This window comes from Haloplanus rubicundus (assembly GCF_003342675.1).
Lineage (GTDB): Archaea > Halobacteriota > Halobacteria > Halobacteriales > Haloferacaceae > Haloplanus > Haloplanus rubicundus.
In genome coordinates, this window is record NZ_CP031149.1 from 57,672 (window position 1) to 115,342 (window position 57,671).

General features: G+C 56.1%; 48 protein-coding genes, 1 tRNA gene and 5 pseudogenes (1 of these 54 only partly in view). 33 read left to right on the forward strand and 21 right to left on the reverse strand.

Translation table 11 applies throughout. The annotated features are described in order from the left end of the window. Positions 1-313 precede the first annotated feature (313 nt). The 9 genes from DU484_RS19760 to DU484_RS18850 all read left to right on the forward strand — a co-directional run bounded on the left by DU484_RS19760 (position 314) and on the right by DU484_RS18850 (position 11,952). Entirely contained in the window at positions 314-979 is a 666-nt protein-coding gene (locus tag DU484_RS19760) for a hypothetical protein (protein ID WP_157969616.1), read from the forward strand. Between the two features lie 298 nt (positions 980-1,277). Further along, on the forward strand, positions 1,278-1,703 hold the full coding sequence (locus DU484_RS19765) for a hypothetical protein (RefSeq protein WP_157969617.1): 426 nt from the start codon (positions 1,278-1,280) through the stop codon (positions 1,701-1,703). After that, positions 1,696-3,276, forward strand: a complete 1,581-nt coding sequence (locus DU484_RS18820; RefSeq protein WP_114606869.1) for a DUF7139 domain-containing protein — start codon at positions 1,696-1,698, stop codon at positions 3,274-3,276. Before DU484_RS19765 ends, DU484_RS18820 begins: the two co-directional genes overlap by 8 nt. After that, entirely contained in the window at positions 3,273-5,597 is a 2,325-nt protein-coding gene (locus DU484_RS18825) for a VirB4 family type IV secretion system protein (protein ID WP_187347825.1), read from the forward strand. The genes DU484_RS18820 and DU484_RS18825 overlap by 4 nt, the downstream gene beginning before the upstream one ends. After that, a complete protein-coding gene (locus tag DU484_RS18830) occupies positions 5,597-7,453 on the forward strand; it encodes a hypothetical protein (protein WP_114606870.1) in 1,857 nt (618 codons plus the stop codon). The genes DU484_RS18825 and DU484_RS18830 overlap by 1 nt, the downstream gene beginning before the upstream one ends. A gap of 277 nt (positions 7,454-7,730) precedes the next feature. After that, complete coding sequence (locus tag DU484_RS18835; protein ID WP_114606871.1) at positions 7,731-9,323, forward strand: ATP-binding protein; 1,593 nt, start codon at positions 7,731-7,733, stop codon at positions 9,321-9,323. Positions 9,324-9,758: 435 nt separating this feature from the next. After that, the gene (locus DU484_RS18840) at positions 9,759-10,844 is read left to right on the forward strand and encodes a replication factor A (RefSeq protein WP_114606872.1); all 1,086 of its coding nucleotides are present in this window, start codon (positions 9,759-9,761) and stop codon (positions 10,842-10,844) included. A gap of 4 nt (positions 10,845-10,848) precedes the next feature. Beyond that, positions 10,849-11,568, forward strand: coding sequence for a DNA-binding protein (locus tag DU484_RS18845; protein ID WP_187347826.1), 720 nt, complete (start codon positions 10,849-10,851; stop codon positions 11,566-11,568). A gap of 6 nt (positions 11,569-11,574) precedes the next feature. Then, entirely contained in the window at positions 11,575-11,952 is a 378-nt protein-coding gene (locus DU484_RS18850; RefSeq protein ID WP_114606873.1) for an HNH endonuclease, read from the forward strand. A 48-nt stretch (positions 11,953-12,000) separates the two neighbouring features. Here the strand turns inward: DU484_RS18850 and DU484_RS20545 are convergent, their stop codons facing one another. The 4 genes and pseudogenes from DU484_RS20545 to DU484_RS18865 all read right to left on the reverse strand — a co-directional run bounded on the left by DU484_RS20545 (position 12,001) and on the right by DU484_RS18865 (position 15,206). Then, positions 12,001-12,384, reverse strand: a complete 384-nt coding sequence (locus tag DU484_RS20545) for a hypothetical protein (protein WP_157969618.1) — start codon at positions 12,382-12,384, stop codon at positions 12,001-12,003. A gap of 1,032 nt (positions 12,385-13,416) precedes the next feature. Further along, positions 13,417-13,593 (reverse strand): annotated as a pseudogene (locus DU484_RS20780) (DUF5817 domain-containing protein); the annotation flags it as partial. A 768-nt stretch (positions 13,594-14,361) separates the two neighbouring features. After that, a tRNA-Asn gene (locus DU484_RS18860) sits at positions 14,362-14,436 on the reverse strand. A 152-nt stretch (positions 14,437-14,588) separates the two neighbouring features. Further along, positions 14,589-15,206, reverse strand: a complete 618-nt coding sequence (locus tag DU484_RS18865) for a DUF3267 domain-containing protein (RefSeq protein ID WP_114606875.1) — start codon at positions 15,204-15,206, stop codon at positions 14,589-14,591. 421 nt (positions 15,207-15,627) lie between these two features. Between DU484_RS18865 and DU484_RS18875 the strand changes: the two genes are divergently transcribed. Then, positions 15,628-16,200: a hypothetical protein gene (locus DU484_RS18875; RefSeq protein ID WP_114606877.1), complete on the forward strand. Its 573-nt coding sequence runs from the start codon at positions 15,628-15,630 to the stop codon at positions 16,198-16,200. 23 nt (positions 16,201-16,223) lie between these two features. Here DU484_RS18875 and DU484_RS18880 read toward each other — a convergent pair whose 3' ends face one another. From DU484_RS18880 to DU484_RS18900, 5 genes are all read right to left on the reverse strand, one after another. Continuing rightward, positions 16,224-17,057, reverse strand: a complete 834-nt coding sequence (locus tag DU484_RS18880) for a hypothetical protein (RefSeq protein ID WP_114606878.1) — start codon at positions 17,055-17,057, stop codon at positions 16,224-16,226. 221 nt (positions 17,058-17,278) lie between these two features. Beyond that, positions 17,279-19,867, reverse strand: a complete 2,589-nt coding sequence (locus tag DU484_RS18885; protein WP_114606879.1) for a DEAD/DEAH box helicase — start codon at positions 19,865-19,867, stop codon at positions 17,279-17,281. An 8-nt stretch (positions 19,868-19,875) separates the two neighbouring features. After that, positions 19,876-20,781 carry a HamA C-terminal domain-containing protein gene (locus DU484_RS18890; protein WP_114606880.1) on the reverse strand — a complete coding sequence of 302 codons (906 nt, stop codon included), beginning with the start codon at positions 20,779-20,781 and terminating at the stop codon, positions 19,876-19,878. Between the two features lie 151 nt (positions 20,782-20,932). Next, positions 20,933-21,187 carry a hypothetical protein gene (locus DU484_RS19780; protein WP_157969620.1) on the reverse strand — a complete coding sequence of 85 codons (255 nt, stop codon included), beginning with the start codon at positions 21,185-21,187 and terminating at the stop codon, positions 20,933-20,935. 739 nt (positions 21,188-21,926) lie between these two features. Further along, on the reverse strand, positions 21,927-22,145 hold the full coding sequence (locus tag DU484_RS18900) for a hypothetical protein (protein WP_157969621.1): 219 nt from the start codon (positions 22,143-22,145) through the stop codon (positions 21,927-21,929). A 485-nt stretch (positions 22,146-22,630) separates the two neighbouring features. On the opposite strand from DU484_RS18900, the gene DU484_RS18905 reads away from it, so the two are divergent. Continuing rightward, entirely contained in the window at positions 22,631-23,008 is a 378-nt protein-coding gene (locus tag DU484_RS18905) for a hypothetical protein (RefSeq protein ID WP_114606883.1), read from the forward strand. An 83-nt stretch (positions 23,009-23,091) separates the two neighbouring features. On the opposite strand, the gene DU484_RS18910 is transcribed toward DU484_RS18905, so the two are convergent. Beyond that, entirely contained in the window at positions 23,092-23,379 is a 288-nt protein-coding gene (locus DU484_RS18910) for an HVO_A0114 family putative DNA-binding protein (RefSeq protein ID WP_114606939.1), read from the reverse strand. Positions 23,380-23,624: 245 nt separating this feature from the next. On the opposite strand from DU484_RS18910, the gene DU484_RS18915 reads away from it, so the two are divergent. The 10 genes and pseudogenes from DU484_RS18915 to arsM all read left to right on the forward strand — a co-directional run. Next, a complete protein-coding gene (locus tag DU484_RS18915; protein WP_157969622.1) occupies positions 23,625-23,990 on the forward strand; it encodes a DUF7718 family protein in 366 nt (121 codons plus the stop codon). Between the two features lie 310 nt (positions 23,991-24,300). After that, the gene (locus DU484_RS18920) at positions 24,301-24,513 is read left to right on the forward strand and encodes a hypothetical protein (protein WP_049934196.1); all 213 of its coding nucleotides are present in this window, start codon (positions 24,301-24,303) and stop codon (positions 24,511-24,513) included. Beyond that, positions 24,510-27,818, forward strand: a complete 3,309-nt coding sequence (locus DU484_RS18925; RefSeq protein WP_316043110.1) for a DUF499 domain-containing protein — start codon at positions 24,510-24,512, stop codon at positions 27,816-27,818. Before DU484_RS18920 ends, DU484_RS18925 begins: the two co-directional genes overlap by 4 nt. Continuing rightward, complete coding sequence (locus tag DU484_RS18930) at positions 27,815-28,456, forward strand: DUF7680 family protein (RefSeq protein WP_187347819.1); 642 nt, start codon at positions 27,815-27,817, stop codon at positions 28,454-28,456. The genes DU484_RS18925 and DU484_RS18930 overlap by 4 nt, the downstream gene beginning before the upstream one ends. A gap of 2 nt (positions 28,457-28,458) precedes the next feature. Then, the gene (locus DU484_RS18935) at positions 28,459-31,341 is read left to right on the forward strand and encodes a DUF1156 domain-containing protein (RefSeq protein ID WP_114606885.1); all 2,883 of its coding nucleotides are present in this window, start codon (positions 28,459-28,461) and stop codon (positions 31,339-31,341) included. A 67-nt stretch (positions 31,342-31,408) separates the two neighbouring features. Continuing rightward, positions 31,409-32,704 (forward strand): type I restriction enzyme HsdR N-terminal domain-containing protein, encoded by a 1,296-nt coding sequence (locus tag DU484_RS18940; protein ID WP_114606886.1) that lies wholly within the window; start codon positions 31,409-31,411, stop codon positions 32,702-32,704. Between the two features lie 170 nt (positions 32,705-32,874). After that, positions 32,875-36,792 (forward strand): helicase-related protein, encoded by a 3,918-nt coding sequence (locus tag DU484_RS18945; RefSeq protein WP_114606887.1) that lies wholly within the window; start codon positions 32,875-32,877, stop codon positions 36,790-36,792. A gap of 333 nt (positions 36,793-37,125) precedes the next feature. Then, on the forward strand, positions 37,126-37,761 hold the full coding sequence (locus DU484_RS18950; protein ID WP_114606888.1) for an IS6 family transposase: 636 nt from the start codon (positions 37,126-37,128) through the stop codon (positions 37,759-37,761). A 134-nt stretch (positions 37,762-37,895) separates the two neighbouring features. Continuing rightward, positions 37,896-38,213, forward strand: a pseudogene (locus tag DU484_RS20555) (potassium transporter); the annotation flags it as partial. Continuing rightward, positions 38,182-38,853 (forward strand): annotated as a pseudogene (arsM, locus tag DU484_RS18960) (arsenite methyltransferase); the annotation flags it as partial. The pseudogenes DU484_RS20555 and arsM, both read left to right, overlap by 32 nt. Before the next feature lie 235 nt (positions 38,854-39,088). On the opposite strand, the gene DU484_RS18965 reads toward arsM, so the two are convergent. Next, positions 39,089-39,526: a helix-turn-helix domain-containing protein gene (locus DU484_RS18965; protein WP_114606942.1), complete on the reverse strand. Its 438-nt coding sequence runs from the start codon at positions 39,524-39,526 to the stop codon at positions 39,089-39,091. A gap of 132 nt (positions 39,527-39,658) precedes the next feature. On the opposite strand from DU484_RS18965, the gene DU484_RS18970 reads away from it, so the two are divergent. From DU484_RS18970 to DU484_RS18990, 5 genes are all read left to right on the forward strand, one after another. Continuing rightward, positions 39,659-40,234: a hypothetical protein gene (locus DU484_RS18970; protein WP_114606889.1), complete on the forward strand. Its 576-nt coding sequence runs from the start codon at positions 39,659-39,661 to the stop codon at positions 40,232-40,234. A gap of 122 nt (positions 40,235-40,356) precedes the next feature. Next, positions 40,357-40,680 (forward strand): hypothetical protein, encoded by a 324-nt coding sequence (locus tag DU484_RS18975; protein WP_114606890.1) that lies wholly within the window; start codon positions 40,357-40,359, stop codon positions 40,678-40,680. A 122-nt stretch (positions 40,681-40,802) separates the two neighbouring features. Next, entirely contained in the window at positions 40,803-41,090 is a 288-nt protein-coding gene (locus DU484_RS18980; protein ID WP_114606891.1) for an amphi-Trp domain-containing protein, read from the forward strand. Between the two features lie 528 nt (positions 41,091-41,618). Continuing rightward, the gene (locus tag DU484_RS18985; RefSeq protein ID WP_114606892.1) at positions 41,619-42,869 is read left to right on the forward strand and encodes an RNA-guided endonuclease InsQ/TnpB family protein; all 1,251 of its coding nucleotides are present in this window, start codon (positions 41,619-41,621) and stop codon (positions 42,867-42,869) included. A 142-nt stretch (positions 42,870-43,011) separates the two neighbouring features. Further along, positions 43,012-43,476, forward strand: coding sequence for an IS1096 element passenger TnpR family protein (locus DU484_RS18990; protein ID WP_114606893.1), 465 nt, complete (start codon positions 43,012-43,014; stop codon positions 43,474-43,476). Between the two features lie 36 nt (positions 43,477-43,512). On the opposite strand, the gene DU484_RS18995 is transcribed toward DU484_RS18990, so the two are convergent. Both DU484_RS18995 and DU484_RS19000 read right to left on the reverse strand, forming a co-directional pair. After that, entirely contained in the window at positions 43,513-44,871 is a 1,359-nt protein-coding gene (locus DU484_RS18995; protein WP_114606894.1) for a DUF790 family protein, read from the reverse strand. Beyond that, the gene (locus DU484_RS19000; RefSeq protein WP_114606895.1) at positions 44,858-46,270 is read right to left on the reverse strand and encodes a DEAD/DEAH box helicase family protein; all 1,413 of its coding nucleotides are present in this window, start codon (positions 46,268-46,270) and stop codon (positions 44,858-44,860) included. The genes DU484_RS18995 and DU484_RS19000 overlap by 14 nt, the downstream gene beginning before the upstream one ends. A 315-nt stretch (positions 46,271-46,585) precedes the next feature. Between DU484_RS19000 and DU484_RS19005 the strand changes: the two genes are divergently transcribed. From DU484_RS19005 to DU484_RS19025, 5 genes and pseudogenes are all read left to right on the forward strand, one after another. Then, a complete protein-coding gene (locus DU484_RS19005) occupies positions 46,586-47,221 on the forward strand; it encodes a potassium channel family protein (protein ID WP_187347820.1) in 636 nt (211 codons plus the stop codon). A gap of 69 nt (positions 47,222-47,290) precedes the next feature. Further along, a pseudogene (locus DU484_RS19010) lies at positions 47,291-47,542 on the forward strand (transposase); the annotation flags it as partial. A gap of 458 nt (positions 47,543-48,000) precedes the next feature. Further along, entirely contained in the window at positions 48,001-49,242 is a 1,242-nt protein-coding gene (locus tag DU484_RS19015) for a tyrosine-type recombinase/integrase (protein WP_157969623.1), read from the forward strand. 384 nt (positions 49,243-49,626) lie between these two features. Next, entirely contained in the window at positions 49,627-50,511 is an 885-nt protein-coding gene (locus DU484_RS19020) for a ParA family protein (RefSeq protein ID WP_114606897.1), read from the forward strand. Further along, positions 50,508-50,990, forward strand: a complete 483-nt coding sequence (locus tag DU484_RS19025; RefSeq protein WP_114606898.1) for a hypothetical protein — start codon at positions 50,508-50,510, stop codon at positions 50,988-50,990. Before DU484_RS19020 ends, DU484_RS19025 begins: the two co-directional genes overlap by 4 nt. Positions 50,991-51,462: 472 nt before the next feature. Here DU484_RS19025 and DU484_RS20635 read toward each other — a convergent pair whose 3' ends face one another. Then, positions 51,463-51,963: a hypothetical protein gene (locus DU484_RS20635; protein ID WP_157969624.1), complete on the reverse strand. Its 501-nt coding sequence runs from the start codon at positions 51,961-51,963 to the stop codon at positions 51,463-51,465. 445 nt (positions 51,964-52,408) lie between these two features. Here DU484_RS20635 and DU484_RS19030 point away from each other — a divergent pair, with 445 nt between their 5' ends. Beyond that, positions 52,409-53,410: a hypothetical protein gene (locus tag DU484_RS19030; RefSeq protein ID WP_114606899.1), complete on the forward strand. Its 1,002-nt coding sequence runs from the start codon at positions 52,409-52,411 to the stop codon at positions 53,408-53,410. Between the two features lie 36 nt (positions 53,411-53,446). On the opposite strand, the pseudogene DU484_RS19035 reads toward DU484_RS19030, so the two are convergent. From DU484_RS19035 to DU484_RS19045, 3 genes and pseudogenes are all read right to left on the reverse strand, one after another. Then, positions 53,447-54,136: pseudogene (locus DU484_RS19035) on the reverse strand (TSCPD domain-containing protein); the annotation flags it as partial. A gap of 181 nt (positions 54,137-54,317) precedes the next feature. Continuing rightward, on the reverse strand, positions 54,318-54,716 hold the full coding sequence (locus DU484_RS19040) for a hypothetical protein (RefSeq protein ID WP_114606900.1): 399 nt from the start codon (positions 54,714-54,716) through the stop codon (positions 54,318-54,320). After that, the gene (locus DU484_RS19045) at positions 54,713-55,057 is read right to left on the reverse strand and encodes a hypothetical protein (protein WP_114606901.1); all 345 of its coding nucleotides are present in this window, start codon (positions 55,055-55,057) and stop codon (positions 54,713-54,715) included. Before DU484_RS19045 ends, DU484_RS19040 begins: the two co-directional genes overlap by 4 nt. A 98-nt stretch (positions 55,058-55,155) precedes the next feature. Between DU484_RS19045 and DU484_RS19790 the strand changes: the two genes are divergently transcribed. Then, entirely contained in the window at positions 55,156-55,632 is a 477-nt protein-coding gene (locus tag DU484_RS19790; RefSeq protein ID WP_157969625.1) for a hypothetical protein, read from the forward strand. A gap of 45 nt (positions 55,633-55,677) precedes the next feature. Here the strand turns inward: DU484_RS19790 and DU484_RS19050 are convergent, their stop codons facing one another. The 4 genes from DU484_RS19050 to DU484_RS19065 form a co-directional block, all read right to left on the reverse strand. Continuing rightward, positions 55,678-56,268: a DUF6884 domain-containing protein gene (locus DU484_RS19050; protein ID WP_114606902.1), complete on the reverse strand. Its 591-nt coding sequence runs from the start codon at positions 56,266-56,268 to the stop codon at positions 55,678-55,680. Positions 56,269-56,436: 168 nt separating this feature from the next. Beyond that, positions 56,437-57,024: a hypothetical protein gene (locus DU484_RS19055; RefSeq protein WP_114606903.1), complete on the reverse strand. Its 588-nt coding sequence runs from the start codon at positions 57,022-57,024 to the stop codon at positions 56,437-56,439. Between the two features lie 11 nt (positions 57,025-57,035). Then, a complete protein-coding gene (locus tag DU484_RS19060) occupies positions 57,036-57,269 on the reverse strand; it encodes a hypothetical protein (protein WP_114606904.1) in 234 nt (77 codons plus the stop codon). A gap of 99 nt (positions 57,270-57,368) precedes the next feature. Continuing rightward, positions 57,369-57,671: the 3' end of a DUF6610 family protein gene (locus DU484_RS19065; RefSeq protein WP_262342922.1), read on the reverse strand. Its footprint extends 900 nt past the window's final position; 303 of the gene's 1,203 nt are visible here — the last part of the coding sequence; its start codon lies off the right edge, out of view — the gene reads right to left on this strand; it ends in the stop codon at positions 57,369-57,371.

A 57,671-nucleotide genomic window follows, 5' to 3' on the forward strand; every position in this document is an offset into this window, starting at 1 on the left:
TTCTGACGACGCTTGGAGTGGCTAACCCGAGGCAGTCTGCGACCAAATATACTCTTTGTCTACATCCACCCCAGCCGCTACATCTGCCACATTTGTTGTAAACTTGAAAGTTCCTTAACCATCTACTGCTTATTCCGGTTGATGGCAAGTCCTGCTGAACTCTGGTCACTCATCGGTGGACCGAGCGGCCGCTCGCTGCTCCGAGACGAGCCCGACTCGCTCGCACGTATCGTCACGTGTGAGTATGACTGCGTTCGCCCGGTGAGCGTCGAGCAGGACCCCGTCCACTGCTTGGAAATGTTAGCACCCTCCCATGCCTGAAATACAAGTCGACTGGCACTCTCGGAAAGAGGCTGACCGCCTACGCGATCTCCGTGATCGGCACGGGATGATCTGGCGCGGCGTCCTTCTCGAGGGAGCCAAACACGCAGAGAGCATAGATCTCCTCAAGGCCCTCGTTGAGTTACACCCGGCACTCGCACACTCGCGACCGGGAGACCACACTGGGGTTTCGGCCGAGCGAACGAACGTCACTGAGCAACTACACGAGCAGGTCCGCGAACGGCAACATGCCCGCTCAACAACCGAACTCCCACCGTCTACGTTCACCGATGCGGGCATGGCCGCCAGCACGAACGGCAGTCGTGCCGATGACGGCGAGACTGACCGTGATGATGAGGGTAGAGAGAGTGTCGACGTGAGCGCTGCTGTCGCTCAGATACGGGAGAACCGCACCCCTCGTACCAACCATGCACAGCAGTCGGTTGCGGCCGAACGCACTCGGACGAGAGAGTACCGACGCTGGGATGCTCAAGCGGCACAGGCCGCCGAAGCCGGAGAAGCACTTCATCCCGCGGACGCACACGACGATGTCGAAGATGTGCTTCGACACCCCGATGACCACGATGAGTGGGATGTCGTCGACCCGCGCTATGATTACGACGACTACGCCCGCGAATTTGACGGTGATTTCCGATGACTGGGACGACGAGCCCCTCGGATTACAATACGCGAATCAATATCCAATCTCAAGAGGAGTACGAGTGGTTGGATTCGGTTCGGAAAGGTCTCGGGCTGACCTGGCGTGGAATGATGCTGAAAGCCGAACAGCGACTTCTCGCTGCTGAACGAACCTGGCCGCCGACAATCCGCACCCAAGATGTCGTTCCGGCCCCTGCTCAATCGAACGCCGACATCGAGGCGGAACACCGGGCCGAGGCAGCTACCGAACCCGAGGCTGAGAGTGACGGTGACGCCGAAACCACGGAGGTGACGAGATGAGCCAGGACATTCCGGTTGCATCTCATCTTCTTGCCTCGAAGATGTTCGGCGTCTCAGCTCGGAAACTGGCTGAGTCGATGGGGCCGCCCCTTGTCGTCCCGCTCATTCTCTACACCATCGGCCTCCCACTACAGGTGACGATCCCGTTAGTGTTCGTCGGATTCCTAGTGGGACTGTTCATTTATAGCCGTACTCCACCGGGACAGCGTCCTCTACAATACGCCGGGGCGATGGCACGTCATCTGCGCGGGCGGACGAACTACGTCTGGAAGCCTCCAGAGCCAGCTCCGGGCGATCTCGCGTATCACGAACCCTTCGAGGCATGGATCACGGGACGTCCAGAGCCAGTCGTCGCTGACGAGGACGACGACCCTGACGCGGATTGGCCGATCGCGACGCATAGAGGACACACCAATGACTGAATACGAAGACGCCGGTTCGACGCTGGACCTCATGGATTTCAAAAACGTCCGTGATGGGGGCGTCGTGGAGACGCCTACCACCTATGCAATGCTGCTCAAAATCCAGCCCCGTGAGTGGCTGATCCTCTCTGAGGAGCATAAAGAAAGCCTCTATCTGTCGTTCATAACGTTCCTGCGCGGGATACAATTCCCGGTACAGTTCCTCTCGATGACGGCAGCATACGATCCCGAGCCCTACCTCAGGAAGTTCGACGAAGCCGAAAGTATGCTCATCAACTCGGGTGATGATGAGGAAGGCGACGACGCGCTGGGCGAGCTACCGCTGCTCGACTACGGTCGAAAGTACCACACTAACTGGCTTCGGGGCGTCGTCGATGTCGCGGAGATTCGCGATCGTGACTTCTACGTCGCGGTCGCAGTCGCAAAGGACGAGGAAGCCGACGATGGCCTCAAGACACAGATTCAGGCGCTCCTGCCCGGCGGGAACAACCTCGAGGTCGAAAACGAACCCGAGTATATTGAGGAAGTGAAGGCCCGCGCCCAGCGCGTGGCGTCGAAGCTCCCTCAGACGCAGGTGAAAGCCGAGATTCTGGACACTCGCCCGGTTGTCCTTGAGGTCCTCTACGAAGTCTACCACGGTGAGAAGCCGCCCATCTCGTTCGAGCAGGGTAGCTTCTCACGCCCACACGAGGAGGTACAGAAGGTTGCTGACGCGACCTATACTCCCGAAGAAGTGGCACAGGCAGAGGCGAATGAGGATGGTGGCTACGGGTTCGACCGCGCTTCTGACGACCATCCCGAAATCGAATATGGACGGGGTACCGAACCGGGTGACGGACTGTTGGCGGCGGTCGGTGACGGTGGGTACGCACACCCGGACACTGTCGATCGCGTCTCTGGGTCGCGTATCCTGAGCTGGTACGCCCGGAACATCGGACCGATCGGATACGGTTCGCTCCCAGTCGTCCCGCGAGCGGTCTATGCGGGCGTGCTCTTGGGCCTCCTAAGCCTGATGCTCAGTGTGGGGGCGCTCGGCACGTTCCTCTGGTCAATGGAAATCACCGAACGTGGTACGGATACGTACTGGCTGTCTCGGACCGTGTCGTTCGCGACGGCTGCGGCGAGTCTGCCTGGATTTGTGCTGAGTCTCGTCGTGTTGTTTCCTTCGGAGCGAAGGACCAAGGGCCTCGCAGTGGCCGGCCTCGCAGCGGCAGGCTACGCGCTCACTCTGTTCGTTGGGGCCTATCCCCAAGACTGGGACTCGAATCCCGCCGTGACCACGTTCACGATTGAGGTGTACGCGTTGGGCATCTTAGCACTGCTCGTCGCTGTCGTCCTCGCGGTACGTTCGCGACAGAAAATGGACCTCTCGAATCTAGCAGTTACATCCGATCCCGACGCGTCTGATGTGGCGACTGACGGTGGGGCCACAGGTACTCCTGCCACCCCCACCTGCGACTCCGACGATTCCGACGACTCTGACGACTCCGATATAGAGGCCCCTGACGCCGACACTGGCGCTGATTCCACGGCCCCCGGCACGACTGAAGACGAGACTGAGAAACCAACATGAACCCCATCAAGAAACTTCTTGGAAAGAACGACTCTGAGGAAGACGAATTTGAACGCATCCCGATTGACGACCTCTCTGGCGAGGAAACACAGGTCGCACTCGAATACTTAGAACTCCTCGATCGGGAAGCCACCCGGAAGAACATCGAGTGGGCAGCCTACCAGCTCCAGGCCGACGAAGTCCCGCTCGTCTCCCCTATCGAATCTCTCGAAGAGCGAGAGACGCTTGATAAGAAGTTGGTCGCGCCCCGAGCAATGGAGCGCCATCCCGAGTTCCAGGTCCGCGAAGAGAAGATCACGCAAATCATGACCGTTACGGGCTTCCCTCGGAAGGTCAACCTCGGATGGCTCGTCCCGCTCACGATTGCGGACGTGAATCTCCGTCTCTCGCTACACATTACACCACGAGATCCGGCAAAGACACGTAAACAACTCCAGCGCCGCTACACGCAGACCACGACGGCACTCACGCTCAAGTCCCGAAAGGGTCGGACGGATACCCATCAGGATGAATTAGAGCGCGAGGACCTCCTGCGGATTCTCCAAGACGTGATTCGCGGGACAACGAAGGTCTTTGACATCGCCATCTACATCGAACTCGTCGCGGACTCGCACGAGGAACTCGAGGCGATGCGCGAACGCGTCGACACCATTCTCGCGGAACAGGACGTCGAGACGACGGTACTGCACCACCAGCAGGTGGAGGGCAACGGGACTATTGTTCCTCTTGCGACGGACACAATCAAGAACGTCCATCCTATCCAGCTTGAGGCACTCGGAACACTGTTCAATCTCGTTGAGCCGCCGATCTACGACGAAGACGGCATTATGATGGGATTCGACGACACATCCCGCCCGGTTATCCTTGACCGCTACGCCCACTCTGGGTTCGGGATGACCATCTCGGGGAAGACTGGTGTTGGGAAATCCTACGCTAGGAAGCTCGAGATCTACCGCCGACTGCTGGCCGACCCTACGGTACAGTGCATTCTGTTCGACCCGGCGGGCGATGACTACCCACAGTTCGCGAAAAAACTGGGTGGCGAGGTCATCCGCTTTGGTGGGTCGCAGAAGGTGAATCCGATGGACATCTCAGCTCCAACGGGCGAGATCGGTGCGTCCGAGGATACCTACCCGCTCACGGTGCGGTCTGTCGTTGAGATGATGAACACCCACTACGAAGACCGAGGCGGGCTCCCCGCTGCCGAAGAGGGCATGCTCATTCAGGCGACGCACTACGCGTACCTCTCGAAAGGCATCATCCTTGGCGAGTACGACACGTACGCGAACGAACCACCCGTCATCGACCGCCTCATTGAGGGTGTAGAAATTATCACAGAGGGAGGCTTCATGGAGGCACTCGACTCGGGCCTCGTCGACGAGGCGATGTTCGAGCATTTCCAGGGGTTGGATGTTCTTGACGAGGAGGGCAACCCCATCACGGAGACGTACATTTCAGTGCCGATGGCAGTGTTCCAGCCATCGGAGAAACATCAGGAGGTCGCGGAAGCCTTAGAACCGAAGTTCGAGTCTTTCAAGCCGGGTGGAATCAACGCGAACCTGAACGGCCAAACGAACCTCGAACTGAACTCGCGGCTCGTCGTGATGGATATGAGTTCGTTTGCGGACACCGGCGAGATGCCCCTGATTTTGCACGCGATGCTTCAGTGGGCGTATCTCGAGGCCAAGCGGTCGCCGGATCGTTTCGACGTGACCTTCGACGAGGCCCACTACCTCTTGGGGCGGGAGTCCACACGGGACCTAATTAACCTATTCATCAGGCACGCACGCCACTACGACGCGGGCCTCACCCTGATGAGTCAGACCGCTCACGAGTTCCTACGGACTGACGCTCGCCGTGAAATCTACGAGAACTGTGACATCAAGCTCCTGTTCTACGCCCAGTCGGTGGCAGACGCGACAAAGGAGTACTTCGATCTTTCACCGGCAGAGGTGAAGTACCTCCAATCGGCCCCACGTGGACAGAACTCCGGGTACTCCGGGTGTCTGCTGTCGACGACAAAACATGGGCGACGCCGTCTCGAGATCCATTCTGGTGACTTCGAGCACTACATGATCGACGACGATCTCGACCCGTGGGACTACATTGAGGAAATTGAGGGATCGATGCGCCCCGATGACACTGATTCCGATGTGGACCTCGATCTCGAGATGTCGGAAATGCCTGCGGTGTCGAACCGTGAGCTGGACATGGAGCTGTCAAGCGAATTTGCACAAGCCCGGACGACACAAGAGCAGTCCGAGAGTATCACTGACGACGACACGACGAACTCCTTGACATCCGGCTCTGGTGACCGTTGATGGCGATGCCGATACCGGTCGAACCGCTTCTGCTGATGACGTTTGTCCGCCTCCAACTCGGGCTGGGTGACCTTCCTGAGGCGATAGCGGAGGCGCTCTTTGGGTGGATCGCGGACACGGCCGACGCGATTGCGACCGAACTATCGACGGCACTGACGGACGAACTCATCAAGGGTCTGCTGAAGGTCCCGAACCCGTATGACTCAGCGACGGCGGGCAACGCGTGGACTGGAATGTTCGAGATATCGCTCGTCTTGCTTCCGATAATGATCGCGCTCGCGCTCATCGCGTGGCCGTTCAGCGAAGACCGTGAATCCGGGTTGTTGGATCTCGTCGTCCGTGTCGTGATGATCTTGCTGTTTATTGGCATCTCCCAGCCTGCATGGGGGTTCGCGATTGATGCGACAAACGCTGTAACGGTTGCCATCTTGAACCTTGACCCGGGTAGTGGTGTCAATTATGGGTACGAGAACGGGCTTGTTGGAGCTTCCACCACATTCGGTGTGTGGGTGCTGAAGTTCGTCGTCTCGATAGTCGCCGCGATTCTCGCAATCCTAGCACTGTTACTGTCGATATTCTTCCTGCTCCTGCGCTGGTTCATGATCTGGATGGCCTACATCGGGACTCCGTTCTTCGCGGTTGTCTGGTTCGCAGGGCGCGGCCCGCTGAAGTCCGTCGGCAGCGTCGGCGCGACGTTCATGCGGATGGGTGTGTTTTCCCTGTTAGCTGGCCCTGTAATCGCCGTTATTGTGCTGACGTTCCAGGTCATTGAGCATGGCGCGATTCTCCAGACCGCAAAGAGTGGCATTATTGGGAATATTGGCCTTGTGTTCGCTGAACTTGCGCTAATGCTTCTCTTCCCAGTCCTGCTCATCGTGACGATCTGGAAGCTCATTTCGTGGGCCGGCCAGCCCATCGGGGCTGGTGAAGCCGCTTCGGTCGCGACATTGGCTGTCACGGCGGCCGTCGGTGGCGCCGTTGTCGGTGCAGCAGGCGGCAGTGCGTCCGCGGCCGGCAGTGCAGCAGGCGGTAGCGGCGGTAGTGGCGCCGCGGCCGGTGGAACTGCTGGTGGTGCATCGGGCGGTAGCGCGTCTGCGTCTGCCTCCGGTGCCGGCGCTGGAGGCGCCGGAAGTGCGAACGTAGGCGCTGGCGGGTCGGGCTTAGCAAGCCGGATGACGACCCGAGCGAAGGGTATGGTAGGGAATACAAAAAAGACCGCTGGCAAGAAGGCAGCCCAGCGGTTCGACCACGCCGGGACAACGAAGAAGCTCAATGAGGCCAGGTCCTCTCTGAACGAGGCGCAACAGGGGGAACAGGCGGCCGGTTCGCAGGTCAAGTTCATTCAGAACTCGATGGCGTCGCGCGACATGGATATGGCCGAGGCAAAAGAGCAGGGATTCCTTGATGCCGAGCCCGTGGAAGGACAGACGCCAAAATTCAAGACCGACCCCGACACGAATGACGTGAAGATGAGTTACGTGGGCACGGACGGGGCCCCTCGCGCCGTTAACCTCACACAGAAGTACAAGTCTGCGAAGGCTGAGCAGCGCGATGCCGGTCAGCGTGTCAAGGAAGCACAGTCGCAGGTTGACGCGACGTCGGTCCGGAAGCGCCGAGCCGACATGGGTAAGACTGTGGGCAAAGCTGGCGTCAAGGCCGGGGCGTTCACGACGAGGACCGGCGTGGCCGCAATGACCGGTGGTGTCGGTGGGAACTCGTATCTCGCACACTCTATGGGTCGTCGGTCATCTCAGCCGATGATCACTTCGGAGTTCGGCCGGGCATCTGGCGGGAAGGCGTCCAAGCCCAACGAAATGGCTGATGAAGGTAATAACGACGACGGCGGAGGGCTGTAGCTTTAGCCCGCCGCTGGTTGTTTTGGAATGGATGTGTAGGACGTAAGCGACTTTGTCTTCATGTCCGAATCGTTTGGGTGTCTTAGACCCTTGTAAACAGCCTGCTGACGATCTGCTGACCGCACGCAGGCTTATATACTACCACGGGATATAATATATGAGTCACTCTGTTCAAATGTGAATTTCACACGGTTCACAGGCGTCTTCACTCGAAAAACGCCGAATCAACAATCGACCTCCCCACCCAAACAACGCACGACATCGCCGAAATCAACACATGTCACTATCCGCTGCCACAACTGCCTACATCGCTGCCGACGTCGTCTACGGACTCGTTCGAAAGCGTGACGGCTTTCCCACCTACGGTCGGCTTGGCCGCCTCATCGAAGCCTCGCTTATCACGGCTGTCGTAATGGGCTGGGCGTGGGCGGTCGCACCACTCGTCCTCGATCCCTTTTGGACGGGCGTCGCGGGACTTGCGGTGTACGGCCTGCTGTTCATCCCCGGATTCGCCGCCCTTTGGCTCCTCAAGCGACCGCTGTACCCCCCGCTCGGGGTGAGCGGATTGCTGTTTTTCGTCATAGCGCTCTTGCTCGTTGGGGTGAACGCTTTCCTCCCGAGCACGCCCGGCGACGCCTACTCGGACGCGCTCACGGTTCCGCTTATCACGGGGAATGTACTCGCCGTCATCGCCGGAACGTACGTTGCGACCACGCTGACGGACAAGCGGCGAAACGATCAGGAGAATGAGCGTGAGCGAGCACGAATCCCCTCCGGTCCAACTTCTCCCTCCTCGACCCGGAACACGAACATGGACAGGGATCCCAGTCCAAGCAGTCACGAGGTGAACGATGCTGTCGTCGCCCAGGACGTGTCTACCGACGGAACGCCGGGGACTCATTCCTTGACCGGGAGTAGCCCGTCCGAGGTACAGTTACGGAACTTGACGTACGACTGGCAGCATTCATCGGTGAGGTTCGAAGATATCGGCGGCTACGATGACGTGAAGGCCGATCTCGAACGCCGTGTTCTCGAGCCCCTCCTGGCGCATCGCGATGGGGATGACCGCTTCTCGCGGTTCAGTGTCGAACCTGAGAGCGGCATCATGTTGTATGGCCCGCCGGGAACGGGAAAGACGATGTTCGCGAGGGCGCTCGCTGGCGAACTCACTGTCCCGTTCGTCGAGCTCTCTCCAGCGGACGTGACGTCGATGTGGATCAACGAGAGCACTGACCGGGTAAAGACGCTGTTTGACGAGGCAAAACAGATTGGGCCGTGTGTCATCTTCCTCGACGAAGCCGAACACCTGTTCGGAGCGCGCGAATACTCAGGGAAGGGTTCGCATGCTGAGGACCGGAAGGTGACCAGCGAATTTCTCGCGCAGCTCACTCACGAGGACCGTGAGGCTATCGTGGTTGCGGCGACGAACCGACCGGGTGATATCGACCGGGCGATCCTTCGACCGGGACGGTTGGCTGCACACTTTGAGATTTGCCTCCCGGACAAGGAAGCCCGTACCGCTATCCTCCGGACGCATTTGACCGATGTGCCGTCGTCGCTCTCGGATGCCGAGTACGCGAATCTCGCGACGCATACGGCTGGGATGACGGGAGCGGATCTCGCTGACCTCGTCGACGAGGCCCGACGGAACGCGGCTGACCGCGATGCTCGCGTTTTGACTCGTGACGACTTCCCATCGACTGAGGACCTCCAAGCAATAGCGACAGAGCTGGAACCCGAGACGGACGATCTCCCGACCGTCGACGACGGGGATAACGACGAGGACGACCCTCGAGGTCGGGATGTCGCCGTCCGTTCGAAGGCAGATGATGACGGCGGGTCCGACGACTCGGCCATCGGCTACCAGTAGAAGCGCTTCTCACCCATCGGTCCTCTCCACTTCATCCCGTACTGCCCGGACCTCACAGCGTGAACGTGACCTCGCGAATTTCCCTACGTTACGCTTCGTATTGTAGTCGTACAGATTGCTACGTAGGACAGCAGTGACGCACTCATTCCCCTCGCGGTGCTGTGCATTGAGCGGTTGCGGTAGAGGGTCGACCTGTTCTCGACTGCGAGACGGCAGTCGAAGGTGGGACACCCCGCTATCGAAGTGTATTCTGCATCTACATTCACACCTCCACCCGTGTCTGGACGTTGTTTCAGTTGGTGGCGACACGCCGGTAAGGTGACGTGTTGAAGAGTGGCGGGATTCCGGGGGTATCGGCCCAAAAAACAGCGCTGACACCCAAATTTGCTGGATTTCTTTATACTACCAGAAAGCGTAGTTCAGGCCGTAGATCACATGAGCACCCTCCGAGAAGACGCGCAGTCACTCTATGAGCAATTGGCTCCCCATCTGCCAGATGACTGCGCTGATGAGTATGACATCGACGCGCTCGCGACGCTCTTCGACTCCTACGTCAACACGTATCGAGTGCCGAGGACCCAGGCGTTCGAGAGTGTTCGAGGCCACGTTCTCAAAGAGGTGGGCATCGACACTGACGCGTTCTGGGCGGCTCAACGCGATAGTGAACGGGGAACGACCGACGATCCTCTCCCTCTTGCTGAGTGTACCACCGATAACGAGTGGGTCACAATTCGCGCGAGGGTCATCGAACTCTGGGAACCGAAGCACGAGTCTATCCACCAGGTCGGACTCATCGGCGATGAGAGCGGACGGCTCAAGTTCACCGCGTGGGCAAAGTCGGACCCACCAGACATCGAGGAGGACACGACCTACACGTTCAAAGATGTCGTGGTTGAGGAGTACGAAGGTTCCTACTCGGTGAAAATCAACTCGCGTAGCGAGATTATCGAGCACGCGCATGATAGCGCGGAAGCCGTGACAGATGTCGGGACGATGACCACGACACACGAAGGATTCTTCGTCGCTATCCAGGGGCAGTCTGGACTCATCAAGCGGTGCTCGGCTTCCGATTGCACTCGCGTCGTCACGGGCGGTGAGTGCAGCGAACACGGCGCCGTCGACGGCGAGTTCGACCTGCGTATCAAAGCGGTCATCGACGATGGGCACACGGCCCAGGAATGCCTGTTCACTCGTGGCGTCACCGAGGAGGTCACGGGGATCGACCTAGAGGAGGCCAAGGAGCTGGCAGCCGACGCGCTGGATTTCACCGTCGTCTCCGACCGGTTCACCAACCTTCTGATCGGGCGGCGGTTCACCGTCGAAGGACCCTTGCTTGGGCGGTATATCCTCGTCGAGGAAGTCGAAGAGATTCCGGAAAGAGCGTTCTCGGATGGCTACGAAGAAGCAGTCGTGGAACTGCTCGCAGAACACAACCACGATGGGCCGGGGCTCACGGCTGCGTCCATCGAGGATCTCCCGCGCTCGTATGATGCACACGGGAGTGGCATTGGAGGCGACTGAAACCATGGCAACAAGCGACTCTCAATCACAGCAGGGGGCAACAGTCCCAGATCGTGAGGTTGCGAAGCTCGTCTTCGCGGCCGAGGTGAACGAAGCGACATACACGTTCAAGACCTCGCAAGACGAGCGTGCCCCGGTTTACGTTGCGCTCCCTACCGGAGTGCGAGCGAACCGGGTGTGTGTTATGGGAACGGTCACGGACGTCGAGGATGTCGGAACCGACGACCAGGAGTACCTTCGAGTGCGTGTCGTCGACCCGACTGGGACGTTCTGGGTGTACGCCGGGCAGTACCAGCATGAGGCACTCAAGAAATTAAAGAAGATTCAGCCACCCGAGTTCCTCGCGGTCATCGGCAAGCCCCGGACGTACAAGACCGACGACGGAACGATTAATGTCTCCCTCGTACCCGAGGATGTCGGTATCGTCGACATCAGTACGCGCGATATCTGGGTATTCGAGGCAGCGCGGCGAACACTCGAGCGTGTCGAGTCGGCGCGGGAGACCTCCCCGAAGGTAGCCGCACTCGCTCGCGAACAGTACGGCCATGATGGGTCGTACTTCGCGCATGTCGCGGCGTTCGCGCTCCAGAACCTCCTCGATGGTGACGAATCTGCGACGGAGCTCGACGTGGAGACGATCGAGGAGCGTCTTGAGGAAGCCGAAGCCAAGGGTGAAGACGTCGACGGCGAAGAGCTGGAACGGGAAACATTGATCGAGGACTAACGAGTGATGTTTGGGCGTCGTTCCGGAATCAACTCGAAATACGACGATCCCAGCAGTCACGACGGGAAGTATCCGCCTGACTGGGACGCTCGCCGGAAGGCCGTCTACGAACGCGATAACTACACGTGTCAAGAGTGTGGGCGACGGAGTGGACCTCACGCCGGCGACGGCGGGGCGACTCTCCACGCGCACCACCTAACCTCACTCCGTGACGGCGGGTGGCATCATCTGGCGAACCTCGTGACGGTCTGTCAGTACTGTCACGACGGTATCCACGGCCACCCGACCGGTAGTCAGTACGATGAGGGCGAACACAATGCCCTGCGGGTCCTCCGAGTAGTCGGCAGAGTGACTCTCCGCATTCTCAGGCGTGTGATTCGGTAGTCATGGGCGGATGAGTCTGTCTCCGCTCACCTACCTTATCAAATCGGATTAGTTGTGCCTGATCGCGCCGGGGATCGGCGCCGAGTACGGCCCCGGTTCTTCCATCACGAGGTCGTCGTGGGGCGCTGCACGGACGGCGAGTGTCGGACTGGAGACAGAGTTAATCGTATGCATGAATCCGGGTTCACTGCTGTAGATGCTGAAAGCGTCGATGACGACCCTGACGAGTTCAGCGCGAACGGCATCGGTGTCGATGCCAGCGATGAGCTTCTCCTCGGGCCCGGGTTCGGAGCCGGTGGGGTCGACCTCGATTCGGATGTCTTCCACTGGCGGTTGCGACGGTTCGGCCCACGGCGTGAGTGTGTAATGGTCGACTGGGCCGACAAATTCGGGCACGGCGTATCCCAGTGCATCCTCGAAGAGCGTTCGCACGTACGGTCCGCTCAGGAAGAGAATGTGACAGCACACTATTTTAGACACGTCAACAGCGATGCCCCACGACCTGCTTCGACCCCACAAGGGTCCGTCTGAAACCCGGATATCGAAGACCGTCGCAAGGTAGGAGAGAATCCTCAGGGCACGCTCTCGAGTCGATTTCGGAGCCTCCTGCCACGAAGCGGGATCGAGTGTCAGCGTGATCGGAAGGATTCGATCGCGTTGGGCATGGTGTCTGAGTGGCCCGGCCACGAGCGCGTCCAGCCCGCTGTTGAGCGGATCTTGCCCGGTCCCGATGGCGGTGAGTGCCTCTCGACGTGCGTCGTGCCGTGCGTCGCTAGCAGCCGAGTCAGCCCGAGCGTGCGTCGCGAGGAGTGTGAAGTACTGTTGGGCGGCGGCGATCGCCTCCTGGTTGTCTCCAGCCGTAACGGCGATGGGGACGTCACAGGCATCAGCGAGCGCGGCGGCGTCGGAGCCGTCGTGTTCGTCTGCGATCTCTCGGGCGAGGTCGGCTGTACGAGGAAGCAGCTGTGTCCAGAGGTCGGGGAGCCAGTCACGCACCTGTGGGCCAACACGGGTGAGCTGAACGGCGTCGACGCGAGCTTGGCCCGGACGAGCGAGAGTGACCGACGCCTCCTCGAGGTCGATGTCGAAGATATCCTGGTCGACCTCCTCCGTGATGGCGTCGGCATAGCGCTGGTCGTCCCTCCCGAGGACGGCCTCGGCTTCTGCTTCGAGCCAACGGTCCCGACGCGTGAGATAGGCTTCAGCGGCGGTTTCGAAGCGCTGAGATTTCTCCTCGAGGTACGCGTCAGCGAGTGCCTCGAACTGCTGGCCGTGCTCATCCAGCTGCGCCTCGGCGTCGGCGGCGAACAGCGCCTCCTGCTGGTCGAAATAGTCGGAGACCTGCTCCTCGAGGACGCCGTAGTCGTCGACGGCCGCGTAGCGATCGGCTTCATCGGCCTGATCAGCGAGGATTCGTGCCCGGAGTTCACAGGCGACGTCGAGATCATCGGCCTGAGCGTGTGGCTGAAGCCGGTCGGCCTGCCAGACTGCGCCGCAACTAGTACACTGCACCTGATCGTGGGTATTGAGATTCTCGACGAGCCAGCGACTCTGACAGCGCCGACAGCCGACGACCGAGTATCGCGGGTCGGAGTGGGGGCGAGCATCGCTCTCGGGGGAACCAGTAGGGTTGTCGTCCATCAGATCGCGAACGCCGACCTTGCGCGCTGACGGCTCGACGGGCCGTCCTACCCACGGGTACTCTCGTCCCCCTTACTGTCTCGAGCGGTGGCGCTGACGCTACGCGTCGCTCGCGACGAGGGGCAAACGTTTTGTCCATGGGTTGCGGAAGAAAGGGTACGGAGTCCAATCCTGCCCTTTCCCCAGTCCGAAGTGGGATTCGGACTGGGGTTCTTCCCCAACGCTGTGAGCGGTTAGCTTATTTTGTGCCTTGGACGATGAATCTCCTTGCCGCGTCTTAAAATCCCCGCCGGCGTCAGACGTTTTGACCACAGAATTTGTTCCTAGAATATAACATACGGTGGCGGGGAAGGGTGATCTGGGTCGCGGTGCGATCATCCCTCAAACCCGTATATCACCGCAAGTTTCTCTGCCGACCACGCGCCGGCCGCGTCGGCGTGGTGCAGGGAGCCTGTCATCGCGTATCCTGCTCCTCATGGAGTTCCCGAACCGCGGTGCGGACGAGTTCGCTCTTGCTCGCTAACTAGCCCTCGTTGATGAACCTCGGCACGGAGATCGCCCGGCATCCGCACCGTTTCGCGACGCACCCGAGCGTCGTCAGGGTGGTTGGTGGTGCTCACCGGCGATCACCACCCCGGAACGACCCCGAGTCGTTCGATATATTCACACGCTAAGAGCATCTCTCATTCACCTTGTTTCTCAAATGGTGGAAGGTTGTGGCCAACCGGGGGAGGCTTAAACTCCCAGTGATCCGGCCTCATTTCCGGTTGTGCCCGGTGAGATTTGAACTCACGACCTTCCGGTTAACGGCCGGACACTCTGACCTGGCTGAGTTACGGGCAGACAGTGAGTCCCTCAGCCGTATCGAAGCAAAATATGAAACTAATAAAAAATTGCGGTCGCTTCTAATAATCTGATTCGTTAGGATTGTCGCAGATTTCTCAGACGCTTGGTGCGGCCGAACTGTGAGATTAACAAATTGAACTCGATGTCAATCATGGTTCGGCTGTGCTTTCGTTGTGCCGTAGAGAGTAGAAGGTTCGAATCTCGCCATCGTCGACGTTCACAAAGATAGCTTCGCCTGGTAGTCTAAACAATCTGATCACGTTGTATAGGTCCTGCATCGAACCGGCAGTGTTCACGACCAGTATGAGTTTGACGTAGTAGATCACATCTCCAGAGAGCGGCAACAATAACGCGCCCAACGCGATTGCGTCGATCACAATCAAGGGTGCGATGAGTGCTTTAATCATCTCATTCCGAGGAATCCGCTCCTGCAGAGTAACAACGTACGGTATCGGCTCTTTGAGCAACCAGAGCGTCTTCTGAAGTGTGATTCCGAACTGCGGCGAGCGTCCCTGCCTCTTACTGACCAGGTAATGAATCCCTTCGTGGATCGCCGTCATTGCCACGAGAACACCCAGCTTAGGAGCGATAATTAGTAGCAATTCACCCAAATCTCGACCAGCGTTTTCAACAAACCAGACCGTCACACCCGGGAAGAACAGTTCTCCCAAGACAACCAGAGTGATCAACACCACGAGGGGGATTTTCCGCTCAGGAATTGTGTACTCAATCCAGCCAGGATCATCGTTGAGTACTTCGAGATCCATCGATGACCCTCCTCAGTCAAGCCCCAGCGTTGCCGCAATGATCGCTAGCACAAGCAAGGATGCGATGAGACCAGCCCATGCCCCTGAGAGTTGCGGGGTCGAGGACAGACTCGTTTGGAGCTGCGTCCAGATCTTGATCAACGGACCAGCGATCACGACAAGTATGAAGCCCCCTATCAGCAACTGCTGCGGTTCCAATTGCCCGCGTCTCTCACCCGAATCTGGGGACTCAATGCGGTGGTTCACTCCGGTGGGATCTCTAAACCATGACATCGCCAAGAGGAATCACAGCTGCAGAGGATAAAAGTGAATATGACGTTTTACGGCCTTGATACGGACATTTACAGCAATCAAGGGGTTCCTTAATCGTGATCAATCCCTGGGTCAACTGCTTTATTTGATGAACCAGTGATATATTACCATGACACGGTTACCGAATCGGTTTCAAGAGGAATTCGACGAAAAGGGAGACACGTTCTTCGAGATTGCCGAGTTCCTGTATACGAACCATGGCCATCAGTACACGCTCGACGATCTGACGGAGAACGTCGGTGTCACAAAGGCCCAAGTCAGCAATCTAGTCAATGATATGGCGGATGGGGAAGAAGAGTGGATCAACAAAACAGAGGGTCAGATGACGATCATCTGGAATACAGAGACGTACAATCCAGCATCAACGGAGACCACACACGCCGTTCGCGGATTCTACCGAGACCTCTGGTTGCTGTTGAAAGCTCATCAAAGTACAGCTCCGGGTACATACGTGATTCTCGGCTTCTTTCTGTTTGCTACCTCGGTCGTGATGGCTAGTTTTTATATCGGCTTTTCGCTAAGTGCCCAGAATTCAGGTATCCCGCCGGGTACTTACGTCGTACTCACTGTTGGCTCACTCATTACCGGTGTCTTCGCCACGGCTATGTCGTGGATTCAGGCATACACTAATAGCGTCATCTGGCCCCGTCTTCCCTCGGATATATTCGAAAACGACGACTGATGCTCTTCAGCTAATACCCCCTGTCAGTCATTATGGCTCGAAATAACACTCTGCTGTTTAACAACGGCCAAAGCAGCGGGAAAAAGAAGGCAAGATGGCACGATGAACATCAGTCCATAGAGCATCCCGAGCACGTGGACGAACCCATTCCCGTACCGGACTCCAGTCAGTATGCCTGCGGTCCAAGTCAGAAGAACGAGAGTCGCGATCAAACCAGAGCCACTGTGACGTAGCCGCTGGAGGTGGCTTCGGTCGATCTTCCGGAGAGTCTGAAACCAAAATATCACTCCTGCGCCACCAAGCGCAGCCACCCAGATCAGTCGGAATCCACCGACGTACAGCAATAAGAAACCAACCCCGAGAAATCCGACTGCATCCCACCTCGAGTACACGTCGCTCACGTGGTAGCGGAGATAATCAGAAAGCCCGATTGGAACGTAGACGTACCAAGCGGACATGATTGCTGAAAATCCCTGGCCATTCGCCGGAAACGAGTTCGCTTGAAAACCGATAGAAACGGCGAAAGGGACCAGAGTCAGGCACAAAGCTAGCGCGGCATAGAACCACCGTCGCCGTTCAGTTGCCGCAACGAGAGGAAACAGGAAGAGAACGAGCGCGGTGTAGGAGACAAGGTTACTGAGCAGATGCATCCAGCTTTCGTGGATGAAATGAGGGATGTACAACATCCATCCGGATGCCTGCGGACTCAGAGTGAGGTCCGCTCTCTGGGATGGCGACAGGAGCATCAGGCCCACGAGAACCACGGGGATGCTCAGTAGAAGCAGTACTTCCCATCGGCTGGTGCGTTCAGCTGCGTCGTCGAAGGCTTGCCACTTTAGAGAGTCGCCGTCGACCAAGTTTGTCTGCTGTCGTGTATCGTACGATAAATATCTTTAGTGGGACTGTCTGGAAGCTCCGGTGACATTCCATATGGAGGCAAGCAGACAGGGCCTTCGCTGGAAACGCCAATCTGATCACTTAATATATAGCTAAGAACAGGGTGGTTCAGCGTATTTTGAAGACCTCATCCCACTTTCTCCGGGCACCACCTCTCTGGGGCAGTTTCCGTTTGATTCAATTACAGGATATCCTGGTTCTCTAGATGTCGCTCATAGAACGGCGGAATCAGTCCGCGATTCTGCCGTAGATACTCGACAGGGTCATCGATTCCCATTGGGAGCCCCAGATCCACAGCGACAGAACGATCTACACCTTCAGACATCAATTTAATTTCAGAGATCTTCATCGAGCCCATGTCAAGCATTTGATCGAGCTGTAGAATCCAATTGGAAATATCATCCTCATTAACTATGTCCTCTAGGATAGTAGTTAGAGCGCCAAAATATTTGACCAAATAAAACGAAATATCGCGATCTACGATATCCATTACTTCACGGATAGATTCATCAATGGTCTCGCTTCGATCCCGCTCTTTGAGATAATCTTGACGGTTCTGTATTAGATCTTGATATGATTGTCCTCGAAGCCACTTAGCTGCATAGACAATTATTGGTTTCAGCTCCGGGCACTCTGTTTCAGTATGGTTCGGAGTTACTCTATCGCCATCTCTGGTGAATTTGAAAATATAGTTCAATCTTTGAGCAACGCTAAGAAGATTTGAGTAAATATCATCAAATCGGTCATCCGAAATGATCCATTTGTTTGGATCTTGTTTAACCGAATTATAGAGTTCACTCAGATTAACCGGATCTAGGGTGGGATTCTTGCGGAGAAGTTCTTCGGGGACGTCTACGCCACTCAGGGTATCTTGTAATGCTCTATGAACTTCTGCACGGTCTTCCGAATCCATATCTTTTGACTCAAGATATGCCTCAACACTTTTGTCCTGTTTTAAATATCGGCCTCGAAGGAGAATGGCAGTATACCGGATTGCAGAGTCTTCTACCTCAGTCAAATCGCGTTTTTTCAAGGCGTCAATAAGCTTCTCAGACTTGTCAACAGCTTTCGATGTTGCGGGGTTGATTTTTTTCTCTTGGACACCCCCCAGTTTCTCATCTGCCCACTCATCCTCCTCAGTTTCTACGCAGTAGATCGCTCCGTAGAGCTTGGTGCTGATTCTCCCAACCCGTCCAATGAGGTTATTGAACTCAAAGTCTGTAAGGTCCTTATTCCCCCGCTTAGCACCTACCAAGAAGATTTTTTCAGCAGGGAGGTTGACACCCTGCAACAGAGTTGGTGTGGTAACGATTGTATGCAAGTCACCGGTGTTGCTGTAAATGTTCTCAATAGCCTCTCGAGCTACCTTAGGCACGTTTCCATGATGGAATGCCACTCCACGCTCAAGACACTCAATAAGCGAATACTCGCTGTGGATGCTTCGAGATAAGAACTGCTTCAACTCCTCGACCTCGGGAGAGAGTGTTTGTTGCTCGTGGTTTTCCGCAATAAGGTTTGCTCGGTCCTCAGCGTAGTTCTTTTGTCCAGAATAAACCAGAGTCTTGCTATTTCCAGCAAACCGGTTAAGAATATCGGGTAGAGATTTTGTTTTGTTATTTTTTACTTTGCTAAAGGACAATTCATCAGGTTCTGGTACGCTAATTTGCTTTTTCTCTCCAGATGGAGAATGAATCTTTGCTGAGATGTCCCTATTATGTCCCTTCTGAAATTGGAGGCTGACGCGTAACTGTAGGACCGGAGTGAAGGCCGTTTGGACTTCTGCGACATCGTTGTTCGTCAGAGATTCAAGTGTATCCCGAGGATTTTCAAGATAAGGTCCAGCAGCGACGATCTGTGAGTCCGGATAAAATTCATTGAGAGATTTTACGATTCCCTCAAATAGAACCCCACGACTCTCATCTTCGATGTTTTGGACTTCATCAAAAAACACCAATCCAGGGTTGATTTCACTCCTAACCTGCGGGTTAATTAGCTTCCGGCAGCGCTCCGGAGTGACAACTAAGAATGTATTTTCTTCATCATCTTTATTCTCTTCTGATTCATCAAAATGAGCACCGTTCCGGATCGATATTCCATCAATTTCTGATAGTTCTCGGCTTACTTCTGAAATGAGTGCTCTCGTGGGAACAACATATATACCTTCAAATTCGCCCTCGGACTGTATCTTGTGTTCAATGTATTTTTTCAGGATGAACGATTTCCCAGAAGAGGTAGGACCTGAAATGGCTACGTCCCTGCCCTGTATGAGATGCTCATAGATATCTCTCTGGAATCTGGAAAGTGTTGGACCAAGTTCGATATCGAATTCCTGTTTCGTCGTTTCTAATTCTAATCCCAAAACAGAGTCAACAGAGTTCACCAACTGGTCCTTAAACGTAGCTCCAGTCTCAGTTGGATCAACATTCTTGAAGGCCGGGAGATTTCCTAATCGTGAGAGGATAATGTATAGGTACCGCCGATAGATATCTTCCTGAGAGGTTTCCTCAAAACGGGTGTAGCTTAAAATACTAAATGCGAGGGCCTTTCGGCGATGCTCATCATCACCGCTTGAGGCTAGAAGGGACGCCACCCAAGCACATTTTTTCAGTTCCGCTTCGTCAACAGAACCGACCTCACCGCCCTGGCCAAAGTCGCCCAGGGTCTGGCCGTGAGTCTCAACATCTAAATCGTCTTTGACCAATTCAACGGTGAGATCATCTAGACAGTCGTTGAAAAAATCGAGATCGGATGCGTTGTTATATGTAGACATTGCTGGGACTAAGCGTGAGGGAAAATTGCCTGCTGTAGCTGATCCCGAAATTCATCCACATCTTCCATTGGTAAGAGGAAAAATACCAACCACTCTGTTCTGAGGGTGTCAAATTCTGTTTCGACTTTCTGCTGAATATACGACATAGGATCAAGATCAGCAATTCGTGATCGAATTTTCTCTTTCAATTCATCTGGCTCTGTGCATTCGGCTTGGAGGTCTTCCAGCCATTTTTCCTCGCAACCGACGAAAATTGGATGAATCAACCGGTGCTGAGTGGGGTCTGAAGATAGTACTTCTATAATCCGTTCCAGTTCCTCTTCGGTAAGATCATCACTCAGGCTCCTTGCTGCAACATCTAGTTCAAGCTGCCGTTTTGTATGGCTATCTGAACCGTGGAAACGCTCTGTACTATCAAGTGCATCACGAATACCTGATGTTCGTTCCTTGTAGATTTTGGCCTCTCCAATGCCTAAAGCATCGTATTCGCCAAACTCACCAAAAAAGAGGCCATCCGAACCCTTTACTTCTTGAACAGGGTCATATCGCTGTGACATTTTATGGCAGATCAACGGAAGGTTCAAAATCGCATCAACTAACACAAATAGGATTAGTTCACCCAGCTTCCCACTATGACTCGGGTCATTATCAAAATCAGCCATTTTCAGGGCATCTTTTCCGGGCCATTCCCTGCGCTCGATCTCGGTCTCTGAGAAGACGAAGTAGGGGTATTTTTTCTCCAAGAAATTTATAAAGTCAGCCATGTCAAGCCGGTCGACCCGAGGCCTCACACAATAAGTATCAACTTGCAGCTTTCCTTCCTCCCATGATCCCACATTGAAGAGAAAGTCTTCCAGTTCCTCTCGATCGATATTTGTATGTTTTTCCCAAGAGGAACTATCTGATGTCGTCATGAGATGTATTTGTACGACAGTACAGGTTATTCCAACAACATTAATAAGGCTTTTTAGTTATCTGACTGAACATTGTTCTCCAAGCAGCCACCTCAGTAACTTCAATCCTTGTCTCGGTTAACCTATGGAGTACGTAGACGATCTCGTCAGACTATATCACATCTTCCGGCCAGCAGTCGTCGCACATCTCAATATCAGCATCGTCGGTGAAATCGTGTTTTGGACCGCTTTTCTGTACCCGATCATTGGAGAACAGGGAGTCTTCCAGACGAACCCCACATTCGGTAGCCGAGTAGGAATGTCCACTCTCATCATATTCGGAAATGATGGCGTGGCATACATTTCCGATGACAGCGGAAGTATGGCCGTCAAGCTCAGGGTCAAATTCAGGCGGATCAACGGTCACACAGTAGTATCGAATGTGTGCTCGTAAATAGATTCAGTACTCACAGATGCTACAATCGCACGACTCAGACACATCCCAATCACGAGGACGGAACAGCGAGCCACCCCTTCTGCTTGGGAGCAGATAGAAGCTATCATCATCGATATGTTTTGATTCATGACGGCCTCCCCGGGGGGTTGACTCCATTACTGGATTTACGCGCGTGCGTAATCGGCTGAAGAATCGAAGAGAGAAATTCTCGCTACTATCGCAGAGAGACGGCCTGTACCCCGAAGAATCTGAACGGTTTCAGCCGAGAACGGTCAGAATGATAGAGATATACATTATCCGGTAGTTGTGGGCGCTCGAAGTATAGAGTGGCCACGACAGTCACCGCTGTTCGAATACTACTCAAGCAGTGATCCAGCTAAGAAATTGAATTACAGAGCCTATCCGGTACTAGCCGCTTCATCCCAGGTGACGCCGTCGACAGCGGTTAGACGTCCGAAGCAAGAGGGATTCGAACAGAGCGAAAATCGTCGAGTTTTCACGGCCAATCGCAGTCGAGCTCGCATGTAATCATCCGGATCGTCGGAGATGTTGCTCCCGGGATCTTCGTTACAGACGCACGCGGGAAGAGGTTGAGCTGAATCGGCTGGATCCGGATCAGGGTACCGATGCAGGGCTGTTGAGACGGTGCTACGGCCCCGAAGTCCATACGCCGGGAGACTCTGAACGGGAATCGGAATCGTCTCGCGCATCAGTCTGCCTCTTCGAGAACTGCGCGTTCACCCGCGCTCAGTTCGTCTTTACTCGGTTTTGGTTCAGGGATCTCGGCCGGTTCATCCGGGAGATGGATTTCGATGATTCGCTCGTCAGGATCGTACTCAAGGAACACCATGGGATCGTCGTGTACCAGGTGCGTCTCCGAGAGGGTGGCATCCTCGACCTCCCTAGCGATGAGATTGGATGCCTCCATGATCCGTCCCGGGATGGTGATCGTATAATTTTCGTTGCGGTCAAGCAGTTTCACGCAATCTCTCATCGGTACTCACCCTGACCAGTACTTGCAACAAGTCGCATGTACGCTGGCATGGGATTATCTGCGAGTGGAAGGGCCATGAAGACGGAATACTGTACGAGGTTTCAGGGGGATCTCTTGGAAACTCATGTCTTAACAGCCATCAAGTCCACCCTGAATAGGTGGCAATGGCACAGCCATCCACAGAACTGTTCGCCGATACCAGATCCGTACAAGCAGCGAACGGCAGCTACACCGTCACTATTCCCGTGGGATCGTCGAACGGTACAACATTGAGGCTGGTGACGACGTCCTCTGGTACGACGATGCCGAGAGTGAGGAACCCCATTTCCTTCCTCCGAACGCTCGGGAGCCATAGCGTCTGGATTCCGATTTGCTCTGTTACCCCACAAATTGATTTTCGATGCGCCTGTGGGGTAACCATGACAGAGAGCCCTGAGAGACCAACAGCACCAGAGCTACCGCAATATGTTCTCGACCCACTGGACCGGCAGTCTCCCGAACGGCTGGAAGCAATTGCCGCCTATGCAGAGGCTTTAGCCGACTGGAAGCGGTCACAGCGCGAAGAAGACGTGGCTGTAACACGTGCGGCCGAGGAGGTCGACGAGGAGGCCATCGAAGACCTCGAGGAGCGTGGCTTCGAAACTGATCCCAAAGCCTACGAGGACGTACCGTCGAAGGCGTACATCACCGTCAAGGAGACAAAGCCCGGATATCACTACTACTACTGGCAGTGGCGTGAGGGCGACAGCTGGGCGAACGAGTATATTGGGCCAGTCACGTCGGAGAACGATTCGTAGATCGTCATCGGTCACAAAGCACGCGACGAGTTCTTGTTCAAACGACCATGGCCCAATGGGCCATGGTCATTCCAAGCAGCGAATCAAACCAGAGGTTCGACGACAATATGCTCTTGAACCAGCCGCGGACTCTTCGAACGGCCGTCGGTGTCGTAGGTAATGATGCTGTGCTCGGCAAGAGCTTGGAGGTCTCGACTGACCTGCGCCTTATCGCGATCAAGGCGACGGGCGAGGGCCCGAACGGAGTCGACATCTTCGCGGCTGAGCAGGTCGACGATCTCGTAGCGTTTGGGAGTGAGCACCTCTTGGGCCGTCTCCAAGCTCAGAACTTGGACGCCCTCCATACCCCCGCGGGCGAGGGCCCGGGCCATTTCTGAACGTCGGTCGATACGATCTTCCTCGCTGGCGGCTTTGAATTGAATGCTCGACATACTATATTTTCTCTTATCGTTGTGTAGATACCACAACGATATAAGTATTGTCTTACGGTCGGCTGAGCACCCTTCGGAGAGAATTTCTTACCACAACGGTCAGAATCGAAACATTTAAGTTCGTGGGGATATAATGTATATATGAGGAGCGTGTGCTTTGCTTCTCATATTGTAAGAATTTGAATATGTCTCAGAGTGATTTCAGCTACGGGTATGAAGTGACGACGTTTCGCGGACGGAAGTACAGCATCGGGGCTCGACTGGATCCCAGCATCAACAACGTAGAGTCGTTTGCCATTCTCCTCTACTTCCAGTTGGCAGACGGGACACGCGTCGAAGTGGCGAAAGTCGATGATTCGCCTCACGAGGAGGGCGACATCCACGTCGACCGCTACTACCGGGAGGTGGGCGCTGAGGTCAAGGACTTCGACACCGACATTGAGGACTGGACGGACGCGGAGGACTACCTCAAAGAGAATGGGCAACGGTTCGCGCGACTCTACCACGAGAACCACGGCACGGAGGTGAGAGCAGACGGCGCAAACGGCTGATCGCGTCGTCCTTGTTACGATATAGTTGTCCGCCAAAGAAAAAACATTGAATGTAGGAGTATACACACAAATTCCCACATTCAAGTGGGAGCTAGCCCTGTTTGTTTTTAAGTAGAGGTTCAGTCGATGGCCCCAATCTGAGGATTCCAACATTCGTGCCAGATAGGAGTTTAAACGTCTCAATACCAGCGAGTCAGGGTGGATCAATCCCAGGAATAGGTTGGAGCTGAATCCGTACCAGTCGACGAGTTCAGCCAACTTAGTCTAAGTAAAGGTTATATTGTTTCCGTAAGCCAGACAAAACATCCGGATGACTCGTAAACAGATAGGGAAAAACACGGGGAGGTCTGGGCGAGTAAATCTGTCCGGGCCTGAACTCGATAAGTTCGATGCGGAGGTGGGCGAGCCAATCAAAATCGACATCGCTGAGTCGAAAGAGATCGCTCACGCACTCATCAACAACAGCGACCGTGGAGAGTTCATCATCGTCTCCAAACCGGGGCAACAGGAGGTTGATTCATGAGTAGCTCGGACTATCCGAGTCTGTTTGAGGCGTGTACTCCTCGAGGAGATGTCCTCGACGGGACGCTGCAGGAGGATCAGTTCGCAGCTAGCTTGGCGACTGTCGCTCATTCGCCGGATGACTCCGCTCCGGTCTATCGGAATGCGACGCAGTTCTTCGATATGACGTACCCGACTGACGGGCTGCGAACGCTCCTGAGTAATCTCACGGGACGGTTCCTCGCCGCTGACGGATACGACAGCGGCGGTTATTCCAGCAGTATTCTGTGTCTGGACACCCGCTTCGGTGGGGGCAAGACGCACGACCTCATCGCCTCGTACCATCTCGCGAATCATCCGACTGATATTGGCGATCTCAGTCGCCATCTCGTAGAGGGTGAGGACGACCTCGGTGCTGCCTACCTAGATGCGGTAGATCAGGGTCTTGATGTCGATACCTCCGTCTTCGTCGGAGGACACGTCGACGCCCGAAATGCCCGGAGCGATCGGTCAGACCCGAACGCTCCGAACACGCGGACGATGTGGGGCGAAATCGCCTACCAGCTATACGGCCTCGATGGCTACGAATATATCAAAGAGTACGACCAGGACCGGAACGCACCTGGCGGGAATACGCTGAAGGGGCTGTTCGAGCTTGGTGATGGTCCTGCCCTCATCCTCATCGACGAGATTGCAGCCTACCTCGAGGCGGCGTCCGCGGTCGAAGTCGGGAACGCGACGTTAGCCAGTCAGACCCTGAGCTTCGTTCTCTCACTCCTCGAAACCGCGTCAGAGGTCGACGAGGTCACGGTCGTATACAGTATCGCAGACACTGCTTTCGAGGAAGAAGCTGAGGAAGTCCGTTCCCTTATCGACGAACTCAATCAGATTGGTCGTCGGCAACACAAGACGGTCACCCCGACCTCAGAGAACGAGGTAGGACAGGTTCTCCAGCACCGGCTCTTCGAGGACATCGAACGGGGGCAGGCCGAGAGACTCGCGGAGTCATACTTCCAGTACTACGCTGACAGCGACCGACAGTTCCCGCAGGAGGCGACGGACGCCAGCTTCGTGGACCGGCTGGAACGCGAGTACCCGTTCCATCCGACGATCATCGATACACTCACCGAGAAGATCGATACGATCCCCAAGTTCCAGCGAACTCGGGGCGCGCTGAAGCTCCTCGCACGAGCAGTCTACTACCTCTGGAACCATCAGCCCAACCACTACGACCGCCACTGGATTCGACTCTACGACCTCACGCCCGCCGACAACGCTCCCGACGGGAGTATCGACTCGACGCTTCGTGAGACGCTGTTCGAATTCGTCGACCTGAGCGCGGCTGTCTCGGCCGACATATACAGCGAAGATAACACTGCCCACGCTCAGCTCGAAGACCGCAAGTGGACAGAGAAAGGGATTCCACCGCTCGGCGGCCATCTGACGACAACTGTCCTCTGGCATAGCCTCGCCTACGGGGAGCAGGCAACCGGACTCACGCGTGCGGAGATGAACGCCGCACTCGGCCACCCCGACATCCGTTTCGACAACTACGATTCGGCGTTGGAGGCGCTGTCTGGCGGGGACATGAACGTCGCGTGTTACTACCTCTACGACGAGGAGCGAGTTCGGTTCAAGTCCGATCCGAATCTCATCCGTATCATCGACCAGCGGGTGGACAACACGCCCGATGCGCAGGCCCGGAATCGGTTCGAATCGCGGTTGGAGAACTCCGAGATCGGAACTGGCGGCTTCAAGACCGTCGTCTTCCCGGAGTCACCGGCCGACCTCCCAGACAAGGTCTCCAAACCACAGCTCGCGGTGATGCACATGGATACCGCTCCCGTCTCCGATGGCGGGAGTGAGACTCCGGAGAAAATCCAGACGCTGTACCAGAAATCCGCTTCCAAGCACGGCGGCGAGACCCAGAGCCGGGTCTACAAGAACTACGTCCTCTTCCTCGCCCCTGACAAGGAACGAATCCAAGGTGCAATCGACGAGGCCCGTCAGCTGGAAGCCATCGAGGCACTTCTCGACGATTCCCAACAGACAGCCGACCTCTCCAACGAGCAGATCGAAGAGCTCCGTGAGCGCCGTGACCAGACGCACGGACTCTTGGGTGAACTCGTCCGCGGGGTTTACCGTCACCTGTACTACGTCGACCGAGACGGCCTGACGCATCTAGCGATCAACGCCACGGAGGCGAATGGTGGCACGACGCTCGTGAACGCCGTCGAGGAAACACTCGAAGACCGGCTGATTCGCGCCGACGCGGGACCGAAGGGAGTCGCGTTCTTCAAACAGAAGCTCTGGCAGCAGACCCAGGACAGCATGACCACCGAACAGCTGGTCACGCAGTTCGCGAAGAAGCCTGGGCTTCCGTACCTCCTCAACACCAAGCCGCTTCGGAAGACGATAGCGAAGATGGTAGACGATGCGGGCTACACCTACTGGGACAGCACCGCCGGCGAAAACGGCCTCGCGTACTGGGACGGCGACGAGGACGATCATCCTGAGAACTGGCGGAAGGCCAATCCGCTCTCCGGGTCGCCGGATGTCCGCACGAGCATTCGTGATTCGGACGTCAAGATCGGCGACGAGTACGTCGTCTACACCGATGTCAACGCGCTCCTCGACGTCCACCACGACATCATCCGACCCCCAGAGACCGAAGAGACGACGTGTGCAGAGCCGGAGTGCGAGGTCGAAGTCGACGAAGAGGGAGAGTACTGCTCGCAGCACGAGCCGGATGACCTCGAGTGTTCCAACTGCGGGAAGACGGTCGCGAGTCAGAACGAGCTGAATCCACGCGGTCTCTGTGCCGAGTGTGCGCAGCCGCAAGACTGGGAGCAGTCGACGAGCGTGATGGCGGCCTCCCGAGCCTTCAACGAGGTCCGGACGCATGCCCTGGGGAAATCCTCCTCGGGGAGCGACCCGGGAATCGATCGCATCACCATCGAAGTCAGTGGCGACGATCAGCTGTCGAAAGGGTCGTTCATCGCCCAACGCCAAGCGTTCAAGGACCGGGCAGACAACGTCTCGGTACGGATGCGGTACAAGACGGAGTCGTCAACCGGGGCGTCGTACCAGGCCGACTTCACCGGCGGTATCGACGAGTTCTCCCGCGTGACGAACCAGCCGGACCCGTTCGACGGTGCGTCCCTCGTCGAACTGAAGTTCCGCGTCGACTTGAGCGACCCTGAACCGATAACGAACGCGGAGGACGATCTGCTCGCGGAGCTCCAGGACGAACTCGGGTCGACGAACATCGACGTGAAGGTTCAAGGACGAGGACCGGTCGAAGTGCCCGCAGAGGTTCAGCAATGACGTCCCACCCTACCCCTGACGCAGACGCGACACCACCACTCGGACCCGAGGAAGAGACGATCGGGACAGACCACTTCGGCAGCAGCGTCTATGGGGGCCGCCCGACCTTCGCACTCGTCCGTCGCGACGACGCCGACGGAGCATTGCTGACACTGTACGAGCTGTTGCCCGAGGCGCAGGCTTCCGCTCGTTCTGACCGTCTCCAGCGTGGCAACCCCAACAGGGGCCTCGTCGTGGAATCGTTCGAATCGGTCTTCGGAGAGTCAGCGGATCCGGAGGTCGACAGATGGGAGTGGGACGACTGGACCGCGGTGAAGGTCACACGACTGTCTGAGAGTCGACTGCGCTCCATTCTCCCGCTCGTCCGGGAGACGCTTCGCGGAGCAGATTTAGAGGAGTCTGTCCTCACCGCTGGCGGTGCTGTCGAGGTGTTCCTCCCGGAGACGGTCGGCGTTCGACTAGCATTGGGCTTCCTCGGTGTGAAGCCTATCCAGAGGGTAGACCGGATGCGGGCGTTCTGTCGTGGTATCGCGCGAATGAGTGACGAAGAGTGCTACTACTGGCACGCGAAGTGTCGATCTCCGTCAACTCCGAATGGCGAGAAGGCACTGCGAACACTGCTGACTAATCATATCTAACTATGAGTGAAAATCCGATTCAAGATACTGACGAGAAATCGTTGAAACCACTCGCTATTGAGGGTAAATTACCCCTGAAAGCGGTTGGGATCGAGAACCTCCGTGAGGCGAACCCACAATACCTTCCGCCTCATCGCTACCTTCACCCTTGGTTTGCAAGGCGGCCAACACCTGCGTCACGTTTAGCGATTCTTGCTTCAGTTCTACCAAAGGATACAGACTCAGATAATCTGCTCCGGTGGATGCAGATCGGTCCAAACAAGGACATTAGCGGGAGTCTGAGTGACTACGTTGAAAGAAAGAAAGCTACGGAGACCGAACGAGATGGGAATTTAGAGAGTCACTATGGGTATCCCCGCCCGTTCACGAAGTCACCGACATCCTCAGAGCGGTCAGAGATACACGATATCCTCCGGGAACACTGGGATGGTGATTTACCGACCGTACTGGACCCGACCGCGGGCGGTGGTGTTATTCCATACGAGTCCCTCCGATATGGCTTCCCAACTTGTGCTAACGAGTTGAATCCAGTGCCATCTCTGATGCTAAAAGTGATGCTGGAATATGCTCCAAGTGTTGGTGATATTGAGTCGCTTGTAATGCATTGGGGAAAGAAGGTAGATGAACGTGCCAGCCGAGACATTCAGAGATATTTCCCGAGTGAGTCAGACAGCCAAACACCCGACAACTATGTCAGCACATACCATATTCAGTGTAACTCTTGTGGAGCAGATATTCCATTAGTCCCAAAGTGGTGGATACGGACCCGTAGCGATGGTATTCGGGTTGTTGTTCGTCCTGAGATACTGGATGATGGCAGAATTGAGTATGACGTAATTGTAGACCCAACAGAACAAGACCTTGAGGGGTTTTCTCCTGATGATGGGCCAGTTTCGCGAGGAGGAGATGTTGAATGTTTGCAGTGTGGAGTAGTTACTGAAGATGATGAGGTCCAGAAGCGATTCGTTGAAAATGAATTCGAATATACGGTTTATTGTGTCAGGTATATAAAAGGTGATGGAAGTCATGGATTTCGTTCACCAAACCAGAAAGACGTCGAAGCTATTGAGAAAGCAAGACAGCAAATCGAATCTGACTTCGAACTAGCTACCTTCCTAACAACTGAAATTCCAGATGGACAGGAGACAACCAGAACAAATAGGCATGGGATGACTCAATGGCGGGACCTCTTTTCTCCTCGCCAGCTAGTTTGTAATTATCAATATATTGAATCAATTCAATACTATTCTGAGGAGATACTGGCAGAGTACGATCAACAGACAGCAGAAGGCATCCTTACACTCCTCACTCTATCCATCAGCAAACTTATCGACCGCAATTCTAGACTGACCCCTTGGGACACGAGCAAGGGGTATCCCAGTCAGATGTTCAAATCACAAGACCTTGGATTCAAGAGGATATTTGTAGATACGAATATCTCAATTGGTGGTGTTGATTTCCTATCATATTTAGAGAAGATATACGATTCGTATGAGGAATTAGTTAATTACCTGCCAGAAGAAAGCGACCCGGCTAAAGTTACTGTTGATGACGCTGCCTCTCTCACTTACGAAGATGAGAGTATCGAAGCAGTAGTGGTTGATCCTCCCTATTATAGTAGTATAATATATTCCGAGTTATCTGACGTTTTCTACGTCTGGATGAGAGAAGCGCTAAAAGACACTTTCCCAGACATATTCAGTCAAGAACTGACTGACAAAAATAACGAAGCGGTAGCTAACCCTAACCGGTTCAAATCAGTGGCGGGTGATGAAACGTCCAAGCGGGAACTTGCAAGGGATTTCTATGAGCAGAAGATGAGTGACATCTTCTCTGAACTCTACAGAGTTCTTGAACCAGGCGGGGTTATGACTGTAATGTTCACTCACAAAGAGACAGACGCGTGGGACACGCTGACAATGTCTTTAATTAAATCTGGGTTCATAGTCACATCAACTCATCCGATCACCAGCGAAATGCCTCAACGTGCCGGTATGAGGGAAACGGCTTCAGCAGACAGTACTCTCCTTCTCACCGGAAGGAAACCACACGGGGACCGTAATCCAAAGAATGCGGTTCCAACTCTGTGGAGTGACGTCAAGTCAGATACTCGGACCGCAGCAAAGAACGCCGCTCGCGAACTCATTAATTCGGGCCTGAGCCTTACGAAGACTGACGTCATCATTAGCGCCTTCGGTCCGACATTGAGGGTCTTCGCCGATGCATATCCTGTAGTTGACGACGAAGACAACGAGGTTCCTCCACGACGAGCACTTGAGCAAGCCCGAGAAGCAGTCACCCAGGTGCTCGTTGACGAATATCTGGAGGCGGAAGGTATCGGCGAACTGGACGATATCACGGAATGGTACGTACTCTGCTGGCTAGTCCACGAATCCCAGACGTTCTCGTACGATGAGGGTCGACAACTTGGATTGGGTATCGGTGTTGACGTCGACGAGATCAAGCGTAGCACGAAGACTTGGCGTAAGAGTCGCGGAGATATGAAGCTCCGAGGACACGCAGACCGTGTACAGAATGTTGAAGAGAAAGAGGAGAACCGATCCAGTCGTATCCCGGTGAATCCTGACGACCTCTCGTTCGGACTCGCTCTGGACAAGGTTCACGCCGCGATGCATATCTACGACGTTAAGGGAGAGAGCGCCTGCTGCGACTGGCTGCGTGAACGGAACTTTGACTCCGATTCGACGTTCAAAGCGACACTTCAGGCTCTCCTTCAAGTTCTCCCACACGACCACGAAGACTGGGAACTTGCTCGCGATCTCGCTGTCGGGCGGACGCGAGACGTCCTTGATTTGGACTTCAGCCCGAACGTCTTCGCCGAGAACAGCGAGCAAACTCAGCAAACAGGGATCGACGACTACTAGATGGTTACAGCACCGGGCAACGCGCCACCCACAGTACTAATATAATATATAGACAAGCCTACGAGAGATGGAATTGCCCGACGAACAGGAGTTCCACGAATTTATTGGCGAGGCACTTCAGGTCGCTGTGGTTGAGCTGGCAGCAGCATTTCCTGACCAACGTCATCTCGAAATCTCGTGGGACACGATTGAGACCTATAACTCTGAATGGTCTCGTACACTTCGCTCGAATCCTGATGCATTCTTGCGGGCGTTTGAACAGGCGCTGACGACGTATCCGGCGATTCCGCCGTACGGACAGATTTCCTTCTATGATGGTACAACCAATCGTGCCGACCCACCATTCATTCGATTGACCGATGTCCCTTTCGAGACACCCATCGCCGAAGCGCCGAATCGTGTTGGAGAATTAGTGCGCGTGATCGGGTACGTTGAATCGCTTGATGACCCCGAGGTTCGCGTGGCCAAGGCAGTATATGAGTGTTCACACTGTGAACACACTCATCGTATGACAGTTATCGGTCCAGAGTCCGTATCCTTGTCTGCATGCCCGGAGTGTGGTTTCAAAGACGGCTACCAGTTTGACGGGTTGCGGTCACAAATGATGGATGCACAAAAAGGTCGTATTCATCCGCTCGATGTAACTGAGGAAACCACTGTCGACATCGAGCTTCAATATAGTCTGATTGATTCAGTCTCGCTGTATGAACCGATCGCACTGACGGGCCAAATGTACGTAGAAGGAGAAACCCACCAGCGATCGCAGTTGTGCCTGCTGGTGAATAATATCGAATCAACCGACCAAACGGTTCATCGGCCTAATGTTGAGGCCGCAGAAACGTACCTCAGCGCATACGTTGCGGAGCCCGAACATTTCACTGCTGACCTTCGTGAGTGGATGCTCCGGAGCACGACCGTCCTCAGTACGCAATCACTCACGGAGGAAGAAGCGCAAGCTAAAATCATTACTCCCTTACTCCACAAACTCGGCTGGAACGTGTATTCAAATAACGTCCGGATCGAGTATTCTGAACCTGGTGGCGGAGGGACTGTCGATTATATGCTCACTGATGGGTCAAATAGGCCGCTTATTCCAATTGAGGCGAAGGCTCCGAATATCGATCTCGGAAGTGCAGTCGATCAACTTGAACGATATATGCAGAGGTTTTCATGCGAGATTGGACTTCTGGCAAACGGGCGAGAGTACCGTTTGTATGACCTTCCACCAGATACACAGGAGATACGACACCGCTGGACCCTCGATGTCCGCGAACTCCCCGTTAATACAGCCGCTCTTACTGGTCTTCGATACGATGTCGCGGTCGCTGAAGATTCGCTTCGTGCCATCTACGCGGCTCACTAGCGAGAAGTCAGATGACCGTCGACATTATTCGGAACGTGACGACTCCGACCACCGAGTTGACAGGGCGGGAGAATCCCGAACAGCGGCACTGAGTGCGTGAGGCAGTACTAGCGCCATCCATATGCCAGAGAATTAAGTGAGCACCTCGATAATCGAAACTAACTCGATGGATGGCTGATCTTACAAACGAGACGTGGCGCTCGATATACGAGAGCCAGCCGGGTGGCTCCAGTTCGTATCTCGTCGATGAATTCTATGTCCCCGCACTTGAACGGTCGATTCGATATGATCGAATCGCTGGCTACTTTTCTAGCAGCGCACTCGCGGTCGCGTCTCGCGGAATCGACGCCCTCCTCGAGAACGACGGCGAGATGCGGCTCGTCGTTGGCACCGAACTCTACTCTACCGACCGTCCGGTCTTCGAGGCACTCACTGACGAACTGACCGACTCGTTGAAAGAACTGGAAGACGAGCAGCTGGACGCACAACTTCAGCTCCTCGCCCGGCTCCTCCGGGAAGGCCGTCTGCACATCAAGGTCGCCGTCCCCCGCGAAGGATCCTGGCGTATCTTCCACCCGAAGATGGGTATCTTCCACGACGACGATGGGAACGCACTCTCGTTCGAAGGGAGCGTGAACGAGACCGTCGGCGGGTGGAAGAACAACTACGAGCGATTCAAAGTCCACCGCTCGTGGGTCGACAAGCAGTCGTCCTACGTCGACGGCGACATCGATACCTTCGACCGCCTCTGGGAGAACGAGCATCCCTACGTCGAGGTGTACGACCTCCCAGAGGCCATCGAGAAGGAACTCATCGACTGGAAGGATCCGGACTCGCAGACGAAACTCGAGGAGGCGATTCAGATCGCCCGGGGGGAGGCACCGCCGACGGAGCGCGACAAAGCGAACATCATCGCCGACGGGCATCTCTCCCCCGGGGGACTTGCGCTCGCAGAGGAAGGCAGCACGATCACGCCCTGGCCTCACCAGCGCGTCGTCTCCGACACACTGATCAACACCTATCCGAACAGCTTCCTGCTCTGTGACGAGGTCGGCCTCGGGAAGACGATCGAAGCTGGCCTGACACTCTCCCGCCTTGGGCTGACTGACGAGCTCGAGACAGGGCTACTGCTCGTCCCAGCGAGCCTCACTGTTCAGTGGCAGGAAGAGATGTGGGAGAAGTTCAATCTGAACACCTACCGGTACGAGCGAGGGAGCAACTACGAGTACGCATTCATCGATGCGTTCGGACGCGAACATTCTCCGCCCGGCCCATCCGAACTTGACCTCCGCGGGCAGGAACGAGAACAGGCCTGGGTGGAAAGCCCAATCTGGCGGTTCCTGCACGAACAGCAGGAGGGAGACGATAACACCGGCCCCGCGATAGTCATCATGTCCTGGCATACTGCGCGACTGCGGGATCGATGGGACCAGGTAGCACCCAAGGATGGTGGCCAGACGCGAACGCGAGACGACGTACCTGCGAGTTGTCGTGGCCGACAAACATCCAATCGAGAAGGTGTCTGGGACGCCGTCATCGTCGACGAGGCTCACAACGGACGCAAGGGGAGCAGCTTCTACTCGATGCTGGAACGCCTTCGCGACCACACGCAGGCGTACTATCTCCTCACCGCGACACCCATGCAACTTCATGCAGGCGAACTCTACGATCTGATGTCCTTGCTCGACCTCCCTGGTGAGTGGGACAATCAAGACGAGTTCGTCGAGTTCTTCGAGACCCGCCGTGCGCTCACGAAAGCGCTTGACAAGGAGTTAGCTGGGAATCGCACTGCGGACGACGAGTCGTGGTCCGCACAGGCTACGCTCACCGAAAGTCGGTATCAGGACCGGCTCCCAGGCGAACGGAGCCTCTCCGACCGCGTGTTCGACGCTGTTGGCACCGAACTAGACGTAGGAGACGACCAGCAGGCCCGGTCTATCGCCAAGCAACGCGTACTTCGAGCCTGTGACCTCGCCAGCGACTACGGCGAGCACTACGATGGGTACATCGATGCGTTCGAATCCGCGATGGACGAGCACGATGTCGACCCATTCGACGCCAAAGAGGACGAGAAGCTGAAATACCTCCTGTATCCCTCGTGGAAAGCAGATGATGAGTGGCTGACGTTCTCGCGAAATGAGCGACTTGCAGCACTCGACGAGCTCTCGGAATCAGGCTGGAAAGTCGTACAGGATGTCCTCGGAGAGTCGACCCCTGTCGATGCGCTCATCCATCGGAATACCCGCGACACCCTTCGCAAGTACGAACGTGTGGGGCTTCTCGACGCGACGGTTCCTGACCGGAATCCCGAACAGCACAAGATAGAGCTCACGGACGAAACGCGCCGCGTGTACGACCGCATCGACGATTACACGAGAAAGTTCTACAAGCTCGCGCAGCAGTCTGACGAGGCTGAGTCCCGGGCAATTGGGTTCGTGATGACGACGTATCGTCAGCGACTCACAAGCAGCGTCTATGCGATTTCGCAGAGTCTCCAGAACCGTCTCAAGAAGCTCCGTGGTCAACGGACAGTGCTGAAGGGTAAACAGCGTGCTCAGGAGGCGGGTTCGGGTGGCTCTCGCCAAGTGGTGATGGAGACGCTCTCCGAGTACGATCTTGAGGACGTCGAGGCGCTAGAGGAACTGGAGGGCGACTTGGAAGATGCCGACCTCGCTGAGATCATCCCTAACGTTACTGACGAGGGACTTCATCTCTTAGACCAGGAGATCGAGGAGTTGGAGTCGTTCGTCGACGAACTGGCGGAGATAGACCAGGATCCCAAAATTGGTCAACTCATCGACGATCTCAACGAGCTGGACCACGAGGGACACAACCGGGCGATTATCTTCACACAGTACGCCGATACGATGGATTTCATCCGTCAGAGCCTCGTGTCGATCCACGGGGAGACGGTCGCGACTTACTCTGGCCGCGGCGGCGAGATGTACGAGAGCGATTCTGGATCGTGGACACACGTCGGGAAGGAACGTGTGAAGCGCGAATTCGCGGCTGACGATGGAAGAGTGGACATACTCGTCTGTACGGACTCTGCGAGTGAGGGACTGAACCTTCAGGAGTGTGGCGCACTCATCAACTACGACTTACCGTGGAATCCGATGCGGGTCGAACAGCGTATCGGGCGTATTGACCGTATCGGACAGCGGTACGACGAGGTGACAATTCTCAATTACAGTTACCAGGACACGGTTGAGACGGACATCTACGAGCGACTAGACGCACGGATCGGCCTTTTCGAGAACGTTGTTGGCGATATGCAACCGATTCTCTCCGGTGTCAGCAGCCAGATTCGATCCGCGACACTAGAGACGGAGCGGGACGAAAGCCGGGATGCGGTTGAGCGAGCCGATCAGGAGTTCTCTGACCAGATTGAGAAGCAGGAAGAGAGCGACAGAGTCGATGTCGGCGAATCACTGGACGACATCGATGAACCGCTCGCGCAAGACGTAATTGACGAAGCGAAGCTCGATGCTTGGGAATCGTTCAAACATCCAGATATCCTCGATGTCGGTGCTGACGACTACGACACAGAGAGGCCGTTTACTGTGCAATCTCTCGAGTCGGTCTTGACGAGGAGTGAAGCTCTCGTAGAGGCGGGAATCCAATTCACGAGTGTCGACGAACTCGGGCTGGATGTGACGGACACCGAATACGGGGATGGCTTTGACTTCGGGGAGTGCACGTACCGACTGGAAGTCAGCGACATAGAGTCTATCCCAGAGTTAGACACAGAGGGAACACTGGCCTCCGTGATTGCTCCGGAGGAAAAGACGGTCGCGGTGACGTTCTCGGACGAATGTGCGGAGGAGTTCCCGTCGCTCCATTATTTGGCACCTAGAAATCCGTTGCTGCGACACCTCATCCACACCTGGAAGAATACTTCAGATAAATCTGAGCGGCTGATTAAATACACCGAATCCGATCAACAGTTGTCTCGTCCAATCGTCTGTGGGTGGGGTAGAGATCGCACCATCAGCGTGATTTCGGACGATGGGACTGTCACAGGAGCGACCTCTGTGGATGAGCTGTCTAAATGGTGCGAGAATTTTGTAGCCAACCGAAAACAGTGAAATCATCGGCGATAATAATCCGGACCGGTCACGCTGGATAGAGAACTAGCGCGTTCTTAGGCCACACCAATGGCCAAACCTACCAGTTCCGGGATGTATTTTGCGGATTATTTTGCTGGTTGATTGGTGTGATTGCCGCCGAGAGACAGAAACCCGACGCCGTCATGCGATCTCTCACAGCCTAGATTCACAAATAACAAACCTTATTTCTAATAGTAGTACCACCAGCCTCAGATTGGTACGGGCGACCCCAGTTGGCAGCGACCACCTCGTCTTGGACCTTCGTGTTTAGTTAAGCGTAAAAAGTGAGGCGGGTGAACTTCTTGCTGGTCTATGGCAGAAATCACACGCCTCAGCGGGAATAACGACTGGATTGATTTGGATTTTGTGGAGCGAGAGCGGACACCCGAGTCGGCGATGAAGCTCGGTATTCAGATGCATCTGGCTGGACTATCACTTTCGAATACCGTCTCTGCGCTTGATAATTTGGGTGTCAAACGTTCTCGAAAAGCGGTTCACGACTGGGTACAGAAGGCCGATCTACAGCCGGTCAGCGGGAAGGCTCCGAATCAGGTTGCGGTTGACGAAACCGTGATTCGCATCGACGACCAGCAGTTCTGGCTGTACGCCGCCGCGGAGCCACAGACGAACGAATTGCTCCATTTACGGCTGTTTTCGACCACTGTAACCGCTCTCACTGAACTCTTTCTCAACGAACTGCGGGAGAAACACGATGTCGAATCCGCCCTGTTTCTCGTCGATGGCGCCAAACATCTCCAAACTGCACTCGACCGATCAGGGCTCCGATTTCAGACAGAACGCCACGGAAATCGGAATGCCATCGAACGTATATTTAGAGAAGTAAAGCGACGAATCTCTTCGTTTTCAAACTGTTTCAGCTACGTCGACCCAGCAACAGCTGAAAACTGGTTGCAGAGTTTCGTTCGCTGGCACAATGCTCCAAACTAAACACGAAGAGAGCGTGCGGCAGATGACGCGTGAGATTCTATCCAGATACTGACGCTGGCGGACCCATGGAACGGCCCAGGCTTTCCTAGGCTAGTTTAAGAGTAGTTGGAATAGAAGGAGTTGGACGACCCGCGCCGACGGGGTTGTTACGACGAACTATATCCGAGCGGCTCACCCGGCCGGAACGGCTGTTCATGTCGGCTGTCGCACCGCGTGGCATTGTCCCTGCAAGCGTCGCAACGCTGTTTGCCATCGAACTGACGCTCGCAGGGGACCCGGCCGCGGCACAGACGCTGCTCGGTGCTGTGTTTGTAGTCATTTTTGTGACGGTGATCGCTGAAGCTGGACTCGCGCGACAGATAGCGGACCTGCTTGGAGTCTCACCAATGCGAACAATAATTATCGGGGGCGGTCGGGTCGGCCGAACGCCTCGGCTACGACGCGGACGACGTCGCGTCGGTCGCCGACGGTGCAGACCTCGGCCTCGGGTGTGGGAATCCGAAGGCGTTCGCTGAGATGACGCCTGGTGAGACAGTACTCGACCTTGGCTCCGGTGCGGGCTTCGACTGCTTCCTCGCTGCACAGGAGGTCGGCCCAGACGGGGATGTCATTGGTGTCGACATGACACCGGAGATGATCTCAAAAGCGAGAGAGAACGTGACGAAGAACGACGCCGACAACGTTGAGTTTCGTCTCGGCGAGATTAGTCATCTCCCCGTTGCTGACGCAACCGTCGATGTCGTCATCTCGAACTGCGTTGTCAATCTTGCTCCCGAAAAACAGCGTGTGTTTGATGACGCTTACCGGGTCCTCAAGCCCGGCGGCCGTGTCGCCATTTCAGACGTTGTCCAAACCGCGCCGTTCCTGGACGATGTCAAGATGGATCCAGACTCGCTGACCGGCTGCGTCGCTGGGGCCTCAACAGTCGACGCCCTCAAAACGATACTTGACAATGCCGGCTTCGAAGCAATCGAGATAGAGCCCAAGGACGAAAGCACCGAGTTCATCAGTGACTGGGACGCTAACCGGGACCTCAGTGACTACCTCGTGTCTGCAACCATCGAGGCCCGGAAACCCCCTTGCGACGCCTGACCTACCCCGAGTACTGGTGGTCTCGACCACTCAAGCATTCCTGCAGGTGGATTGACCGAACCCCTACGAATCATCAACCACAATCTCGGAAGATGGAAATGATGTGCCTTCTGTTCGATCTATCTGTTCTGAACTGAAATAGAAATCTATCTCTCTTGTCGGCCTTGCGCTGGTTACGCTTCCAGAATATCTTGGATGTCGAGCTCTCTGTCCGGCAAAAACGTACGCTCCAAGGTTAATTTGGGCTCCGTCCGTCCGGCCGCTCAACGGCTTCGGCGGCCTCGATTTCATCCGTTTTCTCGACTTCGGCGAACATCGCTCGATACGCGTCAGACTCAAAGAGGTTGTTCCGGTCGAACAACTCGCGGGCGACGTCGGTGAGCTGGAAGAACCGGTACGGTTGGCCTCGTTCGAGCCCCTCACGGTCCCGTTCGACAACCTCGATTAGCCCTACCTCCTCCAGCCGGGCGAGATGGTCGGTGAGCGTCGAGGCGGCGACGCTCGGGTTGTAGTATTCGAGTTCCTTCTTCGAGGGCGCACCCTTGGGATGGCCGACGATCGTCCCGATGATGTTCGCGCGAGTCGTGTCATCGAGAGCACTCAGCGCTTCGATCGGGTCAAGGCCGGTTGTGTCCTCCGCGGGGGTAAACGCGGAAGCGTCGGGCCGGGACATCGTGTGTACACGTTCGAGGCCGCGCCGGATAACCATTTCGGTGAAAATCGAAATGGTTGGACAACACCTTCACGATTCCACTTTCGGTCTCGTTTCCGTACTGTTAGGTGGCGATGGTGTCTCTTCGACAATATGAATGAGGACGACAGTACCCGGACGGCCATCGACAAACTGGGCGCACAACCCGGTGAGGCACTCACACCCGAACGAGTTGAGGCGATCCAGACGGGGATGCACGAGAACCTCGGGCGGTTCATCAATACGACATCCTACTTTGTGTTGGGCTCCTACGGCGAGGACGAACGGCCGCGTCTTGAGGCTGTCCGGGACCACTTGGCGACCGAGGCCACTACATCTGATAAAGACGATGACGTCGATGCGTTTCTGATGGACGAAATCCTCGATATCACCGAGTTCTTTACCTCGAAATTCAAGCTCTTGGTGAGCTACGCCGACCACATTGTCGGTATCTACGAACACTCTCACGGCGGGCATGCTTGGGAGGCTGGCTACATCGATCAACCAGGCTACCGAGAGCGGACGAGGACGTTTTACCGGACCTACGAGAGCGATGAGGACCAGTACGAGGCATACGACGGGATGTTCGCGCACTACTTGCTGTCGATGGAGCGCGTCGACCGTGCGCACACATGGACGACCACAGACGAACTCCTTGAGGAGGTGCAGGCCGCGTCTGACGGAGATTAAGGGCCAACTATCGAACTTCCAACGAACCGTGCGACCGTCTGAGACTCAAAGGATCGATGACCACCGTCTCCAATACCGCGATCGCCGTTTACATTTATATCTGAGTATAGCGTGTGTGAGCTATGAGTTTCGAGATCGTGGGGTTTGAATCGGAACTTGGTACGGATGCGGCGCTGCCGCCCGACTGTGAGAGCGACGATCACATCGTACCGATTAGTTTCGAGGCGTTCTTTCCGAGTTCGTTTATGCGACTCTATACGGACGCAGAGACGTTTGCTGAATTTATGCAGGACAGCCCGTGGCGTGTCACGACGCTGGCCGAGTTCGAGATGATCCCGGAACCGGATCTCGATGTCTACGTCGACGATCGGACGGAGTTCAGGTCGTGGACGGAGATGCTCAGAGCAGCGGGTCCGGACTTCATCGAGCGGGTACAGAACCACTAGACTCTCTCACAGACCAGGAGTTTCAGAAATCCGACTTGATTTTGATCTAATACCGGTGATCGATTCCTCCGGGTAGGGAATTTCCCCCTTTGTTTATCGAGACTTCTCGCGTACTCGTACGTATGGGAGAACTCGAAACTGAAGCGGAGAAAACGCGGTCCGAAATTGCATCGTACCTCCGCGAACTGGCCGAGCAACTCGACGGCGACGGCGCTGTGACGCTCGAACTCGGCGGGAAGCAGGTTCAGTTGGACCCGACGAACCCGGTGACGTTCAAGCTGGAAGGCGAGTCGGACTGGTCCGAAGGGGATACCGAGGCAAAACAGAGTATCGAGTTCGAGTTAGTCTGGTGGTGTGAGGCACAGACAGCAGAAGAAGGAGTATTGGATATCACTACTGAAGGCCAGTAGTAGCCATTCCTCTCCTCAGGCTGTCTGTATTGAGTCACCTTACTGCGGTTGCATGCACTGCCTCAGAGCCTGTTTGGTGTTGTAGGCGGCACCCATCAGAGCGATTTCCCTAAATTCACGGGATCAAGAACTCTCCCGTACGGCGAGCCGATCGAGCGCTTCACGGCCGAGTTCACTGTCTTTGTCATCGAGCGCTGGTTGTGACGCCATGTGTATTCTCGCGTTGTGTGCCTGATCGGATGGCGCGAAGATGCGGTCCTGAACCCACCAGCGGCCGGATCGTGAACAAGATTTAGTCTGAATGGCACGCAACGACACAGCCAACTGGAGCCGGTTGAAGCCAGTGACGACACTAAGCAGGCCGTTTCAGCTTCGCGGTAGCGCGGAGCCCCCTTCCTCAAGGAGCAAACGACACGAAGAGGAGTGAGCGAGTAGGGAGGGGAGGAGCGCGTGACGAAGCAAAGCACATACGCACTCTCAGACGACTCAACCGCTTTGGTTAAATGGCGTCTCACACTCTCTGAAGGTATGGACGTGCGTCGAACAGCTGTCGTGAAACTCGACCTTTCTGACGAGCACCGCGACGCACTCCACCGAACCGCCGACCAATACCTGTCCTGCGCGAACCGAACCAGCGACTACTGCTGGTCCAACACCTCCTACACCGAGTGTAAAACCAACAAACGAGAGGTCCGAGATGCGCTCTACGCCGAACTCCGCGATGATACAGACCTTCCTGCACAGCTCGTCCAAGCCGCCATCAAACGCGCCGTCGAAGCCGTCAAAGCGTGCGTCGAACGCTGGAAGAAGCGACAGCGCGTCTCTTGCCCCACGTTCACCGCCGAAACAATGGACTACGACACGCGCAGCGCAACCTTCTACCGCAACAACGTATCGCTGGCAACTGTCGAGGGCCGGGTCGAACCATCGTTCGTACTTCCAGCGGACAGCCCGACGCCGTACGAGCGGTACGTACTCTCCGAGAACCACGAGTTCCGCGAGAGTACACTCCGGTACGATGCGGTGGACGATGAGTTCTACACTCACGTTTCGACGCGGCGGGTAGACGGCGACGACACAGAGGTTTCGAGAGATACCGGGCACCCCGACCACACGGTCCTCGGGATCGACCTCGGCGTCAACAGTCTCGCCGTCTCTTCAACCGGCACGTTCTGGCAGGGAGACGACTACGACCACTGGTGTCGCGAGTTCAAGAAGCGACGCAGCGAGATGCAACAGCGCGAAACGCAAGCCGCGCACAACGCCTTGCTTCGACTCGGGAATCGTGAGAGAGCGTGGCGAAAGCAGTACATCCACACTGTTGCGAACGAACTCGTCACAGAAGCCGTCGAACACGACTGCGACGTGATCGCGTTCGAGGATTTGACCGACATTCGCGAGCGGCTTCCACACGCGACGTGGCACCACGTCTGGGCGTTTCGACGCCTCTACGAGTACGTCTCGTACAAGGCTCCTGACCACGATGTCTCCGTGGAGCACGTCGAACCGGAATACACGTCCCAACGCTGTTCACGAACGGACTGTGGGTTCACGCATAAAGACAATCGTCACGGAGAACGCTTCTGTTGCCAGAAGTGTGGGTACGAGGTGAACGCTGATTACAACGGCGCGAAGAATGTCGGGTTGCGGTACGCTCGAAAGCAGATACACAGACTCCGTTCCTCGCCCATGTCGGGGAGCGGAGACGCAGAAGTAGACCTGCGTGTGAATGGTGGGACGGTGAACGGCGACGGGTCCCGGCGTATTGCTGGTGCGTGAGTGCCGGGAGTCCACATCAAAGCCCCACCCTCAACGAACCGAGGCGCGTCTGCGCCGAGGGAGGAGGGTGGGGTGGTTTACACTGGCACTACTGGCTCGACCGATAACATCACCAGCGTCGATGCAAAATAGCTCCACAAATATGGCGACCTACCGTTTCCGCGTCAAGTACGAGCACGATCCCCGGTCGCTGTGGCGGGACATCATCGTCGGGGCGGACCGAACCCTGGACGAGTTCCAGTCGGTGCTCAACAGCGCGGTCGGACTGAACCAGGATCATCTCTGGTTCTTCGGAACTGACCAAGACTACTGGGACAGCGACGTCCAGTACAAGCGCCCTGGAGAGATCGAACAATCCCCAGACGGAATGTTGCGCGGTGGCGAGGAGTATGACGCGGGCGAGACGACGGTCGGTCAGATGGCCCGTCAGTTGGACTTAGACGAACGCGACCGGATTTGCTACCTCTTCGACTACGGTGACGAATGGCGCTTCTATGCCATCCTCAAGGAGATCAACGAGGGCGGAACCAGCGATACAGAGCCGGAAGTCGTTAAAAAGAAAGGCGAGCCTGTCGAGCAGTATCCGCCGCCCGGCGAAGGCTGGTAGTCATCCTGAGGAATATCTGGGGCGAAGCGGCCCCGGTCAGTGTCGGTGATCAGGGGCGCGTCCGTCGATGGCGTGCGCCTCTGCCAACTCCACCACATCGTAGACGTGAATCCCTGATTTGAACCAGAGAACGCGGTCTCTCGCCTCCTCAAAATCGTCCGCTGAGCACTCTAACCGCTCCGACACTGCGACAAGCAAGTGGTCGAGATCGGCCCCTCGAATTTTCGCTAGCTTCTCATTGAGGTACTCGGGTGTCCAGAAGCCCACGATTTCGAAGATTGCTCGTCGTCCGTCCGGATGTTCGATCGCGAAGTCGGGGATCATCACTTCGGCACCGAGATCGAAGACATCGTCTTCTCGGACAAGTTCCCACTCCGTATTCGCTCGTTCCCACTTGTTGGCGAGCGTCCGTTCGACATCGCTATCGAAGCGGTTGCCAGCGCTGTAATGGGAATCGAGGCCCTCAGTATGGTCGAGCATGAACTGACGTGTCTCACCGGAGGTTTCGTCGACGAGAATCGTCGCGGTCATCTCCCACCGATCACAGAGGGGTAACGCCGGCAGGAAGTTCGCCATGCGAATCCCGTACTTCTGCGATTGGGAGAACAGCGACGCGGGCCCGTCCAGTACGGCCTCGTAGCCGGCGGCTTGGTCGGTACTCGGGACGCGTTCACCGTCGGCGTTGATCGGATAGATCCGGTGCATCAACCCGAACAGCTTCACGTAGCTGAACACCGTTCCGAAGTGATCCCAGACGCGAATTCGCATCTCCGTCGCATCGTAGAGCACCGCTTGGGCCAGCGCGAGGTTGTACCGGGTCAACAACCAGTCCACGGTGAGATCCGTGTGTTCGTACTCCGCGTCGCTGCTGCCGGTCAGGTTGGTCGTCGACGTCGATGTATCATCATCACTGGCGTACTGGTCGGCCGTCCGCGTCCCGATTCGGACGAGTCGCTTGTTGTCCTCGAGATCGGCGTACATCCCGCGATAACACTCTTCGAGCGACAGTCCGAGGTCGTCGGCGACCGCGCTGTACACCTCCAGTTTCTGTGTATCCTCGCCGAGGGTGGGCTGGCGGACGATCGGATAGCGCTCGTTAGCTTTCTCGAAGAGTTGCTGGCGGATCTCGCGCGGTTCGACGGAGGCGACGACCTTGAATTCGGACTCGTCTTTGAGGAGCTTCGCAAGCCCCTGAACGATCTTGTAGTCGGTATCCGCGACAGTCAACTCGTCAATCGCGTCCTCAAGATCGCCTTTCGGCTCGCCGAGATGGGCCTCGAACAACTGGAGCAATTCCCGAGCAGTCTTTCGGTAGCGCTCCTCATCAGGATCGATGAACAGCGGCGTAGTCATCTCGTCAGTCGTGCGCGAGCGTGCGAGGTCAGCCGTCAGCATTAGTTGTCACCCCCTCACGGCGTCGCTGGGAGACGTACGTCTCCATCGTATCCTCGGTGATGATTTCGTAGAGACGGGCGGGCTGGCGGTCGTCAGTGGGCCGCAGGATGCGCCCGAGCCGTTGCGCGTACTGGCGTTTCGAGGCGCTCCCGGAAAGGATGATACCAACGTTTGCCGCCGGGACGTCGATGCCTTCGTCGAGGACTTGGGACGTCACGAGCATCGAGTAGTCGCCCGTGCGGAACCGCTCGAGGATCTCGGTGCGTTCGTCGGTCTTCGTCTGGTGGGTGATACAGGGGACGATGAACTCCTGGGAGATGTCGTAGGCAAAGTCGTTGTTGGCGGTGAAAATGATGGCGCGGTCGTCGTGATGGCGCTTGATGAGATTGTCGAGCGTGTCGAGTTTCTTCTCGGCGGTGCGGGCGATTCGTTCGGCCCGTTGCTTGGCGATGAGTGCCCGCCGGCCTTGCGGGTCGTAGGACGTGCGTTTGAGAAACTCCGCATAACCCTCCTCCTTCCAGAGGTTGAACTTGTGACTGTCGACGTAGTCGCGATAGATCTGGTACTCCTCGTCGTATTGTTGGCGCTCGTCGGGCGTGAGCTCGACCGACATGTGGATCGTCTCGTATTTGCTGAGGTATTCGCCAGCGAGTTCGTCGACGTCCTCACGGTAGACGACCGGGCCGAGGAGGTCCTCGAGGAGTTCGTGCTTGCCGTCGGGCCGCTCGTAGGTTGCAGTCAACCCGAGGCGATATGGCGCGATCATCATCTCGGGGATCTGCCGGTAGGTCGGGGCTGGCAAGTGGTGTTCCTCGTCGACGACGAGCAGGCCGAACCGGTCGCCGTACTCGTTGACGTAGCGGTAGGCGCTGTCGTAGGTGGTGACGGTGATCGCGGTGACGTCGTGGCTGCCGCCACCGAGGACGCCGACCGGCTCTGTAAGTTGGTCGCCGAAGGCGTTGGTGAGCGTGGCGTGCCACTGGTTCATCAGGTCGATCGTCGGCGTCACGACGAGCGCGCTGACGCTGGCGTCGGCGATGGCCTGCAGCCCGAGGAACGTCTTCCCGCTGCCCGTCGGGAGGACGACACTCCCTCGGCGCCCGTGGTTGATCCAGGCGTCGAGGGCGGCCTGTTGGTAGTCACGCGGTTCGATGTGAAGTGCCGGCGTAAGTTCGAGGTCGGGGTAGCCCCGGGCAGCATCCTCGCAGGCTGCACCGAATCCATCGCGCAGCGTGGCTTGGTCGTCGCTGCCCGTCCATTTGCCGGCCCATTCGAGGAGGGTTCGATACCGATAGGCCTGTGTGCGATGCTCGTCGACGCGGTCGTCCCACTCCGCATGGGGCACATTCTCGGGTGCGTCACGGAGTAGGAGGGTTCCGTCGTCGAATTCGATCCGAATTCGCTATGTAGATACATGCGACCGGTCGGATTCAATCTGTGGGTCGCGTTTGAGTGGTTCCTGTGACTCGACGTGGGGGCGTCGGTGCTTCATACTCTTCGTTCGAAACTAGTGCTCGGTCAATCGCCAATTATCGAAGTTGCAAGGCTAAAACCCCGCCTTCAGTACGGGGAGAATGTCAAGACACTCTCGGATATACGTACGTGAACGGTTGGGCGAGCAACGCTCACCAGATTGATTTGACGACGACCATCTCCCAGACAGCAGGCTTTACCGTGCGCCACGCATTTTAAAAGTATGACTTCCAGTAGTCACATGGTGATCGCTGGCGGCGGACGCGTCGGATTCCGGGTCGCAGAGTTCTTCAAACAACGTGGACACAGCGTGACAGTTATCGAGCAAGATCCGGACCGAGCGCACGAGCAGGACTCGGACGATATTGAAATCGTGATAGACGACGCGACACATCCGTCCGTGTTATCAAACGTTATCACGGAGGAGACGACCGTCATCGGTGCCCTAACAGACAGTGACAGCACCAATCTCGCGGTCTGCCTAGCTGCGAAAACGTTCCAGCCGGACATCCGAACGGTCGCACGTATCACCAATGCCGACGACGAGGAGTTCGAACAACTCGTCGACGAAGTCGTGTTCCCGGAGCGTGCAAGCGTCAAAACCGCAGTGAACGCACTCAGCGGGAGCGACGTGCGAACGTTCGAGGACGTCACCGGTAAGATGGAGGTGTTCGACATCCGCGTCGCCCCCGAGTCGCCGATCGCAGGACAGCTTCTCGACGACGCTGACCTTCCGGAGGGGAGCCTCGTGATCTCCGGGGCGGGGGGAGAGCGGACAGCTACCTCCGAAACGCGACTGGAAGCCGGCGAACGGTATATTATCGCAGCCGATCCTGCTGCCGCAGATAGCGTTATCTCGGCGTTCCGTGGGGAATGAGAGACGGCGGGAGCGCTGGTGTTCAAATTTGCGACCCTCTCGATCATCGGGCAGAATATCCGGTCGATTCTTACTGAGTACGGCTATCGCTGGGAGATCGAGAGTGGGTACAGGTCGATCAAACGGTTCATGGCAGCGACGACGTCGAAGGATTTCGGGCTTCGATTCTTCTACTTCGCGTTTGCGTGTCTGCTGTACTCTATCTGGCGAGCGGTCGATCTGCTCGTGCAGGTTGAGTTGACCGATGAGTACGAGTACTCGCCTATTGTGACGGCCGACAATACGCTGACGCTGCTGAAGAAGGAGACTGGAATCGGGTAGTGAGGAACTCTATTCGAGTTAGCGTGCCGCTGAGTGGCTACGCTGCTGGAAGTCTCGAAAGATTACCCATATGATTGAGTGTTTGACAGGAATAGCTGCTTGGAAAGCAATCTGGATCAGTTTCCGCTGACCGAATCTGTCAAATTCACGCATCACAGCCCCGCTAAACCCGCTGTAGTCTCAACTTCCACCACGTTCCTTTCGATATATCACTATACAGTTTATTAACTACATCTGAATCCCTAAAGCACGGTATTTCTGCTTTAGAGCCTCTGTATCGCGCGTTTACTGAGTTGCATTTTCGAGAGTCGAGTGAGTACTCTTACTTCGATAAGAGTACGTACTTTCAAGCAGGTGGCCGCCGTCTACCAAAGCGAATCCCATGACTCCACCTGACATCCCAAGTATTCCCGCTCAGATAGCCCTCGAAGCACGGTTCCACGGAGGCGGTGAGTGAGATGAGTTCTTCTGGCAACGGCGAGGGCCACACGGACGGCCAGGATGATCGGCCGGTCGAGATCGCGGACGTCGTCAAGGATTACCTCACGGACAAGGGCAAAGGAGCGGAAGGAAAGAGCGGGACGTACCGCCGGGATGCAAAACGCGAACTCGGCCGCTTTTTCACTTTCCTCGAAGATGAGCGCCCGCGTTCGCCTACGACATTCGAGGAGCTGACTATCCGGGATATCCGCCAATACGCTCGCCATCTCGCGACACAGGATTGGACTGAAAGCACGAAGCAGAACTATTACGCCCACATTTCGGCGTTCTGCGGATGGGCGGTACGCGAGGGATATCTGGACGAGAATCCTGCGTTGAAATCACGGGCAAAAGAGCCACTTCCAGAAGACGACGGACGGAAGACCGAACGCCAACAGGCGTGGTCACCCGAGCAGCGAACAGCACTCTTAGAGTACGTCGACGAACAGGCACACGAAGCCATCGACGAAGTGGGCGAGAACCGCTACGAGGCGATCAAAGCGTGTCGCGACCGAGCGCTCGTCTATCTCCTGTGCTTCTCGGGTGTTCGCGGCGCGGAAGTCCTGGCCGATGTCGCCGACGCCCGACGAGGTCGTGATGGGCTTCGCTGGTCGGACGTTTCCCTCGAGGACAACACAATCACCGTCCTCGGGAAGAAGGGTGAATGGAGCGATAGGGCTGTCCCACCGTCTGCGATCCCGTCACTCGAACGCCTCCGGTCAGTACTGAACCCATCGAGTGACGACTGGCCCGTGTTCACGACGCTGTCGTATCCAACCCTCGTCGAGACGTTCAAAGACGAACTCGTTGAGCAGGACTATACGCGCAAAGAGGCTGAGAGTCTGCATCGCGAGCAGGTGAACGATGGGGACGTCTCGATGATCGAACTCTGCGTCGAGTACGATGTCGACCCTCCGGCGTTGACGACCCACAGCGCACGGCGGATTTTGCAGCGACTCACAGAGGAAGCAGACATCGACTTGGATGACGACAAACACGGCTATCTTGCCCCGCACGGCGCTCGTCGGGGAGCTGGCGAAGTGATGGTTCGGGAGTTCGGGTACACGGAGGCGGCACGGCACCTGGATAACTCCGAGGAGGTTGTTCGCGAGCACTACTCACATATCGAGGCGAGTGAACGCGCTCAGATGGCTGAGACGGCGTTTCAGAATCAGCGACCTAGCCAGAAAGATGTGCCCGACCAGGACTCCGACGGGTAGCACTCAGCTATCCACTGTGCCCCAGTCAGTAGCGGTCTTAATTTCCGTCATAGTAGTGCTAACATGTTGAATGTTCAAAATGTAGTTACCGTGAATAATGGAAATAGTGTAACAAATAGTACTAACAGCAACAGCTTTTTTAACAGTAACATCGCTAATAACGGTACTACTGACTATAGTAGTAATAATGGTAATACCGCATATACTGTTAAAATCGGTATTACCGTTATTATTGCCGCATTAGTATAGGCCCTACATAGGTTAAAATGCCGAATTGGAGGAATAGAAGCAGATCAATAATATTATTATTAACGGTAGTACCGTTCTGAACGGTAATCGTCTGACGAACAATTATAACGGTATGAAATCAATTTGAGGGTAGTTATGACCGACACCTACCCAGAAGTACTCGCCATCTCGTTTCAGAAGGGTGGCACTGGCAAAACATTCACCTCGTTGAATATTGCGGGTGGTCTTGCAGCTCGCGGCTTCAACGTGCTTGCCATCGACCTTGACCCACAGGGCACTCTCACCGCAAACCTTGGGAAGCGAGACCTCTACAAAGACCTAGACGCGCTCTCACTGGATGAAATCCTTTTAGATCCGAAAAGTTGGGATAATGTGAACGAACTCGTTCTCACCGATCACGAAGAGTTCGATCTTATCCCCAGCAACCAGACTTTCAACGGGAACAAGACGCCTCTGGACTCGGCTGATGCCGGCGAGAACCGACTGGGGCGGCTCTTACAACGGCTTGAAGACGATTATCATTACATCGTGTGTGATTGCCCACCGGATTTCTCACCATACGCGAAAAACGCAGTCACGGCCGGTGAGAAGATTGTCGTGCCGATGGAGCCAGAGACGGAGATGCCACATTCGACGGACCTGTTGTTCGATCAATACGAGGTTCTTGGAATGATGCACGATCTCGAGATTCAGTATCTCGCCTTCCTGATGACGGTGAACTCGACGAAGATGACCAACGAGAACAAGCGAATTGTCGAGTGGTTCAACGAAACTTTCGACGAGAAAGGCGTCACTACTGATCATCGGGCGGCGTTCGCGAGGGCGAAAAAGAGCCAGCAGTCAATCTACGCTCACCCAGAATCGCTCCGGAACGACGAAATCGAACGATACGACGAACTCCTTCAATTGATTCTTAAGCAGACATCACCCCCCACGCTCGGATTGGATGTTGAAGCGGCAAAGGCGATGACCGTCGAAGATATTCGCGCTGCGGCGGCCGACCGGGAGGTGGAAGCATGAGTGACGATTCCTCTGAAGACGACTTTGAGGCACAGATGAGCGATGTTTCAGAGCGGGCACAGAAACTCGGAGTCTCCGGTTCGGACCCAAGCTCGAGTTCGGGCGCTGAATCGTTGTCCGAAAATACCACGGGTGACACTGAGGAGAGAGCCGAAGTGGATTCTGATGATCCATCGGCTGCTCAGCAGGCAGTTGAACAAGAGTCACGCACGACTGGAGGACCTGATACCCACGAATACCCGAACCCAGATAGGGAGCTGGGAGCACTCACTGATGTATACAGGAATAATAACGTATTCCTCTCACCCGAGGTCGTCGACGCCGTTGAGGGTCTCTGGGATGACATCGAGTACGAATGGAAGAAGTCTCACGATACGGAACTCAACAAGAACTGGGACTTCTACATGGCCTGCTTCCGAGTCATCTTAGACAATCCCGATCTCGTCCGTGACGAACTTGATATGGATACTGAGTCGTAGTTTCGGTATCTCCGAGGACAGATTTTCAACTCTTAGCTTAGTTTAGATAGTGAAGGACGTCTAATGTAAAGACATCAATTTAGCATGTTGATCTCCTTTCGACCCTCCTGTGGGCTGTCGATTTAGACAAAGGATATATATCACGTCGATATATCCCCACGGGACAGGCTACGACACCCGGACAGGACGTCTACGCGGATAAGTAACGAAACGAGCCCGCTTCGTGGGCTAGTAGCGTTACTCGGGCACTTCTTGGAGGGTGTTTCCCCTGTGATCTGTACTTTTGGAGTAGTACAGGTCACTACGCGTAGACGTCCACGGAATGCGCCGTAGTCCAAGCAGACCAGTTGAGCCCTCCCCTTGCCTGACTCACGTTGTTGCTGACTGTCGACTGATCCACACCATCGGTAGCGCTGCCCGTGTCCACCCTTCTCCTGGCTGGAGAGGCCAATGTATTTTCCTCGAGACTGCCTCATTCTGAACCGCCAATCTCTAAGAGAACCTCGACGAGGAACTCGAGGTCGTGAATTTCCTGATCGAGCTGAGCGCGTTCGAGTTCACGAGTGAGGAGCGCATCGAGAAGGCGCTGCTTGAGCAGGATCGCCTCTGCCGACCGAATCGCATCTATCTCTTCGTCGACTAGTGTTGGTTGAGTGGCGTCGGGAAGTTTTCCGTCTGGTCGGGGCACGAGTCCTGCTCGAATGTCGGTACGAACGCGTCTGTAGTGTTTACACCCCCCTTCCGGCGGGTCATCAGGGCACGTACAGGTTCGTTGGAGTGCGTCGACCTCGTAGACGCTCCCGGACGCCGATCTGACCTCATATACGCCGCCCTGTTGGAGCAGCGCGACATCCATCTCCTGGGTCTGCGCCCGGCCCTCACGTCGGATTGCGGCGTTCTCAAGCGACTGTGCCAATACTTCTGCTAGGTTGGAATCGGATGCTGCTGTTGCCATCGGGATATCGGTCTCCACGGGGTGACGGCGCTTCGAGATGCTGTACGCGGCCCACGGTTGCCTCTAGCGCTGCCCCTCTACACCCGCCGGGGGCGACAAATCGGCGGGTGGGTCCTGATATATGCGGCGAATAGGCGGGGTTTCGGGGGTCTAAGGGTTGAATTGCCGAATCTTACATATCGACATCGCACGTATTAGGACGCGAGCGACTACCCGCGCAAACACCTCGCTATCAATTCCCTCCATGCCATACCTCGCGATGCGGCCGAACGGTGACCGGGTGATCTCGTTAGATGTTGATGGCTCCGATGAAATTCTCTGTCCACTGTGTGAAGGACCGCTGTTCCTCCGACGATCACACTACAACAGTGGGCGATTCGTCTCGAAGCACTTTGTGCACCATTCAGGGTCCGAGTGTTCTGGCGAATCAAACCTCCACGCCAAACTCAAAACCATCGCGGCGATGAAACTCCGCGAGGTCTTCGAGTCAGCAACTGTTGATCACGAGCAGTCTATCCCGGGGACTAACCGAATTGCGGATGTGGTCGCGACGTTTTCTGAAGAGATACATCCGTTCGGGAAGGGCGTCATCGTCGAGATTCAGCACAAGCACGACGGCAAGAAGATTGGTTCAGTTTTGCGGGACTACCTGAAGGCGGGGTACTCGGTGTTCTGGGCGTACCAGTCGGATTTCAAAGGGCACGACATGAACTTCGTCGAACATCGTGTAACGCAACCCTGGCCCCACGCCGTGCCAATCGTTGAGGGGCTCGATGGCTACTCCGAGAGTGTACAGCGATTGATGGACCCGCCGGAACGGCCCAAAGTGATGATGGAGATCCCGTTCCCAAGGGAGTATCTGCGAGCCCACGCGCTCGAAGCGATTCCGCCGCTTCGAGGATACTACGATGAGGGTGTTTCACCCGAGGGATGGAGGAAGATCGACGCAATCTCGCTTCATGGAAATGGGCGTGGGCGGGCGTGGATCAACGTTCTCTACTCGCCGTCAAATCACATCTTTCTCGAATGGTGGAAGAAGGATACTGAGCAGGGCAATTCGGAGTACATGATCGTCCACATTGGGAGTGAGTTTCCCGAGAGATTTGAGACGTTCATGGAAGACACAAAAGGGTGGTTCGACTCGGGGAATGCTGATCAGCAGGTTTCACACTGGGTGGGCGGGGCATCGCTGAATTTCCGAGGAACGAAGTTGTGTGGGAGTTGGGTCTCCATCGCCAAAGTGCCGTATGGTCCGGTGAAAATTGTGGTCGCCCGACGCGACAAGAAGGGAAACACGCGGACGTGGGCAGTGAACTACCGGAAGGGAGATCTTGGACGGCTGGCAGCGCTGCGCCACCCGATTCGACGGCTCTTCGGCGAGTCGGAGATGGAGACAGAAGCGACGAAGCCGTCGTCGGACAGCAAGCGGGGGACGAGCAACCTACCCGAGATATGGTGGGACTAGCGAGAACCAGACAGACAGACTGTTTAGCTCATGATGCTAACATTCTGACCAGCCACAGGCCCGGCAGGTCTTACATCCTTCCGAGTAGTACAGGGACATTGACCCGCAGTCTGCACATTCGGGAGATTCGCCAGCCTCGAGGAGTGCAGCAGTTGCGTCTTCTTTGTTACCTTCCCCACCTTCGTGACTGTTACCGTCCACGTTCGGGCTAACCTCCTGGTCGGTGATCGTACCGCCATCAGATTTGTGTTCGGCTGTGGCGTCTTCTCCGATTGCTTCTGCGAGATTCTGCTGAGGAGGGTAGTCAAGATCGGGGTCATCCCCAAGATATCGCGTCATCGCGAGACCGATGGCGTCCGGAATGGACTGCGTCTTGTCGCCTTTATTCCACCCAACCTTCGGTGAGCGGATACCTCGGAGTTCACTGGCAATCTCCTCGGGGTCGACACTTGATCGGAGCCCGGTTGAGACTATTTTTGCGAGCGCCTCGGTGAAGGAGGCGGTGAATCCGCCTGAACTCCCAATATTCGCGAAGAGTTCAAACGCCCGGCCATCGCTGTCTTCGTTGATCGTGACGTAGAGCTTGCCGTGGTCGGTTTGGATACGCTGCGTGACTCCGGTGAGAACATCTGGACGTGGTCGCTTTTTCGCCAGCTGCTCAGGACACTGGGAGTCGCTTTCGGCTGGATCTTGGCTGTCAACTTGGTTGTGATTCATGAAGATATCTTCTGTGTTCGATCTGTGGGTCGTCTGATGATGCCTCGTTCTGACGGCAGCCGACAAATCTCACTGTTCGACTAGACAGAGATACGGACGGAGTGCGATTAAGCACATACGCAGATATCTCTGGATAGAACGGTTCTACGTGCGTATCCCTACGGGAAACCGGGGGGGTGACAAACGAGAGTCAGAGCTCATCCCACGTGGGCGGCGCGGGAGACGAAGCGATCTTCTTGCCTGACTTACCCTCAAGATCGTGGATGTGCGCAAGCAGCTCTTCCGGTGGCGACACCGGTAGGACCGGTTCGACGTCGTCGGCGGAAATCTCGTCTCCTTGCTGTTCGTCTTCCGGCTCCTGTTCGTCGGGCGGGATCTCGCCGGTTTCCTCGACGATGGCGTCGATTTGCTCGGTGAGATGACTGATGATGCCCGCTCGGTCACGGTTCGCCCGCTCGTGCTTGAGGTATCGCTCAACGGTCTCGATTTCTACCATCATCTCGATTGCGGGCGTGATGACCTGCGTATTCCGCGTATCGAGGAGCTTCTCGGGGGGGAGCTGTTTGAGGAGCGATTCGTCGTCACTCATCCTTGGCCGGGGAGTGCCGGTTGCTCGAGGCGGTCCCACGCATCGAGATGAGAGCAGATATCTGCGACGACGTATTCGATGGCTTCCGCCGTCGACGAGTCGGCGGGAGGTGTCTCGATGAGTACAGCGAGTTCAAGAGCGTCGTCGAATCGGATGTGAGGATGGGCGCCGTAGAGTGCTTTGACGACGGCCTTCGCAAGTGTGTCTTCATCAAGCGTTCTGGGATCCTCGATAGCGTCTCGGGCGACAGCAGTGAGGTGTTGCACTCGGCGGGTGGCGGCGATACTGGCGTCGATGTCGCTGCTGGTAGAGATGCGCTGTGCGGTCGTGATAGTGTTCATCGGAATGAGTCCCTCCACCGAAGCGGGGGACGACAAACGAGGAGTGGTGATTCGGCCCTACGTTACATTATTAGTACGAAGGTAGCGTAGGATGATACATGCCCGAACCTGACCCCGACGCTGGCGCTCCCACCAGCCCTGAAGAAAGGGGCGCAGAGATGCCTACACCCCCGGAAGGGCTGGCAAAGCGCGTATGGGAGCCTCTGCAGGCACAGACTGTGTACGATCTAGAGCGAGTCATCGACTACTGCGAAGAACTTATGAAGCACAAGGAACGGCCGGTGTCTCCGAGTGAGACGGCCGGAGAGGGTGAAGTCGCAGACAAGAAACCACCGCAGAACCTCTCTCGTGAGGAGCAGCGTGCAGCGAAAGAAGAGCTCGAAGAAATGAGTACGGACGAGATGAAGGAACTCTCAAAGGATGAACTGACCCGATATGGACACGTACAGATACGGAAGCTCCCGTGTGGGCCAGGATGCGATGGTTGCCCCCATGGACCCTATAGGTACATCGTCTATCGAGATAGCCGAGGGAAGGTGACCTCGAAGTATGCGGGGAAGGCTGATGGGGGGTAGCACGATCACCGTACGGAACCCACGGAAGACGAGAATCCTATAGAGTCACCCGTGGTTTGCAGTCTCGACGACGCACCCGGAATCACGACACGCGGCGAGCCACCCATTCTGGTAGCCGATCCCCGCAAGGTCGTCGAATGGAAACCGGATCGTCACGTGCTCAGGAGTGACGTCGGGAAGTTGTACACGGAGCGCGTTGCCGTCCTGGTCGGCGGCCTCAAGATAGCCACTCCCAGCGAGTGCATAAAGTTCCCAGACGATGTCCCGACCGTCCTTGGTCGTCTTGGGCCACTCCACATTAGAGAGCGCCGTGCGGACGTCCTCGACCCACTGAGCGGTGTCCACATCGTCGTCGGTGATGGCGACGTCGTAATCGTCGGTGACGCGGTCGGGATCAAGCAGTCCGAATTTCGCAGAAAGGATCCACCAGCGAGCACAGAGTGTCTCAGCGAAATCGCGCTTGAGGCCAAAGTATGTCGAACGGTATTTTTCGCGAGCAGGGAGCAAGCCGTCGTGTTTCGCGTCGCCACACCCGACGAGGGCAGTTCGGCGAACGAGGAGACTACTTCGAGTACTATCCTCGCAGCCTCCACCGTCAGTCTGAACGGTCTCGATTGTGGTCTGTCTCGTTGGCATCTGTCGTCTCGGAGCGGCGTGAGTCACCCCCGCTGCGAACCTGTGTGCATCAGTTGGTGAGATTTTGATAGCCGTTAGGGATGAATCGGCCTCCGCGAGCCACTCAACGTCATAGATAATCGGGCAACTGTGATAGGAACCATGATTCGTTTGACAGGGGAGAGGGGACTAGTAGTGGACGTCGACGGGCGTCAGGTGAAACGAGGTCTCGTCGTTACCTGTATCATCGGTCGCAATCTTGTCGAGAAGTTGTTCGTATTCGGCTTGGCTCCGAATCGCGGTTCCGTATTCGTTGTAGAGGTAGTAGACCGGGCCGGCGTATTCACCGACAGAGTACATCGCATACCGGACGTCGATTGAGTAGGAGTCGATGAACTCCTCTTCGCTTCGGATGGGCCCGAGAGGGTTCCACGGTTCGACGTCGGCTTCAATACGGGGGCTTTCGAGGAGTTCCTTGTCCGTGTACTCTTCGAGTCCCTTGCGGATGACGGCCATTCTTCGAGCGAGTTCGCGAGTGGTGGATTCCCAGGCGCCCTCGAGGAGTTCGTTCCCAATCTCGGAGTCGGCACGAGCGGAGCCCTCTCGACGGAAGATGTCGGGAAGTGACTGACTCCAGCGGCCACCTTCGGTCATGAGTGTGCCGTAGTCGAACGTCGGGTAGAGCGGCGCGTCAACGCCCTCAAAGAGGCCGTGGGCGATGCCGGTCGCGTCTTCGGCGTCGTAGGCTTCGGAGACGACTCTGATGAGCATGTGCATGATGAATTTGGTCAGGGGTAGAGGGCAAACGCAGTATCGTCGGCGTCGATGCCGAATATTGTGCCAGGAGCGTTCCCTTCGGGATCAGCCGACGGGTAGAGGATCGTCCCGGACTTGAGTTCGAGAACGACTGTCGATTGCCAATCGTGGGCTTGCCAGCCTTCGCGTTCAAGTTCTTCGTTGGTCATTTCACGGACCTCGACGATGCGCTGTCCGGCGATATTGTCGTCTGTGGTGGATTCCATTTTGAGTGGGCCTCCACCGCGCGGGGGCCAGACAAATCGAGTCCTACACTACATTCGGATACCAACAATTCGTACTGTTACGTAGGACTAAGTCGGCCGTCACGTCCGTTTATCCGCGATCTTGCCCCTGAGCCCTTCATGATATTCGACGTAGTCGCGCTCTGTCTGAGTTCGATATGCAAGTGTGCGCCCGCCTTCGTATGTGACGACGATGGCCTGCTCGATGGGGTAGGGCCCGTCTTCGTCCGCGTAGTCGACAAGTTCTGCCCACTCATCGGGTGACCCAAGCGGATCGGGATCGCTGAGATCCCCTCCGTTGGCAGCCCAGATCGGGTCGTCCGGTTCTTTGACGGCGGGCTCGAGGCGTTCGATTGGCGTCTTCCCCTCGGCCGGCCACACTCC

Coding starts and splice junctions, on each gene's coding strand:
- DU484_RS19030 (WP_114606899.1), top strand. CDS start 52,409: ATGAAACTCCGCGAGGTCTTCGAGTCAGCAACTGTTGATCACGAGCAG.
- DU484_RS18985 (WP_114606892.1), top strand. CDS start 41,619: ATGGACGTGCGTCGAACAGCTGTCGTGAAACTCGACCTTTCTGACGAG.
- DU484_RS19005 (WP_187347820.1), top strand. CDS start 46,586: ATGGTGATCGCTGGCGGCGGACGCGTCGGATTCCGGGTCGCAGAGTTC.
- DU484_RS19060 (WP_114606904.1), bottom strand. CDS start 57,269: ATGGAATCCACCACAGACGACAATATCGCCGGACAGCGCATCGTCGAG.
- DU484_RS18875 (WP_114606877.1), top strand. CDS start 15,628: ATGACACGGTTACCGAATCGGTTTCAAGAGGAATTCGACGAAAAGGGA.
- DU484_RS19045 (WP_114606901.1), bottom strand. CDS start 55,057: ATGAACACTATCACGACCGCACAGCGCATCTCTACCAGCAGCGACATC.
- DU484_RS18930 (WP_187347819.1), top strand. CDS start 27,815: ATGACGTCCCACCCTACCCCTGACGCAGACGCGACACCACCACTCGGA.
- DU484_RS18925 (WP_316043110.1), top strand. CDS start 24,510: ATGAGTAGCTCGGACTATCCGAGTCTGTTTGAGGCGTGTACTCCTCGA.
- DU484_RS18820 (WP_114606869.1), top strand. CDS start 1,696: ATGACTGAATACGAAGACGCCGGTTCGACGCTGGACCTCATGGATTTC.
- DU484_RS18835 (WP_114606871.1), top strand. CDS start 7,731: ATGTCACTATCCGCTGCCACAACTGCCTACATCGCTGCCGACGTCGTC.
- DU484_RS19760 (WP_157969616.1), top strand. CDS start 314: ATGCCTGAAATACAAGTCGACTGGCACTCTCGGAAAGAGGCTGACCGC.
- DU484_RS19025 (WP_114606898.1), top strand. CDS start 50,508: ATGAGTGACGATTCCTCTGAAGACGACTTTGAGGCACAGATGAGCGAT.
- DU484_RS18980 (WP_114606891.1), top strand. CDS start 40,803: ATGGGAGAACTCGAAACTGAAGCGGAGAAAACGCGGTCCGAAATTGCA.
- DU484_RS18945 (WP_114606887.1), top strand. CDS start 32,875: ATGGCTGATCTTACAAACGAGACGTGGCGCTCGATATACGAGAGCCAG.
- DU484_RS19055 (WP_114606903.1), bottom strand. CDS start 57,024: ATGCACATGCTCATCAGAGTCGTCTCCGAAGCCTACGACGCCGAAGAC.
- DU484_RS18845 (WP_187347826.1), top strand. CDS start 10,849: ATGGCAACAAGCGACTCTCAATCACAGCAGGGGGCAACAGTCCCAGAT.
- DU484_RS18910 (WP_114606939.1), bottom strand. CDS start 23,379: ATGGCCCGGGCCCTCGCCCGCGGGGGTATGGAGGGCGTCCAAGTTCTG.
- DU484_RS18950 (WP_114606888.1), top strand. CDS start 37,126: ATGGCAGAAATCACACGCCTCAGCGGGAATAACGACTGGATTGATTTG.
- DU484_RS18935 (WP_114606885.1), top strand. CDS start 28,459: ATGAGTGAAAATCCGATTCAAGATACTGACGAGAAATCGTTGAAACCA.
- DU484_RS19790 (WP_157969625.1), top strand. CDS start 55,156: ATGCCCGAACCTGACCCCGACGCTGGCGCTCCCACCAGCCCTGAAGAA.
- DU484_RS18825 (WP_187347825.1), top strand. CDS start 3,273: ATGAACCCCATCAAGAAACTTCTTGGAAAGAACGACTCTGAGGAAGAC.
- DU484_RS18830 (WP_114606870.1), top strand. CDS start 5,597: ATGGCGATGCCGATACCGGTCGAACCGCTTCTGCTGATGACGTTTGTC.
- DU484_RS19050 (WP_114606902.1), bottom strand. CDS start 56,268: ATGCCAACGAGACAGACCACAATCGAGACCGTTCAGACTGACGGTGGA.
- DU484_RS19015 (WP_157969623.1), top strand. CDS start 48,001: ATGAGTTCTTCTGGCAACGGCGAGGGCCACACGGACGGCCAGGATGAT.
- DU484_RS18995 (WP_114606894.1), bottom strand. CDS start 44,871: ATGCTGACGGCTGACCTCGCACGCTCGCGCACGACTGACGAGATGACT.
- DU484_RS18905 (WP_114606883.1), top strand. CDS start 22,631: ATGACAGAGAGCCCTGAGAGACCAACAGCACCAGAGCTACCGCAATAT.
- DU484_RS18850 (WP_114606873.1), top strand. CDS start 11,575: ATGTTTGGGCGTCGTTCCGGAATCAACTCGAAATACGACGATCCCAGC.
- DU484_RS18865 (WP_114606875.1), bottom strand. CDS start 15,206: ATGGATCTCGAAGTACTCAACGATGATCCTGGCTGGATTGAGTACACA.
- DU484_RS19020 (WP_114606897.1), top strand. CDS start 49,627: ATGACCGACACCTACCCAGAAGTACTCGCCATCTCGTTTCAGAAGGGT.
- DU484_RS19765 (WP_157969617.1), top strand. CDS start 1,278: ATGAGCCAGGACATTCCGGTTGCATCTCATCTTCTTGCCTCGAAGATG.
- DU484_RS18970 (WP_114606889.1), top strand. CDS start 39,659: ATGAATGAGGACGACAGTACCCGGACGGCCATCGACAAACTGGGCGCA.
- DU484_RS18975 (WP_114606890.1), top strand. CDS start 40,357: ATGAGTTTCGAGATCGTGGGGTTTGAATCGGAACTTGGTACGGATGCG.
- DU484_RS18940 (WP_114606886.1), top strand. CDS start 31,409: ATGGAATTGCCCGACGAACAGGAGTTCCACGAATTTATTGGCGAGGCA.
- DU484_RS18900 (WP_157969621.1), bottom strand. CDS start 22,145: ATGGAGGCATCCAATCTCATCGCTAGGGAGGTCGAGGATGCCACCCTC.
- DU484_RS18920 (WP_049934196.1), top strand. CDS start 24,301: ATGACTCGTAAACAGATAGGGAAAAACACGGGGAGGTCTGGGCGAGTA.
- DU484_RS18885 (WP_114606879.1), bottom strand. CDS start 19,867: ATGTCTACATATAACAACGCATCCGATCTCGATTTTTTCAACGACTGT.
- DU484_RS18890 (WP_114606880.1), bottom strand. CDS start 20,781: ATGACGACATCAGATAGTTCCTCTTGGGAAAAACATACAAATATCGAT.
- DU484_RS18990 (WP_114606893.1), top strand. CDS start 43,012: ATGGCGACCTACCGTTTCCGCGTCAAGTACGAGCACGATCCCCGGTCG.
- DU484_RS18840 (WP_114606872.1), top strand. CDS start 9,759: ATGAGCACCCTCCGAGAAGACGCGCAGTCACTCTATGAGCAATTGGCT.
- DU484_RS19040 (WP_114606900.1), bottom strand. CDS start 54,716: ATGAGTGACGACGAATCGCTCCTCAAACAGCTCCCCCCCGAGAAGCTC.
- DU484_RS18915 (WP_157969622.1), top strand. CDS start 23,625: ATGTCTCAGAGTGATTTCAGCTACGGGTATGAAGTGACGACGTTTCGC.
- DU484_RS18965 (WP_114606942.1), bottom strand. CDS start 39,526: ATGTCCCGGCCCGACGCTTCCGCGTTTACCCCCGCGGAGGACACAACC.